General features: G+C 65.5%; 51 protein-coding genes and 1 pseudogene. 23 read left to right on the top strand and 29 right to left on the bottom strand.

Features of this window, described 5'->3' with window-relative positions; all coding sequences use genetic code 11:
* Window positions 1-33: 33 nt before the first annotated feature.
* The 7 genes from SM191_RS13845 to SM191_RS13815 form a co-directional block, all read right to left on the bottom strand.
* Window positions 34-498, bottom strand: coding sequence for a bifunctional DNA primase/polymerase (locus SM191_RS13845; protein ID WP_341506702.1), 465 nt, complete (start codon window positions 496-498; stop codon window positions 34-36).
* Window positions 499-582: 84 nt separating this feature from the next.
* On the bottom strand, window positions 583-759 hold the full coding sequence (locus SM191_RS13840; RefSeq protein WP_341506701.1) for a hypothetical protein: 177 nt from the start codon (window positions 757-759) through the stop codon (window positions 583-585).
* Between the two features lie 65 nt (window positions 760-824).
* Complete coding sequence (locus tag SM191_RS13835) at window positions 825-1004, bottom strand: hypothetical protein (protein WP_341506700.1); 180 nt, start codon at window positions 1002-1004, stop codon at window positions 825-827.
* Window positions 1001-1432, bottom strand: a complete 432-nt coding sequence (locus SM191_RS13830; protein ID WP_341506699.1) for a hypothetical protein — start codon at window positions 1430-1432, stop codon at window positions 1001-1003. The genes SM191_RS13835 and SM191_RS13830 overlap by 4 nt, the downstream gene beginning before the upstream one ends.
* On the bottom strand, window positions 1429-1914 hold the full coding sequence (locus tag SM191_RS13825; RefSeq protein ID WP_341506698.1) for a hypothetical protein: 486 nt from the start codon (window positions 1912-1914) through the stop codon (window positions 1429-1431). The genes SM191_RS13830 and SM191_RS13825 overlap by 4 nt, the downstream gene beginning before the upstream one ends.
* Before the next feature lie 58 nt (window positions 1915-1972).
* Window positions 1973-2248 carry a hypothetical protein gene (locus SM191_RS13820; protein ID WP_341506697.1) on the bottom strand — a complete coding sequence of 92 codons (276 nt, stop codon included), beginning with the start codon at window positions 2246-2248 and terminating at the stop codon, window positions 1973-1975.
* Window positions 2245-2721 carry a phage regulatory CII family protein gene (locus tag SM191_RS13815; RefSeq protein WP_341506696.1) on the bottom strand — a complete coding sequence of 159 codons (477 nt, stop codon included), beginning with the start codon at window positions 2719-2721 and terminating at the stop codon, window positions 2245-2247. Before SM191_RS13815 ends, SM191_RS13820 begins: the two co-directional genes overlap by 4 nt.
* Before the next feature lie 37 nt (window positions 2722-2758).
* Here SM191_RS13815 and SM191_RS13810 point away from each other — a divergent pair, with 37 nt between their 5' ends.
* Window positions 2759-2953 (top strand): hypothetical protein, encoded by a 195-nt coding sequence (locus SM191_RS13810; RefSeq protein WP_341506695.1) that lies wholly within the window; start codon window positions 2759-2761, stop codon window positions 2951-2953.
* Window positions 2954-2976: 23 nt separating this feature from the next.
* Here SM191_RS13810 and SM191_RS13805 read toward each other — a convergent pair whose 3' ends face one another.
* On the bottom strand, window positions 2977-3735 hold the full coding sequence (locus SM191_RS13805; RefSeq protein WP_341506705.1) for a Rha family transcriptional regulator: 759 nt from the start codon (window positions 3733-3735) through the stop codon (window positions 2977-2979).
* 333 nt (window positions 3736-4068) lie between these two features.
* Between SM191_RS13805 and SM191_RS13800 the strand changes: the two genes are divergently transcribed.
* The 6 genes from SM191_RS13800 to SM191_RS13775 all read left to right on the top strand — a co-directional run bounded on the left by SM191_RS13800 (window position 4069) and on the right by SM191_RS13775 (window position 8016).
* Window positions 4069-4485, top strand: a complete 417-nt coding sequence (locus tag SM191_RS13800) for a hypothetical protein (RefSeq protein ID WP_341506694.1) — start codon at window positions 4069-4071, stop codon at window positions 4483-4485.
* Window positions 4482-5039, top strand: coding sequence for a 3'-5' exonuclease (locus SM191_RS13795; RefSeq protein ID WP_341506693.1), 558 nt, complete (start codon window positions 4482-4484; stop codon window positions 5037-5039). The genes SM191_RS13800 and SM191_RS13795 overlap by 4 nt, the downstream gene beginning before the upstream one ends.
* 94 nt (window positions 5040-5133) lie before the next feature.
* Window positions 5134-5415 carry a hypothetical protein gene (locus SM191_RS13790; RefSeq protein WP_341506692.1) on the top strand — a complete coding sequence of 94 codons (282 nt, stop codon included), beginning with the start codon at window positions 5134-5136 and terminating at the stop codon, window positions 5413-5415.
* 40 nt (window positions 5416-5455) lie between these two features.
* Window positions 5456-5977: a hypothetical protein gene (locus SM191_RS13785; RefSeq protein WP_341506691.1), complete on the top strand. Its 522-nt coding sequence runs from the start codon at window positions 5456-5458 to the stop codon at window positions 5975-5977.
* 41 nt (window positions 5978-6018) lie between these two features.
* Window positions 6019-6339, top strand: coding sequence for a hypothetical protein (locus SM191_RS13780; protein WP_341506690.1), 321 nt, complete (start codon window positions 6019-6021; stop codon window positions 6337-6339).
* A 105-nt stretch (window positions 6340-6444) separates the two neighbouring features.
* Window positions 6445-8016, top strand: a complete 1572-nt coding sequence (locus SM191_RS13775; protein ID WP_341506689.1) for a recombinase family protein — start codon at window positions 6445-6447, stop codon at window positions 8014-8016.
* A gap of 235 nt (window positions 8017-8251) precedes the next feature.
* Here SM191_RS13775 and SM191_RS13770 read toward each other — a convergent pair whose 3' ends face one another.
* Together SM191_RS13770 and SM191_RS13765 are read right to left on the bottom strand one after the other, a co-directional pair.
* Window positions 8252-9568, bottom strand: a complete 1317-nt coding sequence (locus SM191_RS13770; protein WP_341506688.1) for a hypothetical protein — start codon at window positions 9566-9568, stop codon at window positions 8252-8254.
* A 92-nt stretch (window positions 9569-9660) separates the two neighbouring features.
* Window positions 9661-10257: a DUF2335 domain-containing protein gene (locus SM191_RS13765; protein WP_341506687.1), complete on the bottom strand. Its 597-nt coding sequence runs from the start codon at window positions 10255-10257 to the stop codon at window positions 9661-9663.
* Between the two features lie 562 nt (window positions 10258-10819).
* On the opposite strand from SM191_RS13765, the gene SM191_RS13760 reads away from it, so the two are divergent.
* Entirely contained in the window at window positions 10820-10978 is a 159-nt protein-coding gene (locus SM191_RS13760) for a hypothetical protein (RefSeq protein WP_341506686.1), read from the top strand.
* Between the two features lie 302 nt (window positions 10979-11280).
* Here the strand turns inward: SM191_RS13760 and SM191_RS13755 are convergent, their stop codons facing one another.
* The 3 genes from SM191_RS13755 to SM191_RS13745 are packed head-to-tail and all read right to left on the bottom strand — an operon-like array spanning window position 11281 to window position 12521.
* A complete protein-coding gene (locus SM191_RS13755; protein WP_341506685.1) occupies window positions 11281-11727 on the bottom strand; it encodes a hypothetical protein in 447 nt (148 codons plus the stop codon).
* A gap of 32 nt (window positions 11728-11759) precedes the next feature.
* Window positions 11760-12104: a hypothetical protein gene (locus SM191_RS13750; protein WP_341506684.1), complete on the bottom strand. Its 345-nt coding sequence runs from the start codon at window positions 12102-12104 to the stop codon at window positions 11760-11762.
* A 51-nt stretch (window positions 12105-12155) separates the two neighbouring features.
* Complete coding sequence (locus SM191_RS13745) at window positions 12156-12521, bottom strand: hypothetical protein (protein WP_445949859.1); 366 nt, start codon at window positions 12519-12521, stop codon at window positions 12156-12158.
* 258 nt (window positions 12522-12779) lie between these two features.
* On the opposite strand from SM191_RS13745, the pseudogene SM191_RS13740 reads away from it, so the two are divergent.
* The 5 genes and pseudogenes from SM191_RS13740 to SM191_RS13720 all read left to right on the top strand — a co-directional run.
* Window positions 12780-13526 (top strand): annotated as a pseudogene (locus SM191_RS13740) (glycosyltransferase); the annotation flags it as partial.
* Window positions 13523-14497 (top strand): hypothetical protein, encoded by a 975-nt coding sequence (locus tag SM191_RS13735; protein ID WP_341506682.1) that lies wholly within the window; start codon window positions 13523-13525, stop codon window positions 14495-14497. The pseudogene SM191_RS13740 and the gene SM191_RS13735, both read left to right, overlap by 4 nt.
* Before the next feature lie 111 nt (window positions 14498-14608).
* Window positions 14609-15523, top strand: coding sequence for a sulfite exporter TauE/SafE family protein (locus SM191_RS13730; RefSeq protein ID WP_306997145.1), 915 nt, complete (start codon window positions 14609-14611; stop codon window positions 15521-15523).
* A 41-nt stretch (window positions 15524-15564) separates the two neighbouring features.
* A complete protein-coding gene (locus SM191_RS13725) occupies window positions 15565-16284 on the top strand; it encodes a TIGR02186 family protein (RefSeq protein ID WP_307003029.1) in 720 nt (239 codons plus the stop codon).
* 78 nt (window positions 16285-16362) lie between these two features.
* Window positions 16363-18009, top strand: coding sequence for an ATP-binding protein (locus SM191_RS13720; RefSeq protein ID WP_341506681.1), 1647 nt, complete (start codon window positions 16363-16365; stop codon window positions 18007-18009).
* 112 nt (window positions 18010-18121) lie between these two features.
* On the opposite strand, the gene SM191_RS13715 is transcribed toward SM191_RS13720, so the two are convergent.
* Entirely contained in the window at window positions 18122-19594 is a 1473-nt protein-coding gene (locus tag SM191_RS13715) for a M23 family metallopeptidase (RefSeq protein ID WP_341506680.1), read from the bottom strand.
* A gap of 218 nt (window positions 19595-19812) precedes the next feature.
* Between SM191_RS13715 and SM191_RS13710 the strand changes: the two genes are divergently transcribed.
* The 6 genes from SM191_RS13710 to SM191_RS13685 all read left to right on the top strand — a co-directional run bounded on the left by SM191_RS13710 (window position 19813) and on the right by SM191_RS13685 (window position 25787).
* Window positions 19813-22308 carry a helicase-related protein gene (locus tag SM191_RS13710; RefSeq protein WP_341506704.1) on the top strand — a complete coding sequence of 832 codons (2496 nt, stop codon included), beginning with the start codon at window positions 19813-19815 and terminating at the stop codon, window positions 22306-22308.
* Window positions 22309-22525: 217 nt separating this feature from the next.
* Window positions 22526-22852 carry a S4 domain-containing protein gene (locus SM191_RS13705; protein ID WP_341506679.1) on the top strand — a complete coding sequence of 109 codons (327 nt, stop codon included), beginning with the start codon at window positions 22526-22528 and terminating at the stop codon, window positions 22850-22852.
* A 29-nt stretch (window positions 22853-22881) separates the two neighbouring features.
* Complete coding sequence (gene fdxA / locus SM191_RS13700; protein WP_042486955.1) at window positions 22882-23223, top strand: ferredoxin FdxA; 342 nt, start codon at window positions 22882-22884, stop codon at window positions 23221-23223.
* A 239-nt stretch (window positions 23224-23462) separates the two neighbouring features.
* A complete protein-coding gene (locus SM191_RS13695; protein WP_042486954.1) occupies window positions 23463-23996 on the top strand; it encodes a CarD family transcriptional regulator in 534 nt (177 codons plus the stop codon).
* Between the two features lie 118 nt (window positions 23997-24114).
* Complete coding sequence (locus SM191_RS13690) at window positions 24115-24864, top strand: head GIN domain-containing protein (protein WP_306997157.1); 750 nt, start codon at window positions 24115-24117, stop codon at window positions 24862-24864.
* A gap of 227 nt (window positions 24865-25091) precedes the next feature.
* Window positions 25092-25787, top strand: coding sequence for a GIN domain-containing protein (locus SM191_RS13685; protein WP_341506678.1), 696 nt, complete (start codon window positions 25092-25094; stop codon window positions 25785-25787).
* Here SM191_RS13685 and SM191_RS13680 read toward each other — a convergent pair.
* Window positions 25744-26721 carry an alpha/beta hydrolase gene (locus SM191_RS13680; protein WP_341506677.1) on the bottom strand — a complete coding sequence of 326 codons (978 nt, stop codon included), beginning with the start codon at window positions 26719-26721 and terminating at the stop codon, window positions 25744-25746. The two genes, SM191_RS13685 and SM191_RS13680, sit on opposite strands and share 44 nt — an antisense overlap.
* A gap of 139 nt (window positions 26722-26860) precedes the next feature.
* Here SM191_RS13680 and SM191_RS13675 point away from each other — a divergent pair, with 139 nt between their 5' ends.
* The gene (locus SM191_RS13675) at window positions 26861-29230 is read left to right on the top strand and encodes a membrane-bound PQQ-dependent dehydrogenase, glucose/quinate/shikimate family (protein ID WP_341506675.1); all 2370 of its coding nucleotides are present in this window, start codon (window positions 26861-26863) and stop codon (window positions 29228-29230) included.
* Between the two features lie 109 nt (window positions 29231-29339).
* Here the strand turns inward: SM191_RS13675 and SM191_RS13670 are convergent, their stop codons facing one another.
* The 3 genes from SM191_RS13670 to SM191_RS13660 are packed head-to-tail and all read right to left on the bottom strand — an operon-like array spanning window position 29340 to window position 35508.
* Complete coding sequence (locus tag SM191_RS13670) at window positions 29340-30689, bottom strand: family 43 glycosylhydrolase (protein ID WP_341506674.1); 1350 nt, start codon at window positions 30687-30689, stop codon at window positions 29340-29342.
* Window positions 30689-32254 (bottom strand): alpha-N-arabinofuranosidase, encoded by a 1566-nt coding sequence (locus SM191_RS13665; RefSeq protein ID WP_341506673.1) that lies wholly within the window; start codon window positions 32252-32254, stop codon window positions 30689-30691. Before SM191_RS13665 ends, SM191_RS13670 begins: the two co-directional genes overlap by 1 nt.
* 56 nt (window positions 32255-32310) lie before the next feature.
* Window positions 32311-35508: a glycoside hydrolase family 2 TIM barrel-domain containing protein gene (locus tag SM191_RS13660; protein ID WP_341506672.1), complete on the bottom strand. Its 3198-nt coding sequence runs from the start codon at window positions 35506-35508 to the stop codon at window positions 32311-32313.
* Window positions 35509-35713: 205 nt separating this feature from the next.
* Here SM191_RS13660 and SM191_RS13655 point away from each other — a divergent pair, with 205 nt between their 5' ends.
* On the top strand, window positions 35714-37210 hold the full coding sequence (locus tag SM191_RS13655; protein WP_341506671.1) for a glycoside hydrolase: 1497 nt from the start codon (window positions 35714-35716) through the stop codon (window positions 37208-37210).
* Window positions 37211-37316: 106 nt separating this feature from the next.
* Here the strand turns inward: SM191_RS13655 and SM191_RS13650 are convergent, their stop codons facing one another.
* The 11 genes from SM191_RS13650 to SM191_RS13600 all read right to left on the bottom strand — a co-directional run bounded on the left by SM191_RS13650 (window position 37317) and on the right by SM191_RS13600 (window position 44149).
* Window positions 37317-37805, bottom strand: coding sequence for an MmcB family DNA repair protein (locus tag SM191_RS13650; RefSeq protein ID WP_341506670.1), 489 nt, complete (start codon window positions 37803-37805; stop codon window positions 37317-37319).
* 57 nt (window positions 37806-37862) lie between these two features.
* Entirely contained in the window at window positions 37863-38492 is a 630-nt protein-coding gene (locus SM191_RS13645) for a cell wall hydrolase (RefSeq protein ID WP_306997173.1), read from the bottom strand.
* A 194-nt stretch (window positions 38493-38686) separates the two neighbouring features.
* Window positions 38687-39013, bottom strand: coding sequence for a DUF1491 family protein (locus SM191_RS13640; protein WP_341506669.1), 327 nt, complete (start codon window positions 39011-39013; stop codon window positions 38687-38689).
* Between the two features lie 4 nt (window positions 39014-39017).
* On the bottom strand, window positions 39018-39476 hold the full coding sequence (locus SM191_RS13635; RefSeq protein WP_341506668.1) for a PaaI family thioesterase: 459 nt from the start codon (window positions 39474-39476) through the stop codon (window positions 39018-39020).
* Window positions 39460-39930, bottom strand: a complete 471-nt coding sequence (locus SM191_RS13630; RefSeq protein ID WP_306997178.1) for a PTS sugar transporter subunit IIA — start codon at window positions 39928-39930, stop codon at window positions 39460-39462. Before SM191_RS13630 ends, SM191_RS13635 begins: the two co-directional genes overlap by 17 nt.
* 65 nt (window positions 39931-39995) lie before the next feature.
* Window positions 39996-40586: a ribosome hibernation-promoting factor, HPF/YfiA family gene (hpf, locus tag SM191_RS13625; protein ID WP_341506667.1), complete on the bottom strand. Its 591-nt coding sequence runs from the start codon at window positions 40584-40586 to the stop codon at window positions 39996-39998.
* Between the two features lie 55 nt (window positions 40587-40641).
* Window positions 40642-41337, bottom strand: a complete 696-nt coding sequence (gene dnaQ, locus SM191_RS13620; protein WP_341506666.1) for a DNA polymerase III subunit epsilon — start codon at window positions 41335-41337, stop codon at window positions 40642-40644.
* Between the two features lie 7 nt (window positions 41338-41344).
* A complete protein-coding gene (gene coaE, locus SM191_RS13615; RefSeq protein WP_341506665.1) occupies window positions 41345-41938 on the bottom strand; it encodes a dephospho-CoA kinase in 594 nt (197 codons plus the stop codon).
* Entirely contained in the window at window positions 41935-42747 is an 813-nt protein-coding gene (aroE, locus tag SM191_RS13610; RefSeq protein ID WP_341506664.1) for a shikimate dehydrogenase, read from the bottom strand. Before aroE ends, coaE begins: the two co-directional genes overlap by 4 nt.
* On the bottom strand, window positions 42747-43334 hold the full coding sequence (locus SM191_RS13605) for a Maf family protein (protein WP_341506663.1): 588 nt from the start codon (window positions 43332-43334) through the stop codon (window positions 42747-42749). Before SM191_RS13605 ends, aroE begins: the two co-directional genes overlap by 1 nt.
* Window positions 43331-44149 (bottom strand): pyruvate, water dikinase regulatory protein, encoded by an 819-nt coding sequence (locus SM191_RS13600; RefSeq protein ID WP_341506662.1) that lies wholly within the window; start codon window positions 44147-44149, stop codon window positions 43331-43333. Before SM191_RS13600 ends, SM191_RS13605 begins: the two co-directional genes overlap by 4 nt.
* 318 nt (window positions 44150-44467) lie before the next feature.
* Between SM191_RS13600 and hemE the strand changes: the two genes are divergently transcribed.
* Entirely contained in the window at window positions 44468-45490 is a 1023-nt protein-coding gene (gene hemE, locus SM191_RS13595) for a uroporphyrinogen decarboxylase (RefSeq protein WP_341506703.1), read from the top strand.
* Window positions 45487-45948 carry a CopD family protein gene (locus SM191_RS13590; protein WP_306997192.1) on the top strand — a complete coding sequence of 154 codons (462 nt, stop codon included), beginning with the start codon at window positions 45487-45489 and terminating at the stop codon, window positions 45946-45948. Before hemE ends, SM191_RS13590 begins: the two co-directional genes overlap by 4 nt.
* Window positions 45949-46072 lie beyond the last annotated feature (124 nt).

The raw sequence follows: 46072 nt of genomic DNA, 5'->3' as shown, positions 1-46072 counted from the left end.
CTTGACCGCATCGCGCCCCGTGACCTTGGCCACTTAGGCGGGGTTCCCCGCCGGGGTACTTTCCTCGGCCATGAACTCGACCAGATAACGCCGCCCGATCTCAGCCGGACCGGCGACGATTTGCAGCACGCGGCCATCGACAATGAACCGCATCCGGGCATTCAGTCCCGCCCGGTAGCGGATACGGATGAACACCTCCCCGCTTTCCGCGTCGATGCGAGGATCAAAGTCCAGGACGAACAGCCCATTATCGCCCAGCGGCACGCCGATCAGCGCGTTGGGGTGTTGCCGCCACCAGCTGGTGACGCGGCGTTCGTCGCGCGTGGCATCCTTCAGGCCGCTTCCGGTGTACGGAGCCTTGGCCTTGAACGTCCGCTCGCCACCCTTGGCCAACGGGACGGTTTCGTCGCATTCACGGCATGGGAACACGGCCCATCCACGACGCACATAAGCGAGCGCCGCCTGCCCCATCGGGCTAAGCGGGGTTTGCGAAGTCACAGGCTATCCCCCGGAACAATCAGATTACAGGACGAACCGGGCCGCGCCCGATCGTCGGAAATGGTGGCGGCTCGGCCTGCCCGATCAGGGCGGGTCATCGCCCACCCGTTGCGCCGCAAGCGCCCATGGCGAATGGTCATTCAGCCATTGGGTCGCCGCGATCGAGGCCACCGCCTCGCGATGCTTGGCGCGGGCATCCCGCGCCTTGCGGATCGCGGCGCGCAGGTCGACGGGCAGCAACGGCCAGCAGCTGTCACACACCGCCTGCCACTTGCGCCGGGACTGGCCACAACCCCGAACGGGACAGAGGTAGGACATTGGCACGATCACAGGCCCACCGCCTCGACACGCTCAATCTGGCGCTCCAACCGAGCCCGCGCCTTCGCCGCCCGATCCCGCGCGCGACGGCGATCGGCTTCGCGTTCGTCGGGATCGCGCGCGACTTCCATATGCGCCCGGTAATTGGCGAACGCGCGCCGCAGCGCCTGAGCGACAGGCGCGCTCATATGTCGCAGTCCCATGGGCCCAGCGTATCGGACGGCGGGAAATACACGCCCGGATGCTCGCTGAAGAATGCGTGGATACGCTTGTCCATGAACACCGCCGTCTCGGCAGTGATGGCGCTCCAGTCGGTCAGCCGCGCCATGGCGTCGACCAGCATTTGCACCATGGACATGGGGGCATCCACGCCGCACATCGCCCAGCCGGTGGGCAGGTGCGTGACCACCCACGCCCAGCCGCAGGCATCATCCGGCAAGGGCTTACCCCAAAGGGCGACACGCGGCCGAAGATCGACCCCGAACGCACCCTTGATCCATCCGGCCGTGGCGAACTCATCCGTGCCGCCACGAACAGGCCCGCGAATACGAATGCCGCCGGGGGTCCATCCCGCCCAGCCAGGCCATTTCTCAACGGCCGCAGTCTCCACCGTCAAAACGGCCTCCTGATAGTCGTAAGGCCGGTCGACAGGATCGTGACCTGTCGATGCTCCAGCGGCCCCCAATTGATGACGGAAATGCGGCGGTCCCCCGCCGTCCGGGCCTTCAGCTTGCGAAGGGCATAGCTGGCCTCATCGGCGTGCCTGAGCCCGCACCGCCGCGCCAGTTGCTTGTCGGTGGGCATCGGCTCCCCGACCGCAATGCAGCGCTCGATTTCGGCGAACACCCGCGCTTCGCGACTGGCATGGTCCGCATGGACGGCGATCGGGCTGGGCAGGCGATGCGCCACATAGTCGAAGCCCAGCCCATCGGGGCGGCGCGGACTGAACGTGCTGATCAGCCCCATATCGACCAGCGCTCGTGCGGCCGACCAAACCGGCTGGTCGCGCGGGGGCTCGCGTCCTGTCGCGAACGTCATCCGCGCGCCCGGCTTGGCCGCGAAAACCCACGCCCGCAGCGCGGCCTCGCTCGCTGCCATCGTGACAGCCTCAGTGTGGGCAGCAAGCCCCCCCATGACGATCCCCGCCCCTCCCGGACTAGGCCGCGGCGCGGAGGACGGGACGGTCGAACCAACCGCCCTCCGGCCGGAACGTCCAGTGACGCGACCACACCGCGCAGTCGGTGGCGAGGTAGATGGCCTTGGCCATGTCCGCGTCGGGGATCACGTCGCCATTGATCAGGCGTTGGACCATCATTTCGGACGTGGCCGCCTTGCGGACGAACCGCCCCAGCGCCCCCGGCTTGTCGTTCAGGTAAAAGGCGAGGCGACGCGCCCCCTCATTGGGGACACGGGCAGGCAGATTCAGTTTCATTTCCGGGTTTCCTCGGTGGGGATGTTGGCGACGATCGCGTCCAGCGCGACCGCGATTTCCAGAAGGTGGCGGACCTCCCGCCGTATCTTGGCCTGTTCGACGCGATCGATCCGACCGTCCGACAGCGCCGCACACATTTCCTGCGTCACGTCGCCCGCCTCTTTCGACAGGCGGCCCAGCATGGTCAGCAGATCGCCGTCACTGGCGGGGACTTCAGGCAGCGCGACGAACACGCCGCCCATCACCGCGCACAGGGCTTGGGTGACATGTGGCCAGCCCTCGCGATCCATCGCCAGCGGCTCCAGATCGGCGACGATATCGATCGGCATGAAGGCGTCACGGTTATGCCGGGACGCATAGGTGCTGAGCGTGGATTGACCGACGCGCGTGAACCCGGCGGCCTTCACCTGCCCGCCCACACCCGACAGCAGATCGTCCGTGGCCCGCTTGAGGGCAAGGCGATCAGGCGTCATGGTCGGCCCCGTTCATCCGCAACCAAAGGGACAGGATATGCAGACCGTCGAAATCTGGCCGAAGGATATCGAGCTTGGCGACGCTGTCGGGGAAGGCCTTACCGTGACCTATTTGCGCATGACGGACCCGGAGAGCGGGCTGGATGTCATAGCGTTCATTCGCCCCGAAGCCCTGCAAACGCTCGCCGACCAATTCAGGAGCGCCGTTGCAGCGAAGGCGAACCCGCATTGACGGGCGCAGGCATAGCGACGCGCTCATGCCGCCACCTCCGAAACCAGCCGCACGCCCCGGCGCTTGATCCCGTCCGAACGGAAACTTTCGATCCCCAGGGCGGATAGCTGCCGCCCGAAGGCGGTCAGCGACGGAATGGCGGCATGGCCGCATTCTGCCGCCCAACCGGCGAAATCGGTATACAGCGTGACCGTCGCGACCGGCGATGACGCTGGGTCGCGTTCCAATCGCTCGTCGGCCCACTGAACCACGATCGGCGCGACCGTGCTGGCGCTGGCGGCAAACCGCTCGATCGCGTCGCCCCCGAACACATCGGGAAGGCCCGCGATCATCCACGCCCGCCGCGCCGTCGCACAGCGCCGCGCCACATGCGCCGCCCGCACGAACGCGATCGCGTTGCGCAGCCGGTCCGGGTCATCAAGGATCGCGGGCCGGGCGGGCGCGGCCAGTTCCGCCGCCTCATCCGTCATCCGGCGGAGCAGTTGCTCCATCCGCTCGAAAGCGTCGTAAAAGGCGATGCGGAAATCCAGCGCCCGTTCGCCCTTGAACCCGCCCACCAGCACGACGAAGCCCTTGCGGTTCATCGTGTAATAGTGGCTGTCCCGCTGGGCACCGGAGCCGATATCGACCTTGGCGACCTTCAACGAAAAAGTTCGCTTAAGGTCAGGACGGGATGAAACGAGATCGACAATGCTTTTCAGCACGTCCGCGTGACGCCGACCGAAGGCCCCCGCCACGTCACGGCTGTCTGCTACCGCCTCGCCATCGACCACGGACACCATGGCTTCGACGCTCATTGCCGCGATCATGCGGACACCTGCCCGATAATCTGGCCCGACATATCGGGTGACGGAGGCAACGCCTCAGTCGTATCGGTTCCGTTATGGAAACCACACCATCCCGGCCCGGACTGACGCGCCCTAGCAACCGTGGGCGACAAATCCGACGCGCTCAGCGCACCGAGCGTCTCCCGCTCGACGGTAAGCGCCAGGTCAGCAGGCCAATCAGTGGAATCCCGCAACTGACTGAGCCGAGCTTTGGATACTCCTGCCGCCGCACTCAGCGCCGTAAGCGTCATCGCCGTATCACTGGCAAGATAATCGGATAGCGTGGTCATGGACAATGGTTTAGCCATTCTAAACAAAAGCCGCAATGCCTTTTGTTTAGCTACGCGAAACGACCCGGCTCGCTATCTGGCGTATAAATGTCGGATGGCCGTCCCCGAATACGACTGGTATTTCCGTGAATGGCTTGCCTACTTCGGCAAGAAGCAGCGCGATGTGGTCAGCGATCTTGAGTGGAATAAGTCCAAGGTCAGCCTGATGGCCGCTGGCAAGCAGCCATACACGCGGGAGGAGGTAAACGAGATAGCCGCATACCTAAGCCTGCGCCCTTACGAATTGCTGATGCACCCGGATGACGCCATGGCGTTACGCGCCTTGCGCTCAGAGGCAATGAAAGTCGTTACCCAGACAAAGCGCTTTGACGATCCCACGGAAGAATTTGAAAAGCGAGATGGCACTCACGGATGACGTGGGGAATCGAGAAGACGCACTTTGGAGTTACGGACACTCTGGCGTTTGTCGATGTTGAAACGACAGGCCTATCTGCAAATTACCATGACATCATCGAATTGGCCGTATTGCTGATCGTGCCCGGCCAGAAGCGCCACCATGCTATTAGCCATTTGGTTCGTCCACCAAATGGCATCCCCCCGAAGATCACCGCACTAACTGGCATCACGAATGCGATGGTCGAGCGGGATGGGATCGAACTGGATGATGCAGCGCACCGGCTTAGAGAGGCGGTGCACCCGCATCCTATTGTGGCCTTTAACGCGGCCTTTGATATCTCTTTCCTCGATGCTGCGTGTCATAAGACATATCCGCGCTCTGAACGCTCAGGCCACGCCTGCGCCCTGAAACTTTCGCGCCTCGCGTGGCCAGGACTGGCCAGCTACAAGCTGAGCAATCTAGCGAACTTTCTAGGGCTTCCACCGTCCACTGAACATCGGGCCTTGGGCGACGCCAAGCGCTGTGCCCATGTCTATTATCGCGCCCTTGGTGCCCGAACGACCGAGACGTAAGACGGAGTTTCGTTTTTCTAAACAAAATTATTGCGGGCGTGTTTAGATATGCTAAACAAACGCCACGGGCATTCCGCCCGGATGGAAGTCCGCAATGGCAACCTCTTTCAGCAAAAATTCGGATGACGCGCCCGCAGCGCCTCACCAGCTAAGCAACCTCACCCAGCGCTGGCGCGCCGCGCCCCATGCGCTGCCCGCACTCATCCGCGATCATCATGCGGGCGGCCCCGCCGATCGCGGCGAACCGCAGCTGCCCCCCAATGACCCCGACCACAACGACAGCCCCGGCACCGCCTTTCTGGCAGTCATGGCGGCGCTGGTCATCTATGTGGTCGGCGGCATCGTCTATGCCATCTTGGCAGGCGGCAACGCATGAGCGCGCCCTCCCCCGCCCTGTTACCCCGCGAGGGGTGGACATGATCGGCTACACCTTCTTGTCCGACGCCGAACCGTACCCCGACCAGCCCAAGCATTGGCAAGTCGTGATGCGCCAGCGAACCCCGCGCCGGACGTGGTATGCGCCGCGCCTGCGCGATCAGTGGGCGCAGCTGGCGCAGGCGGCCGACCAGCTGTTGGACGCCCGCCGCAAGAAAGACCCGGCCTCGATCGCCAAGCGCCGCATGACCGTCGCCACCGCGCGCCAGCGCGAACGGATCATGGCGGCCGTCGCCGCGCTCTGGCGCGACGTGGAACGCCGGAAGGAACTGGCGGCCCCCATCGACTGGCCCCAGGTCTATGGCGCGACATGGCTGGAAATGCTGACCGACCTTCGCACGGTGGCGCAGGCGGCGACGGCGCTGACCGACCAGACCATGGCCGGTTGCGCCATTGCTCTGGCATGGCATTTCGAGCCCATCACCGATGGCGGCCCGCCGCATATCGTCGTCGCGGCGGACTATGTCCGTAACGCCCCCCGACCCAATCGGGAGGCCGCATGATGGACTCGTTACAAGCCCGCCCGAAAACGACGCGGGCGCGGGTGGCCTATCCGCCCCGCGAGTGTCCCGAGTGCAGGGGCATCTTCACGCCTCTGGATCAACGCCAGCTGTTTTGCTCGGTCGAGCATCGCACCGCTTGGAGCAACCGGGCGACCGTGCGCGGCCGGGTGCTGACCCTCTACGCCATGGCCGCCCGCCAGACGCGGGAGGGAACGCGGGGCGACAAGGCCACCGGCAAGCGCGCCGCTCAAATCCGAAACGGCTTGATGCAGCGCTACCGGGATGAGGATCGCGAGGCGGGCCGCATGGATGCGGTGCGCTTTGCCGCCCTGCGTATCAAACATGGGTTCGAACCGATATGATGTGCGAATCGGCACCGATCGATCCGAACATCATAGAATTGGCCAAGGCTTTGGCCCGCGCCGCCGTGGCGCGAGACATGGCCGCCGCGAAGAAGAACCGGCCCCATGCGAACGCTGATCTACGCCCGATACTCTAGCACGCTCCAGAACGATCGTTCGATCGAGGATCAAGTTGCGCTCTGCTATCAGCGTGCCGCGCGTGAAGGCTGGACAGTCGTGGAGACTTTCTCCGATCGGGCGACCAGCGGCGCGGCCGGGATCGACACGGGCAAGCGACCGGGCATGGAAGCGATGCTGGCGCGGATCGCGCGCGGCGGGATCGAGCAGGTACTGGCGGAAAGCACGGACCGGCTTTCCCGCCATCAGGGCGACTCGTTCGCCCTTCGCGAGCAGTTGGAGGAAGCGGGCGTCCGCCTGTTCACGCTCCATGACGGCGTGGTCGACGATATCAACGGCACTATCAAAGGGCTGTTTGACGCGCGTTTCCGCAAGGATTTGGCATCGCGCGTCAAGCGCGGCCAGCAGGGAAGCATTAGAGCGGGCAGAGCAGTGGGGGGCGTGGCCTATGGCTATCGCCGCGTGATCAAGCTGGATGACAACGGCGAACCCATTCGCGGCCTTCGTGAAATCGATCCCGATAAGGCTCACATCGTGGAGCGCATCTATCGCGAGTATGTACGCGGAGACAGCCCCATGACGATCAGCGCCCGTCTCAACGCCGAAGGCGTCCCGCCGCCACGGCGGGGGGTGTGGCATCCCGCGACCATCACGGGCTCGAACGGTTTCGGCATATTGGTGAACCCGATCTATGCGGGCGTCATCGTCTATGGGCGGACCCGGCAGGTTCTGGATCGCAAGACACGGGTGAAGCGGATGAAGCCCGGCCGCGACGAATTGCTGCGCGGGGAAGCCCCGCATTTGCGCATTATCTCGCCCGAGCTATGGGACGCTGTGCAGGAAGAACTGGCCAAGCGTCGATCCCCCCGGCCAGAGCGGCAACGGCGTCCGAAGCACGTCCTGTCCGGCTTGGGCAAATGCGGTGTGTGCGGCGAAGGCAATTGGATTCTCACGCGCAGCAACTATTGGGGGTGCAGCCACGCGGCACGCGGAAAGGCCTGCACCAATCGCCGCCTTGTCGCGACCGATCAATATGAGCGCCAGGTGCTGGAGGGGCTGAAAGGCCAGATGCTCGCACCGGAAGCGGTCAAGGCCTATGTCCAAGAGTATCACCGGGAACATGCGCGCCTCACAGCCGACACGGGTAAGGCGCGCGCCCAACTAACCCGCCAGCTGGCGGACGCCGACCGCAAGCTGGCCAATCTAGTCGCGGCCATCGCCGATGGCGGCGGGGCATTCAGCGAGCTACGCAACGCCATGGCCACCGCGCGCGAAACACGCGACCGACTGGCACAGGAACTCGCCTCAATCGACGCGATCCCGGTTCTCCAGCTGCACCCCGGCCTTGCCGATCGCTATCGCCGTGAGGTGGAGGAATTGGAGATGCTGCTGGCGGATAAAGTAACGAAGCTGGAAGCCATGCCCCGGATTCGGGCGCTGATATCGGAAATTATCGTCACCCCGTCCGACGCCAAGCGCGGCGTGGCGGTCGAAGTCAGGCGAAAAGCGGATGAGATGGTGAAACTAGCAAGCGGCGTCCCATTAAGAGACGCACGCTGAAAATAGTTCGCCTATCGACACCCATTTGCAAACAAAAAAAAGCGGCCCGAAGGCCGCTTCCAAATGAACTAGGCGATCTTCCGTTTTGCCGCGACATGACGGCCCGTGACGGCATTCGCCATCTTTTCTCGGGTTTGCCTGACCACCTCGCCCATCGGGTCGGGCGCCGATCGCGCTATCGTCGGACGGACGTCCTGGCGAACGAGGACGTCGAGACTGCAGCTCATATCCATGTTTACGCCTCCTCTGCTTGCGAAATTTGATCGCGCATACGGTCGAAATACCTGCGATTCAACTCCTGCGGAAAATAGTGTTTCCGCTTAACCCACACAAACCCATCGGCTTGGCTTATCACGGCACAATCGATTGGACCGCCGACCGTTTCCATCCCTCTGGTTACGCGGCGCTTTATTGAGGTTAGGTTAACAAGCGCCTCGGCCATCCGCGCCATTTCCGGCTTCGGCATAAATTCGACCATACCCTCGATCTCCTCCTCCGATTGCTTACGGATGACATCGAACGTCTGTTCCCTTAGGGCATCAAGAAAGGCTTGCTCCATGTCAATCATGTCAGCAGCCGTCTGATCGCGATCGGCATCCTCCATCACTAGATAGTTAAGGGTTTCCTCTCGAATAGAAGGAATAGACCGCTTGCAAAAATCCTCAATCTTACGTTCTATTTCGTCGTCAAGGCCGTACAAAAAGCGTTCAACCATTTCTTTTTGCGCAAACGGAATAACTTTAGCTTTTATTCCGCCACGACGAACATCAACGTCATTCGATTTATATACCCGAAGCTGACCATCAATCATTCCATACATTTCATATGAAATTAAGGTAGGAAATATCTCATTTCTACCATAACCCGCAATGATAACTCCAGTATGCGGAGTCCATCGCACCCGTCTGGACAGTATTACTGAAGCCAACTCCCTAGCTTCTCTAAGCTGGTCACCCTCGGCGTCCGGCAAATGCTCCAAGACAAGGCGACTTACAACCTCGTCCACATCTTTCTCATCACCTAAAGCATCGCCAATTACTTCAGTTTCTTCCAAAGATTCTAATGCGCGAGTGACGGTAGCGATTTGCTCAGAAAGCACAGATAATCGCACCTGCCTAAAATATGTTGCTAGATCAGCGGTGCCCTCAGGGGGCGCTTCGCTTACACGACTATAGAATTTATCATTTGTGCGCGTTTTGACCAGCGTAAATGCCGGTTCTAATAATGCATAAAGTGATCGCACCACCGTCTCTCGCGGCGACGCAGCTCCAAATTGCTGCAAGTAGCTGAGAAAATGCGTTGCTGCTTCAGCCACGTTGTCAAAGCGCGGTGCTTTTGAACGGTAACGCTTGATAAGCACCGGAAGCGGGGCTTCCATAAAGTGCATATTGCTATTGATCATAACAGCGATCGGATCATTCCGTGTAAGCTCGAATAGCTTATCCTCGGAATCGAACACCTTCTGTTGATCGCTTCCTAGCGACAGAGTAATAGCACTATCGGCCGCCAATGCTATCGCCGTCTTGTTGATAATGGCCACCTCGGCGGTCACATCAATTCTCCCCTATTTTCCACACAATGCGTGGAGAGAGGCAACGACGCAATAGCCTTAATGGTCTCGCAACAAGCCAAAATTCAGGAGACTTATTCCTCTGGCTTTTTTTCAGTTTCTTCTGCCTGCGCCGCGGGAGTTGGCGCTGACGGCGCGGGGGTAACCACGGGCTTAGCCCTCGCACTATCAATCAAAGATTTGGCGACTGAGAGTACGGGGACGCCAACAAGTGCCAATGCAACCGATACATGTCCAAGAGCGGCACAGCCAATCGCCCCGCCAATCGATGCCATCGTAACGATGGTACCCAGCCAATGCCCTCTGCGCGTATCAGCTTGAAGTAAGTCACGAGCGTTTTGCGAAGCCTCAATGGTAGCTTCTTGCTGCCGCTCGGCCATACGTAGGATACGATCGAATGCGCCCGGAAGAGTCGCCTCATAACGTTCGATTGCGTCTGGTGGCGGGTAAGGTCCCTGCCACATTTGTACCTGTTGTACGTGGGCAACCTGCATTCCCGGCACGACTTGCATGCCTATGGGAATGCCTTGAGGTTGAAGAATGACCGGCTGAGCAATGACCGTAGGATTCGATGCGTCCTCCGCTGCCTCATCAAAAACGGCAGGCGCAGCCTCTGATTCCGACGTGCTTTCCAATGCCTCGTTAGCGCGCGAGTTTCCGAGCTCTGACATTTTTACGAACCTTCTTGGCAGCAGCGTTCATATACCCCCCCGTTGCCGCCAAACTTTCCGCCGGGCCAGGAGTAACAATCAAGGCGTCATACCTAGGTTGCGGGGCATATAGCGACAGCGGAGCAGCAAGCCCTGCTTGAAACGCCGGCCAGAAAGCCGAACTGGGCATGGTACGTGTCCTCGTCTTCTCAATGCGCCATCTGACCAGCGCATTGCTGATTTGGTTGGTATAAACCAACGTGTCAACACACGGCTCGGCACCCTCCCACTGCGATAATCGAAAAATTCTCTCAAATTTCTGATTAAGTCAGCATGGTCACAAACTGCCTGATACGGATTAATATGGCGATAACGCCTAATTTTCCAATAGAAACCGTTCTTTCGGCGTTGGTCCATAGCGGCTTGAACCGAACGATCGCTGATCCCTCGTGCTACGCTAATGCGGTCGCCCCTATCAGCCAAATTTTAGGCCATTCGGCTCACATTGTTGCTAACTGGAACGAACTTTGGAAAGCGAGAAGACACGCCTGTTGAACGATACTCCGACAGGAAGGGAACGCCGATGTCTATTGAACAGACGATCTGGGAGCTTGAAATCGATCTTCTGGAAATGATCGACCCCGGCTATCGCGCTCAATTAGAGCGCTTTATTGCCGGGGTCGATGTGTCAGAGGCAGTGATCGATCCATCCAGTGATCCGAGCAAAGGTATCGTCGGATAAATCGAGAAAGGCCCGACGCTGATCGGTCGGATCAGGCGTGCGTTTGATCTCGCCGTTCGCGACCATATCAGCGATGTGACGAAGCGCCGTCGTAGGCGGGATGTTCGCCGCTATGCAAAGCGAAGATACCGAAACCCGGTGCCCCCTGAGCCGGGCGACATACAGGTCAAGTAGCATGTCCCAATCCGGCTCTACGAACAGGTCAGGCCGAAGATATTTGCGTCGCTTTGCCCTTGCCGCAATCAGGGCTTCGACCGTTCGAATCCGCTTGGCGGACCATGCGGGGACTTCGACGTAATCCCTTACGAGTTGGTTGAGCTCGTCGATGCGTTGCGCAATTGCTGTTGCCGCACGCAGACGATCAGGATCAAGATCACGACATAGGCCCAAAGCTGTTCCGCGAACGCGTAAGCCATGGGCACCGTCTGGGGTTTGAGAAATCGTGCAACGTGGGTCATGACCGCAATCGTCTGAAGGGCAGTGATCCATAGAGGCCAAAACCTCGTGCTCCTTGCCATGATGGCGATGAACGCAATGAGCGTCGCTACATCAACAACGAAGATTCCGATTTCCTCACGATACCAAGCCGGACCGTCGTTTGCGGCCAGCCATGTCGCGATGCTGCTGATCACCGCCGCGACGATGCACAGGCGTTCATCCGTCTCACCATAGGCGAGGATGTATATCGATGCGGCGATCAGCAGCAGCAGGAAGATAATCGGGACGAGCCCTAGCAGGGTGTCGAGCATGTTCCAGGAATATGCCCCTTCCCCGGCATGGTCTACGCCGCGACGGTGATCTTGCCGTCCGCCTTGGCTTCAGCGGGCGGGCAACCGGGCAGACTGCCGAAGCTTGTTTCCCGAAGACCGGCCTTGACCCGAGTGACGGCCAGTTCCCGACGCGTGTTGATCACGTTGTTGCGGACCTCGCCCAGCGCCGTCACGGTCGCAAGGGTGCTCATGATCGCCGAATGGGTCATCAGCGGCCCGACACGGGCTTCCAACGTGCTTTCGGCAAGCGTGGCGAGGAAACGGCCACCACGAGCGATGGCGATATCCACGGCGGTTTCGAACGGATCGAGATCGGTGATGATGCTGCGGGCAGCTTCTTGAACGATGTTCGGCATGATAACTCCGGGGCGCAACAGCGCGTCGAATCGACCAGCCGTCGAAGCTGGTCAGAATAATTCGGAAAGGCCGCTCAGCGCAGCGATCGAGCCGCCGAATACCAGGGCTATGATGGCTGACAGCGCGAGCGAATATGCGAGCTTACCTGCAAAGGTCAGGTCATTGCGCGGTCTCCCTTGGGTGGGGAACGGCAAGGGAAAGCCCACCGTTCGGCCCAAGATCGATGCGTCGTCCGGCTGTGGTTCGACCACTATCGTCGGCTTATATATAGCCGGATCATACACGCTGCCCTCATGTTCGAAGAGCAGACGCGCCGCTTCCACGCTACGGCTAACGCCAAGGTGCTGGCGGGCCGTGGCCAGACGCTGGTGAACGGTAACCGGGCTTCGCCCGATATGCCGCGCGATGTCCTTCACCTCCCAACGAGCATGAAAGAGGCGCAAGCACTCTTTCTGCCCATCGGTCAGTAGATCGAATCTATTGTCCCCCATATCGGATGTTTTTAGCGTCGGAATGGGTCAGAACAAACATAGTTAACCCAAGAGCCATACGGCCCCGTCAAGATTCCGTTCAATCATCAACCGGGTCCGCACCGAAATGCCAAAGCGAGTACTGTTAAGCACCTGCTTTTTAACGGTTTCCTTTATTGCGATAACGGATAGTTCGCCGAGAGCCATATCAAGCAACTGGTCGTCCGCACCTGGATCGGCGCGGGGATGCCGCTGGCGGGGACGGGATGCGCCATTTCGCCCTCGATCCTGGGCAGGATCGCCGCCCTGCGCGGCGGCGATCCGTTCGATGCGACCAGCCTGACCGAAGATTACGAACTGGGCCTGCGCATCGCCGAATTGGGCGGCGAGGGACTGTTCGCGCGGGTGGCCGACGGGACGCGGCACGGGGTGGTGGCGGTGCGTGCTTTCTTCCCCGCCACGCTGATCGCCGCCATACGGCAAAAGGCGCGCTGGATGACCGGCATCGCGCTGATCGGATGGGACCGCACCGGCTGGGGCCGCACGCTGGCGATGGGGGATCATTGGTGGCGGCTGCGCGACCGGCGCGGGCCGGTGGCGATGCTGGTGCTGGCGGCGGCCTATCTGGGCATGGTCGCCGATGCCCTGTCGGTGCTGCTGCACATGATCGCCGACACCCCCTTGCCGCCGGTCCATGCCGGACTGAAATTCCTGTTCGGGATCAACGCATTGTTGTTGAGCTGGCGGCTGGCGGTGCGGATGATGTTCACCGGGCGCGCCTATGGCTGGCGCGAGGCGCTGTGGTCGTTGCCGCGGTTCGTCATCGGCAACTTCGTCGCGCTGGCCGCGATCCCCCGCGCGTTGATCCGCTATGTCCATGTGCTGCGCGGCGGGGTCGCGGCGTGGGACAAGACGAGCCACCGCTTTCCGGACCTGTCGCCGCAGCCATGAGCGGACGGCCCCTGCGATTCCTGGGCGGCATCGTCGGGTTGTGGACGCTCGGGCGGATCGCGGTCCTGCTGCCCTCCGAACCCGCCGTGGAGATGGCGATCGCGCCCGAGCGGCCCGCCACGACGAAAACCGCCCCGATCCTGGCCACCAATCTCGCCGCACCCGGCCCGGCATCCCAGCCGATCCGGATCGCCTATGTCCGAACGCCTTCGCCCGCCCTGAAGATTGCTCGACGGGCGAGCGCGCCTCCGCCTCCGAATACTGTCTCGGTCGCTGTCCATGAGGACGTCCGCCTTGAAACGCCGGTCCGCATCCCGTTCTCGATCCCGGCCCTGCCCGAAACACCCACCCCCACTCGGCGATGGAGCGCGAGTGTCTGGGGGATCGTCCGCGACGGCGGGCGGACCCTGCTGCCCGGCGGGCAATTGGGCGGCACGCAGGCAGGCATCCGCCTGTTGCGGCGGCTCGATTTACGCGGAGACCTGTCCGCCAGCCTGCGGCTTTCCGCCCCGTGGCAGGGGATCGGGCGCGAAATGGCGGTGGGGGTCGATTGGCGACCCGTTCGCCGCCTGCCGGTCCGATTGCTGGTCGAACAGCGCTTCGCCCTCGATTCGGGGCGGGACGCGCCCGCCGCACTGATCGTGACGGGAATCGGCCCCAAAGCCATCGCGCCCGGCCTCACCCTGACCACTTATGCGCAGGCCGGGGTGGTGGGCCGCACCCGAGTCGAACCCTTTGCGGACGGCGCGGCGCGGATCGGTATGGCGGTGTCGCCCGACATGGATCTGGCACTGGGCGCATGGGGCGGGGCGCAGCGTGATGCGCAGCGGCTGGATATCGGACCGAGCCTGGTGCTCGCCCTGCCCGTCGCCGATCGAAGGATTCGCCTGTCCCTCGACTGGCGACAACGCGTCGCCGGTCGCGCCGCCCCCGGCTCCGGTCCGGCCCTGACACTGGCAAGCGATTTCTGAGAGTCGGTTTGAAAACGGGCCGGTGCCGCCGGAAATTGGCTCTTTCGCCAATTTCCCCGTCTCCAAACGATCGACACTGTTCGGAAAGACCCTTGCGGCTATAACGCGGGCGTGGACCTGTATCTTCCGATTGCCAATCTGTCGGTCAACGCGCTCGTGATCATCGCGCTGGGGGCGGGCGTGGGTCTGTTGTCGGGCATGTTCGGGGTCGGGGGCGGCTTTCTGACCACGCCGCTGCTGATCGTCTATGGCATCCCGCCCACCGTCGCCGCCGCCTCCGCCGCCAGCCAGGTGACCGGGGCCAGCGTGTCCGGCGTCTCCGCGCATTGGCGGCGCGGCGGGGTGGATGTGAAGATGGGCGGCGTGCTGGTCGCCGGCGGCGTGGTCGGATCCTTCGCGGGGGCCTGGATCTTTCGCCTGCTCCAGGCGAGCGGACAGATCGATACGGTCATCGCCATCGTCTATGTCCTGATGCTCGGCTGGATCGGATCGGTCATGGCGCGCGAGGCGGCGGGCGCGATCCTGGCACAGCGGCGCGGCGTGCCGCAGCGCGCGGCACGGCGACGGCATCACCCGATCGTCGCGGCGCTGCCCTTCCGCACCCGATTCTACGCCTCGGGCCTGTACATCTCGCCGCTGGCGCCGCTGATGCTGGGCTTCTTCGTCGGCATCCTGACCATATTGCTGGGCGTGGGCGGCGGGTTCATCCTGGTCCCCGCGATGATCTATCTGCTGGGCATGGCGACCAATGTCGTGCTCGGCACTTCGCTGTTCCAGACCCTGTTCGTGACGGCGGCGGCGACCATGGTCCATGCCACCACGACCAAGGCGGTGGACATCGTGCTGGCCGGGCTGCTGCTCGTCGGATCGGTGACGGGAGCGCAGGTCGGCGCGAAGCTGGCGACCAATGTGAAGCCCGAATATCTCCGCCTCGCGCTGGCCGTCATCGTCCTGCTGGTGGGGCTTCGCATCCTGCTCGGCCTGGTATGGCGGCCCGAGGAGATCTTCACGGTCCAGCCGCTGTGAGGAAGGCCGCCGCCGCGCTGGCGTTGCTGTCGCCCCTGCTGATGGCCCAGGCCAAGCCGGTGCTGGTCCCCGACGTGTCGCAGCGCGATATCCAGATCGCCTACAGCTTCACCGGGGCCGAACTGCTGCTGTTCGGCGCGATCCTCTATCCCGGCGGGCGCCCGCCCCAGGACGACAAGCCGACCGATATCGTCGTGGTGGTCAAGGGCCCGACCCAGTCGATCCTGATCCGCGAGAAGGAGAAGATCGCGGGGCTGTGGGTCAATGCCGGGCGGCTGCGGTATCAGTCCGCGCCGTCCTTCTACGCCATCGCCTCGTCGCGCCCGATCGAGCGGATCGTCGACGACCGGACGCGCGCCATCTACGAACTGGGGCTCGACAGCCTTCAGCTTTCCCCTGCCTCCAACGCCCCCGCCGATGTCCAGGCGCGGTTCCAGGAGGGGCTGGTCGATCAGCGCCGCCGCAGCGGCCTGTATGTCGAGGCGCCGCGCGCCGTCGAGATCACCGACGACGTGCTCTACCGCGCGCGCGTCACCATCCCCGCGCGCGTGCCGGTGGGCCGCTTCACCGCCGAAACCTTCCTGATCCGCGACGGTCGCGTCCTGGCCGCCGCCGTGCGCGATATCGACATCCGCAAATCGGGGTTCGAGCGATTCGTCGCGCGCGCCGCCGACCGCGCCGCCATCCCCTATGGCCTGACGGCGGTCGCCCTGTCGATCCTGCTGGGCTGGGCCGCCGGCTGGATCGCGCGACGCGTCTAGGACTTTGTAGATACGGCATTTTAAGCTTCGCGCGGTACCAGACCAGTCCTTCTCCCAGGATCGGACGGTTTCGTCTCCATGTTCTCCCCTTCCCCCGCGCTCGAATATCCCGCGTCGCCCGTGCCCGAGGCCCCCGTCATAGGCTGGCTGCTGGGTATCGCCGGATCGAGTGGCCGCATCGTCCTCGACCGGGAGGCGGTCGAGGCGCTGGCGGGGCATGCCGACCCGGTGCTGGCGGCGGCGGGGCAGGTGGCGATGCCGGTGAAGATCCGCCGCGACGATCGCTGGATCATCGGATCGATACGCGCGCTGTCACTCGACCCGTCCAGCGACGCCGCCGCCATCGCGACCGAGATCGACCTGATGGGCGAGGCCATGCGCCACGCCGAAACCGGCGAGATGCTGGGCTTTCGGCGCGGCGTGACCTCCTATCCCCTGCCCGGCGCGACGATCCATGCGATCAGCAATGCGGAACTGGCCGGAATCCACGCCAATACCGATATCACGACCGTGCGGATCGGCACCGTCCATCCGGCGCGCAGCGTGGCCGCGACGCTGGCGATCGACGCGCTGCTGGGCCGTCACTTCGCGCTGCTCGGCTCGACCGGCACCGGCAAGTCGACCGCGACCGCGATGATCCTGCACCGCATCTGCGACCTGGCGCCGCAGGGGCATATCGTGATGATCGATCCGCACGGCGAATATGGCAGCGCCTTTCCGGACAGCGGCGCGGTTCACGATGTCGGCAATCTGCGGATGCCCTATTGGCTGATGAATTTCGAGGAGCATTGCGAAATCCTGCTGACGGCGGGTCCCGCCGACCGGCAGGGCGATGCCGACATCCTGGCCCGCTGCCTGCTCGCCGCGCGGATGCGCAACCGGGCGGCGCAGGAGCTGCCACGCGTCACCGTCGACACGCCGATCCCCTATCTGTTGTCCGACCTGACCAGCCTGTTGGCGCAGGAGATGAGCAAGCTGGAACGCGCGGGCGACAGCGCGCCCTATCTGCGACTGAAGACCAAGATCGATGAGTTGAAGGGCGATCCCCGCTATGCCTTCCTCTTCTCGGGCATGCTGGTCGCCGACACCATGGCGAGTTTCCTCAGCCGCATCCTGCGCATGCCGAGCGGCGGACGCCCGATATCGATCATCGACGTGTCGGGCGTGCCGTCGGACGTGACCAGCGTCGTGGTCGCGGTGCTGGCGCGGATGATCTTCGACCATGCGATCTGGTCACCGCCGGAGGAGCGTCGCCCGGTCCTGATGGTCTGCGAAGAGGCGCATCGCTACATCCCCGCCCGCGCCGAACAGGAATCGGCGGTCGGGCGCGTCCTGTCGCGCATCGCCAAGGAGGGGCGCAAATACGGCGTCTCGCTGGGCCTGGTGACGCAGCGGCCCTCCGATCTGTCCGAAAGCGTCCTGTCGCAATGCGGCACGATCATCGCGATGCGGCTGAACAACGAACGCGACCAGGCGATGGTCCGCGCGGCCATGCCGGAAGGGGGCCGCGGCCTGCTCGACACCATCTCGGCGCTGCGCAATCGCGAGGCCATCCTGTCCGGCGAAGGCGTGACGTTCCCGATGCGCGCCAGCTTCGACACGCTGGAGGAGGGCAAGCGGCCCGCCTCCAACGACATGCGGATTTCCGCGACCTGGGCGATCCCCGCGCGCGGCGAGGCGGCGGTGGCGGACACCGTCGCGCGCTGGCGGACGGCGGGCAAGTGACAGCGAAGGGGAAACCCCACCTCCGTTCAGCCTGAGCGAAGTCGAAGGCCAAGGGTCGACCGTCGGGCGGGCGCTTCGACGTCGCTCAGCGCGAACAGAGGTTCCGCGCGATCTACCGCCCCGGCCGGACCGACAACAGGCTCTGCACCTCGTGACGGAAGGCACGCAGCTTCGCGCCCGACAGCACCGCGACGCTCGTCAGCTTCAGGCTGCGCGGATCGACGGCGACGCCGTTCCTCCACACTTCCCAATGGAGATGCGGGCCGGTCGACATGCCGGTCGATCCGACATAGCCGATCACCTGCCCCTGCCGGACCCGCGCGCCCGAGCGGACGGCAAAGCGGCTCATATGGCCGTAACCGCTGGCGACGCCGCCGCCATGCGACAGCTTGACGAAATTGCCATAACCGCCCGACCGGCCCGCGAACTGGACGACGCCGTCCATGATCGCATGGATGGGCGAACCATAGGGCGCGCCGATATCGGTGCCCTTGTGCATCCGCATGAAGCCCAGGATCGGGTGCATCCGCTTGCCATAGGACGACGTCACCCGCCCCGCGACCGGCATGTCCATGCTGCCGCGCCGTTCGCTCTGGCCGTTGACGTCATACCATTGGCCGTCATCGTCATCCGCCAGCCGCGCCAGCTGTACCTTGCGCCCGCCATGATCGAGCCCGGCGAAGAGCAGCTTGCCCAGCCGCGTCTCGCCGGTGGCGGCCCGCTCCCGCTCGATGATCAGGTCGAAACTGTCCGAGCGCCGCACGTCGCGCCCGACCGACACATGCGACGACAGCGCCTTGATATAGGCCTCCACCACCTTGGCCGGAGCCCCGGCGGCGCGAGCGGAGCGATAGAGGCTGGCGCCGACCAGCCCCTGGAGGCGCAGCGGCGTACGGTCGATCGCGATGGGCTGCTTCGTCATCGACAGCCCCTGCGCCGTGCGGGTCAGCGTGACGGCCAGGTCGAAGCGCGCGCGCAGCTTCATCGCCTCCAGCGGGCGCGCAACCATCCGGCTGGGCCGCCGCCCCAGGGTCAGCGCGACGCGGGTGCCGGAGGCGATCGCCTCGCCCCCGGTCGCCTGGTCGACCAGATCGGCGGCGGCACGCGCCTGGTTACGGGCGACCCCGGCGCGTTGCAGCACGCGGGCCAGTGGATCGCCCGACCCGATGGTGGCGGACAGGTCAACACTGGGACGCTCGGGCGCTTCGGCCAGATGCTCGACCAGCTCGCCCGCCGCCAGGCGACGGCCGCTATCCGCGCCCAAGGCCAGCGGGGCGATGGCCTGTGCGCGGGCGTTCTTCCAGGCATCGCCGGTCAGCGGAGCGGGAACGCGCGCCGGAATGGAATGGTGAAAGCCCGGCGCCATCGCGATCGTCGCCGCGCACAGCGCCGAACAGGTCGCCAGCCCCCGCCACCAGTCGCGGCTGCCGATCTGCGCGCCCAGATCGGGCACCCAGTCGATCTCGCGCATCGCCCGTCGCCAGCGGGCCAGTCGCCCGACCGGTACCAGGGGAAATCCCCCGCCGATCGTCCGCGCGGCGGTGCCGCCGGATACCAGAAATGCGTCGTCGCCGGCCAGAAACATGACTGAGAAGTGCGTCCGTCTATCGTCGATCCATGTCGCCGATCCCCCCGGCGCACATTTGGCGGGGTGTAAGCGCGCCGGACCAAAGTCAAACGCCCCGCGATCCCCTGCCCCGATGCTGCGGTAAGACGTGGCCGGACCGGGCCGAAGGTCGCTAGGTGGCGATCAACTTGCTTCATGCCGTTGCAACCGCGCGCGGGAAGCCCGATGTAGAGGATATGACCAGCCGCGTATCGGGCGCCGTGACGGCCGTTCTCGGGCCGACCAACACCGGCAAGACGCACCTCGCGATCGAGCGGATGTGCGCGTATAGCAGCGGCATCATCGGCTTTCCCCTCCGCCTGCTCGCGCGCGAGGTCTATGACCGGGTCGTCGCGCTGAAAGGGCCGGAAAAGGTCGCGCTGGTGACCGGCGAGGAAAAGATCGTGCCCCCCGACGCGCGCTGGTTCCTGTGCACCGCCGAGTCCATGCCCGACCGCGACGTGGCCTTCGTCGCGCTGGACGAGGCGCAACTGGGGGCCGACCCGGAGCGCGGTCATGTCTTTACCGATCGGTTGCTGCACGCGCGCGGCCGGGACGAGACGATGATCCTGGGCTCCGAAGCCCTGAAACCGATGATCCGCGCGCTGGTGCCCGATGCGGAGATCGTCGCGCGACCGCGTTTCTCGACCCTGTCCTATGCGGGCGCGAAGAAGATCAGCCGGTTGCCCAAACGCTCGGCCATCGTCGCCTTCTCGGCGGAGGAGGTGTACGCGGTGGCCGAGATGCTGCGGCGGCTGCGCGGTGGCGCGGCGGTGGTGATGGGGGCGCTGTCCCCGCGCACCCGCAATGCCCAGGTGGAGATGTTTCAGGCGGGCGAGGTCGATTATCTCGTCGCCACCGATGCGATCGGCATGGGCCTGAACATGGATGTCGCGCATGTCGCCTTTGCCGGGCTGCACAAGTTCGACGGCCGCCGCCGCCGTCGCCTGACCGTCGCCGAGATGGCGCAGATCGCGGGCCGCGCCGGGCGGCACCACCGCGACGGGACGTTCGGTGCACTGGCCGAGGAAGGGCCCGATGCCTTCCTGCCCGAAGAGATGCTGGCGATCGAGGAGCATCGCTTTCCCCGGCTCGACCATCTCTATTGGCGCGAGGGCGATCCCGACCTGTCGAGCATCGATGCGCTGATCGAGAGCCTGGAGCGCAAACCCGAACCCGGCGTGCTCCGCGCCGCGCCGATCGCCACCGATTTGCAGGTGTTGAAGCGCCTCGCCGACGAGCCGTGGGTCCGTGACCGGGTCCGGCGGCCCGCCATGGTTGCGCGGCTCTGGGCGGCGTGCGGCATTCCCGATTTTCGGAAAGTGGGCATCGATCCCCATGCCCGCTTCGTCTCGCGCGTCTTCGGCCATCTGTCCGAAGGGCTGGGCCATGTGCCCCACCAATGGTTCGCCGACGAGATCGCGCGGCTGGACAGCATGGCGGGCGATGTCGAGACGCTGGCGGGCCGCCTCTCCGCGATCCGAAGCTGGGCCTATATCGCGCAGCGCGCCGACTGGCTGGCCGACCCGAAGCATTGGGCCGAGCGGACGCGAGAAATCGAGGAGCGGCTGTCCGACGGCCTGCACGCCAGCCTGACCCAGCGTTTCGTCGACAAGCGCACGACCGCGCTGATCCGCCGCATCGGCGCGGATGCTGGGGCATTGCCCGTCACCATCGGACCGGAAGGCGAGGTGCTGGTCGAGGATCATCCCATCGGGCGGCTGGAGGGATTTCGTTTCACCGTCGAGGCGGGGGCGCGGGCGAACGACAAAAGGCTGCTGCTCGCCGCCGCCGAGAAGCGGTTGGGAACCGAGCGCGGCCGCCGGGCCGAGGCGTTGATCGCCGCAACGCCCGACGCCTTTTCGCTGGTCGAAGACCGACTGGTATGGGACGGGCATGCCGTCGCCCGGCTGGTGGCGGGGCCTTCGCTCGGACGGCCGGTGGTGCGGCTGGAGCGCGATCTCGATTGCCTGCCCCCGTCGATGCGCGAACGGGTGAAGGGCCGGCTGGAGGATTGGGTCGCACGCACGCTCGACCGCCAGGTGCCCGCGCTCGTCCGGCTGTCGGCGCTGACGCGAGAGGCCAAGGCTTCGCCCGCGATCCGCGCGGTGGCCGCCGCGCTGGAGGATGCGGGCGGGATCGTGCCACGCCAGCCGTTGCGGCTGATGATCGATGCGCTGTCGCCGGAGGAACGGCGGCGATTGCGCGGGCTGGGCATTACCATCGGCACGCTGGATGTATTCGACGCGCGGCTGCTCAAGCCCGGTGCCGCCGCGTGGCGGCGCACGCTGATGGCGCTGTGGGGGCAAAGCCCCGAACTCGGACGGATCGGCGCGACCACGCTCCGCCGGGACGAGCCGGGGCGGAGCGTCGCCTCGGGCTTCCGGCCCTTGGGCGAGCAGGCGGTGCGGATCGACCTGGTCGAACGAATCGCGCGCGCCACCCATGATGCGCGCCAAGGGCGTGGGCCCTTCGCCCCCGACGCCGCACTCGCCACCTCGATCGGGCTGGAGGCGGCGACGCTCGACCGGCTGATGGGCGATCTGGGATTCCGCAAGGTTCGCGGCACGACGGAGGGTGAGCCCCCCCGCTGGGTCTGGCGCGGTCGTCCCCCCGCACGCCCCGCCCCGCGTGCCGAAGCGCGCCCCGGCAACGCCTTCGCCGCGCTCGCCGACTGGGGGCGGACGCCGTGACCTCGGTCCTCCCCATCTCCGATGGGGAGGGGGACCACCGGGCGGCAGCCCGGTGGTGGAGGGGCGATACCCTGCGGTTCGTGCCAAGCCGGGAATTTGGGTGTCGGACCCCTGCCCCTCCACCATCCTGCGGATGGTCCCCCTCCCCAAGCAGAGCTTGGGGAGGAATGAGATTACGCACGCCCTCCCTTCCTCGTAGAAAGGATCGCCCCACCCCATGACCACCCGCGCCCCCGCCGCAGCCACCGAGTCGATGCGGCTCGACCGTTTCCTCTGGTGGGCGCGGATCGCCAGGTCGCGGGAGACGGCACAGGCGATGGCGTGCGACGGGCATTTCCGCATGGACGGGCGCAAGATCGACCGGGCGCATGCGCCGGTCCGGGTGGGCAGCATCCTGACCTTCGCGCATCATGGCGATGTGCGGGTATTGCGCGTGGAACAGCTTCCCGTGCGGCGCGGTCCGCCCGCCGAGGGGCGCGCCTGTTACTGCGATCTGGTCACTTCCCCGGTTTCGGGCGTTGACGGATCGTCACACGCGGCATAGCAGCACGCGTTCGTACCTTGGGAGTTGTCATGACCTACGTCGTCACCGATGCCTGCATTCGCTGCAAGTATATGGACTGTGTCGAGGTGTGTCCCGTCGACTGCTTCTACGAAGGCGAGAATATGCTCGTCATCAACCCGTCCGAGTGCATCGACTGCGGCGTGTGCGAGCCGGAATGCCCGGCCGAGGCGATCCTGCCCGATACCGAAAGCGGTCTGGAACAGTGGCTGGAGTTGAACAACACCTTCTCCGCCCAGTGGCCCAACGTCACGCGCAAGCTGGACCAGACCCCGCCCGATGCCGACGCGATGAAGGGCGTGGAGAACAAGTACGACCAGTTCTTCAGCCCGGAGCCCGGCAAGGGCGACTGAGCCCAGGGCGCTGCTGACGCTACGGCACAGGTCGCCTGTGACGCGCGGTGGCGTGTGGTGCGGGACATGCTGGTAATTTTGTTGCGACCATGCTATATGGTTCCGCGACGGGCCTAGCTTTTTCGCGAAGGCCCGCCTTGCTATGTTCGACCCTTCCTTCCCGAGGCCGATGAGAACAGTGGACCCATTTCCGCTCGTCCGGCGCTCGTGCGAAGGCCTTTGACCCGGAAAGGCCCCCAATGGCTGCCAAGGCGCTCCACTTCGACGTCGGTGACTATGTCGTGTATCCCAAGCATGGCGTGGGCCGCGTTATCGAGCTGCAAAAGCAGGAAATCGCAGGGATGCAGCTCGAACTCTACGTGCTGCGCTTCGAAAAGGAGCGCATGACGCTGCGCGTTCCCACCAACAAGGCCGAGTCGGTCGGCATGCGCAAGCTGTCCTCGGACAAGACCATGCGCGAGGCGATGGAAACGCTGAAGGGCAAGCCCAAGGTCAAGCGCACCATGTGGTCGCGCCGTGCGCAGGAATATGAAGCCAAGATCAATTCGGGCGACCTGGTGTCGATCGCCGAAGTGGTCCGCGACCTGTTCCGCGCCGACGACCAGCCCGAGCAGAGCTATTCCGAGCGGCAGATCTTCGAAGCGGCGACCAGCCGCCTCGCCCGCGAACTCGCCGCGATGGAAGAGGTGGACGAGCCTCGCGCCCAGGAAAAGATCCTGGAAATCCTGCGCGCCGCCGCCGCCATCTACAACAAGGAAAAGCCCGCGGCCTGACGGCTGCCGGTTTCGACCGAACCGAAAAGGGGCGGCTCCATCCGGGGCCGCCCCTTTTCATTTGCATCCGTCAGCGCCCCACGTGTATTGTTTGCGCAATACACGATAGGAGGATCGCATGGCCGGACCCGCATTTCGACTGCCCCTGATCGCGCTGCTGGCGCTGGCGATCCCGACGGCGGCGTGCAGCTATGGCTGGTCCGACGATGAGGGGCAGGAGGTGCCCGCGCAAGGATCGGGCACCGCCCGCAGCTATGCCGTGCGCGATTTTACCGGCATCGACCTGCGCGGCAGCGATCCGGTGGAGGTCCGGGTGGGCGGCGGCTTCTCGGTCCGTGCCGAAGGACCGTCCGACGTCCTGGACCAGCTCCGTATCGAGCGCGACGGCGACACGCTGCGCGTCGGGCGGAAAAAGGGCGTGCACTGGGGCGGCGGCAAGGGTGCGCGCATCCTCGTCACGCTGCCGCGCCTGACCGATGTCGGGGTGGCCGGATCGGGCCGGATGACGGTCGACCGGGTCGAGGGGCCCAGCTTCCATGCCGGGATTGCGGGATCGGGCGATCTGGTGATCGGCGCGATGCGGGTCGGCACCGCCGATCTGGCGGTCGCCGGATCGGGGACGATCACGCCCAGCGGCGTGGCCGACATGCTGAAGGTCTCGGTCGCCGGATCGGGCGATGTGCGCGGGGCCGGATTGCAGGCGAGGCAGGCCAATGTCTCGATCGCCGGATCGGGCGACGTCGTCGCGCGGGTGAACGGCGCGGCCAAGGTCAACCTGATGGGCTCGGGCAGCGCCGATCTGGGCCCCCAATCGAGCTGCACCGTCAGGAAGATGGGCTCGGGGAGCGCCCGGTGCGGGCGGCAGTGATCCGGGGAGGGTGCCTGCCCCTCCACCACCGCTGACGCGGTGGTCCCCCTCCCCAAGCCATAGCTTGGGGAGGAATAAGGATACCAATCCTCCCCATCCCCGATGGGGAGGGGGACCGCCGCGAAGCGGTGGTGGAGGGGCGGCAACGGCGGCCGCATGACCAACATCCCACCGCTCGATTCCACGCCCGCTTGTCGCGCTCGAAGGACGGTGCGAGGATCGCCCCCATGCTCCCCCGCGCTTTCCTCGCCGCCGCCTTGCTCCTCCCCAGTGTCGCGCAGGCGGCGGACCGGCAGGTCGATCTGAGCAGCTTCGACACACTGCGGGTGGAGGGGCCGTTCATCGTCGCCCTGACCACCGCGCCCTCACCACGCGGCATGATGTCGGGTGATGCCGAGACGCTTCGCCGGGTGGAAGCGCGGATCAGCGGCACGACCCTGGTGGTGCGGCGGACCAATGACGGCACGGCCATGTCGCGCAGTCCCCTCGGCCCCGTCACCCTGACCATCGCCGCACCGCCGCTGTCGACGATCACCGTCATCGGCGGCGCGCAGGTGACGGCGCAGGCGATGCGCGGCACCGCCCTGTCCCTTAACATCAACGGGCCGGGCGACGTGCGCATCGACCGGGCGGATGGCGAACAGCTGAGCGCGACCCTGCTCGGCCCCGCCAAGCTGGCGATCGGCGACGGGCGGGTGGGCAAGGCGCGGCTCTCCGCGAACGGCCCCGCCGAGATCACGGCCGGGGGGCTGGAGGCGGGCGACCTGCTGGTCATGCTCGACGGTGCCGGAGAGGTCGATGCGCGGGCCCGCTATATCGCAACCATCGCCAATAACGGCCTGGGTCGCGTGACCGTGGCGGGGACGCCCAAATGCCGGGTCACGGGTGCGGGCGCCGGTCCGGTCCGCTGCGGCGGGAGATGACCCGCCGCGCAAGGAAGGCGTCGATCGCGGCCAAGGCATTGCCCCGCATCGGCTCCGCCTCGCGCAATATCTCGTGCGCGCAGCCCCGTCCGAAGGCGACCATCTCCCCCTGGGGCAGTTGCGCCGCCACCCTTCCAGCGGCGCGCGCATCGACCAGCCGGTCGGCCAGCGCCACCAGCATCAGCACCGGCACTTCGATCCGCGCCAGCCCCGGATCGTCGCGAAGCGCCGCGGTCGCGCGAAACGCCTCCGCCACCCAGTGCCAACTCGGCGAGCCCAGGCACAGTTCGGGCCAGCGCCGCCGGAACGCCTGCTGATCGGCGAAGCGCGCGACGTCATGGGTCAGCCTTTTCTGGCGCGCGGTGGAGGCCGCCTCGGTCTCCAACCTTCGCCAGGCGGGACGGCGCGGGTCGCCGCGCCCGACCTGCCACCGGGCGAACATCGCGCCCGCCCATTGCCCCACGGGCGAGCGGAGCGCGAGCATCGGCGCGACCAGCACCACCGCATCGGGCGCGATCCGCTGCGCCGCCAGTGCCGACAGGGTGACGAACCCGCCCATCGAATGGCCGAGCACGACATGCGGCCCCTCCGCTTCCTCCACCCAATCGGCATGGAAAGCGGCCAGATCGTCGGTCAGCCGGTCGAAGCGATCGATATGGCCGGTGTCGTCGCTCGCCAGCCGCCCCGATCCCCCCTGCCCGCGCCAGTCGAAGGCGGTGACGTCCCAGCCCTGGGCCCGGAAATGGTCGATCGCATCGCCATATTTCTCGACCATATCGGCGCGCCCCGTCTGGAACAGCAGCCGCCCGCGCCGCGCCGTCCCCTCTTCGCGCGGGCGATCATAGCGGCGATGCACCCAGCCATCGGGCGCGATCCAAGGCGACAGCCAGGGCGAAAGCGGCCCATCGACCGGCCAAGAGGGTGATGTCGCCATGACGGCCTCCGTCCTTCCAAAGCGCAACGGCAAGACTTCGCCAGGAAAATTGCCGCAGATCAAGCGCCTGTGCGAACAAATACGGTGCCGCTGCGTTCACCCTTCAGCAATATTTTGTTACAACCATAGGGGATAGCCCGTGTTGGGTCGCGCCTTTGCAAAGATACTGGGCTGGGCGCTGGCCCTGCTAGGCGGGTTTTTCGCCGTGGCGGGGGGCTATCTCGCGCTACTGGGCGGTTCGCCTTATTATGGGCTGACCGGCCTGGCGATGATCCTGTCGGGCGCGCTGATCGGGCGGGGCGATCCGCGCGGGCGGTGGCTCTATGTCGCGATCTGGGTCGTCACCCTGGTCTGGGCGGTGTGGGAGGTCGGGCTGGACTGGCTCCAGCTCGTGCCGCGCGTGGTCGCGCCGACCGTCCTGCTGGTGCTGGTCGCCCTCCCCTGGATCGGACGCGCGATGCGTTCGCCCGGAGCGCGGACGCGGGCGATGCCCGCCGCTTTGGGGATCGTCGCGCTGCTGTTCGCCGTGCCCGTCCTGAAGACCCGCCCGGTCGAGGCGCAGGACCCCGCGCCCCCCGGACTGCCGATCGCCGCGCAGGCGCCGGTGGGCGACTGGACCGATTATGGCGGCACCCTGTCAGGTCAGCGCTATTCGGCGCTGTCGCAGATCACGCCAGAGAATGTCGGCAAGCTGGAACTCGCCTGGACGCAGCGGACCGGCGACCTGCCCGACCGGGCGGAATCGGTCGAGCATCGCCGCGAATATCATTCGGAGGCGACGCCGATCCAGATCGGCGACACGCTGTATACCTGCACGCCGCATTCGATCGTGCAGGCGATCGACGCGACGACCGGGCGGACCAAGTGGAGCTGGAAGGATCAGGTCAGCCGCCAGGGCAATTCCTATCTCGTCTGTCGCGGCGTCGCCTTTTATCAGGCGCCGGCGGGCACCCCCTGCCCCCGTCGCATCTTCGCGCCGACCTTCGACGCGCGGATGATGGCGCTGGATGCCGATACGGGGAAGCCCTGCCCCGGTTTCGGGACCAATGGCGGGATCGACCTGCGCGAGAATATGGGCGTGTCGGGCCCCGCCGACCAGATCAGCACCTCGCCCCCCGTGGTCGCGAACGGCCGGTTGATCGTGGGGGAGCGGATCGTCGACAACGTCAACCGCAACATCCCCAGCGGGGTGGTCCGCGCCTATGATCCGATCAGCGGCGCAGGAGTCTGGGCCTGGGACGTGGGCCGCTCGCCCGATGCGATCCCGCCGCTGCCCGCAGGGGAAACCTATACGCGCGGCACCCCCAATGTCTGGGGCGCGATGACCGCCGATCCGGCCAACGGGCTGGTCTATCTGGGCACCGGCAATGCCTCGCCCGATTACTGGATCGGCTGGCGGCGGCCGTTCGACGACCGGTTCGGCTCGGCGATCGTCGCGCTGGAGATCGCGACGGGCAAGCTGCGCTGGGTTCGCCAACTCGTCCACCGTGACATGTGGGACATGGACATTCCCATCGGCCCGTCGCTGTTCGACTATCGCGCGCCGAACGGACAGACCATCCCGGCGCTGATCCAGACGACCAAGATGGGCCAGGTCTATTTCCTCAACCGTCTGACCGGTGCGCCGATCACCCCGATCGTCGAGCGGCCCGCGCGACAGGACGGCGCGACGCCCGGGGTCAAGGTTTCCCCGACCCAGCCCTGGTCCGTTGGCCTGCCCTCCTTCACCCCGCCCGTGCCGACCGAGAAGTCGACCTGGGGCGCGACGCCGATCGACCAGCTCTTCTGCCGGATCGATATCCGCCGTGCGCAGGGGACCGGCATCTACCAGCCGACGGGGCTGAAGCCGATCATCGGCCATCCGGCGTTCGACGGCGTCACCGACTGGGGCGGCGCGGCGCTCGACCCGGTACGGCAGGTCTTCACCGTCAACACGATGGAGATGCCGTTCAAGATCTGGCTGATGCGCCGCGACGATCCGCGCGTGAAGAGCTATATGGAAAAGAAGAAGGGCGGCGAGAATGCGCGCGAGCCCAATCTCCAGACCCAGTATAACACCCCTTATGTCGCGGTGGTCGCGGCCTGGATCGGCGTGTTCGGCGCGCCGTGCAACGCGCCGCCCTGGGGGCATCTGACCGCCGTCGATCTCAACACCCGGCAGGTGGTGTGGAAGAAGGTGCTGGGCACCGCGCGCGACACCGGGCTGTTCGGCAGCCATCTGGGCGTGCCGATCAAGACCGGCGTGCCCAATCTGGGCGGATCGATCATCACCGCCTCGGGCCTGGTGTTCATCGGTGCGACGACCGACCAGTATCTGCGGGCCTATGACCTGAAGACCGGTCGGGTGCTGTGGCGCGCGCGGTTGCCGGCGGGGGCGCAGGCGACGCCGATGACCTATCGCGGGCGGGACGGGCGGCAATATGTCGTCATCACCGCCGGGGGGCATGGCGCACTGGGGACGCGCTATGGGGATTATACCATGGCGTTCGCCTTGCCGAAGGGGGTGTGAGGAGAGGTTCTGCCCTTGGCCTTCGACTATGCTCAGGCTGAACGGAGGTTGGGGGGCGGGACGCTCACCCCAAGCACGCCCCTCCCGCCTGCAGGAGGGGCTTGAAGGCTCAGAAGATCGACCATTCCAGGATCGCGGGCTCCTTCGCCGTGACGGTCATCCGCAGCCACCGCGCCTTGCCCGAATGACGCAGGGTGATCGGCGAGCCGCTCACCCCCGTCTCTGCCGCCACCTGACGCCAGGTCTTGCCGTCCTCCGACGCTTCGACCCGCACATCCTGCGGCTGGATCGCGAAAGCCGGGCGGATTTGACTCTCCCGCACCATCCGCACCGCCCCGAGATCGGCGGTCAGCATCGGCGGCTGCCCGGCCTCCGGTCGCCAGGCGGTGGCGTAATTGTCATCCGCCGCGAGAATATCCGCCCCCTTCCCCGTCCAGCGCAACCCCCGTGTCCGGTGCGGCGCAAAGGCCGGGATCACGGGATCATGGCTGGGCACCACCTTCTCCAGCGTCCCGTCCGCCTTCACGGTCAGCGGATCGATCGCCACCTGCCGAAGCACCCGGTCGCCCCCTGGCACGAAGGGCAGCGCCTGTCGGTGGTAGAGGATATAGGACCGCCCCTTGTCGGCGAAGATCGCATGGTGACCGGGGCTGATGATCTGCTTCTTCGCATCGGTTACCAGCACCGGACTGTTCGCCGCCTCGGTGAACGGCCCCATCGGCGACGACCCGACCGCGTAGCGCACCTTGTAGGTGTCCTTGGTCGTGTTGCCGTCGCTATAGGTCAGCAGGTAACGCCCCTTCTCCTTCACCATGAAGGGGCCTTCGAAATAATGGGCCGGGGTCACGTCCTTCGGCTCGCCGTCGAAATGGACCATGTCGGGCTTGAGCTTCACCACGAAGCAATGGCCGTTGACCCAGTTCAGCCCCGATCCCCAATAGAGATAGGCCTGGCCGTCGGTGTCGACGAACGCTTCGGCGTCGATCATGTGATATTGGGGCGCGAAGTCGCGCGCGATCAGCGGCTTGCCGCCATTGGCATCGGCCCAGGGCCCTGCCGGAGAGGGCGCGGAGCCGACCCATATCTCGCTGCCGACCGAGACATACATATACCAGCGGCCATTGGGTGCCTTGACCACCGAGGGGGCCCAGACCTTGGCATCGCCCGAGGTCGGGCTGGTCGCCGCCTGCTTCGTCGGCCAGTTCGGCTGCGAGAATGTCCAGTCGCGACCATTGTCGGAGGTCCACAGCCCCAGGCGATCGTCGCCCCAGGGATCGACCGTGGCGAAGATATACCAACGCCCCCCGTCGCGCACGATGGAGGGATCGGCGAAATAGCCCGGAAGCAGGGGGTTGCCCGCCCCCGGACTGTTCCATGCCATGGCGCGCCGGGGTGCAGCGGACCCCGCTGACCCGACGAGCAGGACGGCGGCGAGCAGCGCTCCGGCGCGGAACCGCATCAGCGCAGGTCCAGCATCACGACCGACTTGGCCGGGATCTGTACGCTCAGCGTGCCACCCGACAGCGTCGCGCCGTTGAACGGCTGCGGCGCGACTTGGGACGGCGCGTCGAACGTGTTGTGCGCGTCCATCGTCGCGCCGGTCAGGATACGACCCGACACCTGCGCGGCGTTGAGGCCGTCCAGCTTGACGGTCACGGTCGCGGGCTGGTTGGGATCGACATTGGTCAGGCCGACATGGACGACGCCCGCCTTGTCGCGCACCGCCGAGGCGCTGACCGCCTTCATCACCCACTGGTCCTTGTTGTACCAGCGCGACTGGACATCGACCGGCAGGACGGTGGCGTCCTGATAGTCCTTGTACATGTCGAACACCCAATAGGTCGGCGTCTTCACCATGCGCGCGCCGTCGGTCAGGATCATCGCCTGGAGCACGTTGATCATCTGCGCGATGTTGGCACCGCGCACGCGGTCGGCGTGGCGTGCGAAGATGTCGAGGTTCAGGCTGGTGACCATCGCGTCGCGAAGCGAGTTCTGCTGGTACAGGAAGCCCGGATTGGTGCCGGGTTCGACATCATACCAGGTGCCCCATTCGTCGACGAGCAACGCGACCCGCTTGTTGGGGTCGTACTTGTCCATGATCGCCGAGTGCTTGGTGAGCAGCTCTTCCATCTTCAGCGTCTTGGAGAGCGTCCGCGCCCAGGCTTCCTCATCGAAGCCGGTGGCGGGGCCCTTCTTTTCCCACGGTCCGGGGACGGTGTAGTAATGGACGCCGATGCCGTCGAACGCGCTCGACGCATCGCGCATCATGACCTCGGTCCAGTTATAATCGTCGCCATTCGCACCGCTGGCGATGCGCATCAGCTTCTCGCCGGCGGGGACTTTGAGGAAGGTCGAATAGCGGCGCGTCACGTCCGCCGCATATTCGGGGCGCATATTGCCGCCACAACCCCACAACTCGTTGCCGATGCCGAACATGGCCAGCTTCCACGGTTTGTCGCGACCGTTCTTGCGGCGCTCCTCGGCATAGGTCGATTTGGACGGGAAGGTCATATATTCGACCCACTCGGCCATTTCCGACGGCGCAGACGAGCCGACATTGCCCGAGACATAGGCTTCCGCACCCACCATCTCGCTGTAATTCATGAATTCGTTGGTGCCGAAACTGTTGTCCTCGGTCACGCCGCCCCAGTTGGTGTTGACCTTGGTCAGCCGCTTGGCCTGCGGACCCACGCCCTCGCGCCAGTGATATTCGTCGGCGAAGCAGCCGCCCGGCCAGCGGATCACCGGCACGCGAATCGCCTTCAGCGCGTCGATCACGTCGCGGCGATAGCCGTTGATGTTGGGGATCTTGCTGCCCTTGCCCACCCAGATGCCCGGATAGATGCCGGTGCCCAGATGCTCGGCGAACTGACCGAAGATACGGCGGTTATAGACGGGTCCGGGGCGGTCCCCATGCACCGCCACCGTATCGCCGCCGGTCGCGGGTGCCTCTTGCGCCGTCGCGGTGCCCGCGAACAGCGTGGCCACCGCCGCCGCGAACAGGAATTTCGTTGCCCTTTTCATGGTCTCTCCTCTGCCTGAAGCGGCATGATGGCTTATTGTCCGAGTAAAGAACAGCCCTATTGCGGCTCGGTCGCGCGAGCGGGCTTCGCTTTGTCGGGCGTGGTCCCCTCGCCCGCGAACGGCTCCAGCCGGAAGGCGATGCGGGTGGGCTCCAGCTTCGTCCGATACTTCATATGCGGCTGGCCGACATGGCTCCAGGTCGTGTCGCCGCCGACGCCCCATTGCGCGGCATCGACGATCAGTGTCGTCTCGCCATGCGGCACGATGTCGGTCGACTTCCACGTGCCCGGCGCGCGGCGGTAGAGATCGCCATAGGGAAAGGCGAGCGCCTGCATCATCAACGGCTTGTCCGCTCGCACACGCAGGCCGCTGCCCGCGCCCGACAGCTCCATCCAGCGCACGTCCAGCTTGTTGCCGGTATCCTGTGGCCGCATGTAATCGTGATTCTGCTCGGCGACCGCCCCGCGCCACAGCCCGATCGCGGCGGAGGTCTTGCGATCGACATAGCTTTCATGCGGACCCCGGCCATACCATTCGACCGTCTTCATGGTGGTTGGCATGGTGTACCACAGGCCGACACGGACCGGCGGCGGCAGGTCGGCCTTGAGCGGCGTGAATTGCCCCTCGACATCCACCGCGCCATCGCCCGCCATCCGGTAGCGGGTGACGAAACGCGCCGCTCCCGCGCCATAGTCGTGATCGACGGTGACCAGCCCCTGCGCCCGCTCGACGGTAACGCCGCGGAGTTTCTGCGCCCCGTTCATCGCGAACCAGGCGCTTTGCTGCGCGACCGTGCCGTTGGCGGTATCGTTGTCGGTCTCTGCCCGGACGAAATTGGGCTGTCCCCCCTTGGCGAGCAGCTTGCCATCCACGCTGTACCGTTCGATCAAACCGGTCTTGCGATCGATGACCAAGGTAGCGCGCCCAGCCGACAGGCTGACCCGCTCGGCCGTGTCCGCCACCGTGATCCGCCCCACCTTGGCCGGTGCCATAACCGGTGCCTCGCCCAGTGCGAACTGTTCCCAGCCGACGACATAGCCCGCCGGAACCGCGCGGATCGTGCCGTTCTTGGCCCGCGCACGCACGGTCAGGAAATATTCCGCCCCCGGCTTACGTGCGAATTGCGGGGCGAGCGCCACCGTCTGTACCTGTCCGGCGGCGGTGGTCAGTGCGGGCAGCGTGCCGGTCGCAACCGCCACGCCATTCTCCTCCACCATCCAGTCGAAATCGAATCCCGACAGGTCGATGAAGTCGTGGCGGTTACGTACGTCGATCCGCCCCGTGGCGGGATCGAACCCCTCGAACTGGATCGGCGACTGCACCTTCTGCACTTCGTAGAGTTGCGGATTGGGGGTGCGGTCGGGCTGGTTCAGCCCGTCGCCGAACTCGATATCGCCACCCGGATTGGGGCCGTACTCGCCGCCGTCACCCCAATATCGCCGTCCGTCCTTGGTATAGCGATACATGGACTGGTCGACCCAGTCCCAGATGAAGCCGCCCTGCAATTTGCGATGGACGTAGATGGTGTCCCAATAATCCTTGAAATTGCCGCCCGAATTGCCCTGCATATGGGCATATTCGCATTGGATCATCGGTTGCGTGTGGCTTGGGTCCTCGGCCCAGTCGACCATCTTTTCGATATCGTCATACATGGGCGCGTAGATATCGACGAAGCTATTGGGCTGGTGGCTCCAGTCGAGCGTGCCCCAGCCGAGATAGGATACCAGCCGCGCCGGATCGCGCCGCCGGATCGCCGCCGCCGCCTTCTCGAAATTGGGGCCGATCCCCGCCTCGTTGCCCAGCGACCAGAAGATGATCGAGGGGTGGTTCTTGTCCCGCTCGACCATGTTCATCACGCGGCTGACGTGCGCGCTTTCCCAGGCGGGGTCGAAGCCGATCTGATACTTCGCCCGCTCGTCGCCATGGCGGTTGCCGGCCTCCATATAGGCATGGCTCTCGATATTGGCCTCGTCCATCAGGTAGAAGCCGTACTCGTCCACCAGCGACAGGAAGCGCGGGTCGTTGGGATAGTGCGAGGTCCGGATCGCGTTGAAGTTGTTACGCTTCATCAGCTCCAGATCGCGGCGCATCGACTCTTCGGAGATGACGTGGAAGGTGACCGGGTCATGCTCGTGCCGGTTGACGCCGCGAATGACGATGCGGCGGCCATTGACCATGACCTGCCCGTCCCTGATCTCGACGGTGCGGAAGCCGATCCGCTGCGGTGTGGCCTGTACGACCTGTCCGCTCGCATCCACCAGTTCGACCAGCAGCGTGTAGAGGTTGGGCGTCTCGGCCGACCAGGCGCGCACGCCGGGCACACCCGCCTCCAACCGCGCCGAGGTCGCGCCCTTGGCCACCCGCATTTCGCGCGTCACCACCGCCCGATCCCCGTCGAGCAGCGTCATCCGCGCGGTCATCGCCTGGGGAAGCGCGGGCAGCGTCAACTCGGTCGACAGCGTGCCGTCGCGATAGGCCTTGTCGAGCCCGGCATGGACGAACAGATCGTCGATGCGGGCTTTGGGTACGGCGCGCAGGAAGACCGAGCGCTCGATCCCCGAGACGCGCCAGAAATCCTGATCCTCAAGATAGCTGCCGTCCGACCAGCGATGGACGCGGATGGCGACGACATTGCGCCCCGGCTTCAGGAAGCGGGTGACGTCATATTCGGTCGGCAGCTTGGAGTCTTCGGAGTAACCGACCTCCTGCCCGTTGATCCAGACGCGATAGGCCGAACCCGCCGCGCCGATCTGAAGGATCACATCCTGGCCGCTCCACCCCTGGGGCAGGTCGAAATCGCGACGATACGAGCCCGTCTCGTTATCGTCATGCGGCACCAGCGGTCGGTTGGCCGGGAAGGGATAGGTGATGTTGTTGTACTTGGGCTGACCATAGCCCTCGGCCTGCCACATGGCGGGGACCTTGATGCTCTTCCATCCCGACACGTCATAATCGGGCCGCTCGAACCCCTTGGGCGCGCCCTCGACCGAGGGGGAGAAGGCGAAGGACCAGGTGCCATCGAGGCTAAGGAACCGGCTGGACCTGGTCCGATCCCCCGCCAGAGCGAGTTCGCGGCTTTCATAGGGGAAGGCGGTGGCCGTGGCCGGGCGCGTACCGCGCGCGTTGACGGCGGGATTCTCCCAATCGGGACGGTTGGGATCGACCTGGACGGGGGCGACCTGCGGCCCGCTCTGCGCCGCTACCGGGCCGGTCAAAGCCATCACGGCCACGCCGGCCGCCAAACGCCATTTCATAACACTCCCCTTTTTCTGTCGGCCAAGCCGTCCTGCCGGACATTTCGCCATATTTTGTCTGATTTTTATGGACGGTTTCCCTGCCCTACAAGCGAAAAGGCACTGTCGCGGGATCGAGAATAGCCCTTTTCAAGCGGATTGACGGGCATGACGGCATTGCGACTATAGTCGGACGTTTCAAAAACCACCGGGCGGGAACGACAAGATGAAGAACGCAAGGAAGCGCCGCATCGGCCGCGCCGCCATGGCCTCGCTGGTCCTCCTCTGCGGTGCGACGGTAACGAGCGGTGCCGCTGCACAGGCAAGCCCCGTTGCCGACCGTCCCGTTCCCGTGACCTTGCGCCCGGCGATCGATCGGCCGTCCACGGTGTTCGAGGGCTGGGGCACCGCGCTGGCCTGGTTCGCGCATGTCACCGGCGGCTGGCCGGAGGCGGAGCGGACGCGGCTGGCCGACCTCTTTTATGGCCCCGACGGGCTGGGCTGGACGATCGCACGCTATAATATCGGCGGCGGCAATGCGGCGGATACGCCGCCTTATATGAAGGTCGGGCGCGCGGTGCCGGGCTTCTGGCGGCAACCGGCGGGGGCGACGGGCAAGGACTGGTGGCGCGCCGAGAACCCCGCCATGTGGGACTGGGGGCAGGATGCCAACCAGCGCTGGTGGCTGGACGCGATCACGGCACGGGTGAAGCAACCGATCTTCGAGGCTTTCTCCAACTCCCCGCCCTGGTTCATGACGGTCAGCGGTCGGGTGTCCGGTGCGGAGAAAGGCACCGACGACAATCTGCGCCCCGGCCAGGAACAGGCCTTCGCCACCTATCTGGTGCGCGTCACCGATGAGTTGCAGCGTCGGCACAAGCTGCGTTTCCGCACCCTGTCACCGGTCAACGAACCCAACACCGATTACTGGTTCGCCGCCAATACGCAGGAAGGCGCGCACTGGTCGCCCACGCGCCAGGCGCAAATGATCGACGCCACCGCCGACGCCCTGAAGGCCAAGGGTCTGTCCACCGTCATCGCCGCGCCGGACGAAACCGCGTCGAACCTGTTCGTCGAGGATTGGGCCGCCTATCCTCCGGCCACCCGCGCGGCGATCGGGCAGCTCAACGTGCACAGCTATGGCACGGTCCACCAGACCGCGGTGCGCGATATCGCCCGCGCCTCGGGCATCAGGCTGTGGATGAGCGAGAACGACACGCCGCTGTCACGCGATCCGGAGGATTTCACCGGCATGGCGACACCGCTGGCCTTTGCCGAGCATGTCGTCGGCGATCTCAAGCGGCTGGAACCCGCCGCCTGGGTCTTCTGGCAGGCGGTCGAGGATTTCAGCACCCGCAAGGGCGAGAAGGGCTCCAACTGGGGGATCGTCAAGGCCGACCTGATGGGCGCGCCCGACCGGCCGCATGCCATCCACGTCACCGGCAAATATTGGGCGATGGCGCAGTTCAGCCGCTATATCCGGCCCGGCGACCGGCTGGTGCCGGTGGATGACATGGATACGGTGGGCGCATTGTCGCCGGATGGGCGGCGGTTGGTGCTGGTCCATGTCAATCCGGGGCTGTCCTCCCGGCCCTTGAGCATCGCGGTGCCGGGCCGGTGGCAGAAGCGGATGATCGTGACCGATGCCTCACACAAGGCGGTGCCGGTCAGGAGCGAGGTGGCGCCGCCCCGGTCGATCGTGACGTTGATCCTGACGCGGTGAGGGTTGGGCGTGGCCTTCGACTACGCTCAGGCTGAACGGCTGTCGGGTATTTCTATCATGCCAAAACCCGTTCAGCCTGAGCGTAGTCGAAGGCCAAGGGAATCCCTCACATCCCCGCATCGGGATCGGTCAGCCCGATCATCCGCCGCCCCGCGCGCCGGGCGAAGTTGAGCGTCGCCTTCTTCCGGATATGCGCGGGCAGGGGCACGCTATGCGCTTCCCGCACGATCGCGGCGTCATAGCGGTCGGCGACGATGATCCCGGTCCGCTCGGGCAGGAAAGCGGCGCTGTCCAGCGGGGACCAGTCGAACCCGGCGGGCACGGCCCAATAGAAGCGGTCGCAATGCGCCAGATAATCGGGCCATTTCCCGTCGCCCAGCATGTCGGCACGCGACACCTTGATCTCAACCACGACCACCCCGCCCCGCGCGTCCAGCGCCATCAGATCGGCACGGCGACCGCCGTCCAGCGACACTTCGGGAATGGCGATCAGGTCGTGGCGGAGCAGCATCCGGGTCACGCCCCGCGCGACATCGGCGGCGCAAAGCGGTGAGTCGGGGTCCTCGACACACGAAGCGGGCGGCATGTCCAACATACCGCCCGCTTAGAACATTTGACGAACAAAGCAAAGCCCCGGAGCGGGGCTGGATCGTCAACGATAGAAGATGTGATTGCCGATCGCGGCGACCTTCTGCACGCGCACGCCCGGACGATTGCCCGGGGTGTTGAAGTACAGCGCCTTGCCGGCGGTGCTGTCCCAGGCCTGGGCCAGGGCGACCTTCGCCACCGCGACGGCGGTGCGATAGGCGCTACGCGACGGGCTGACCGATGGGATTTCACCGTGGCGCACGAAGCTGAACTGGCCGCGCTGCTTGATGACGTCGCACACGCCCGTGGGGAAACGGCCCGACTTGGTGCGGTTCAGGATCACCTGCGCCACGGCCAACTGGCCGCTCAGCGGTTCGCCCTGCGATTCGAAATAGATGGCACCGGCGAGACAGCGGAGCTCTTCGCTCGACGCCATGTCGTCTTGGGCCGCAACCGCTTCGGCCAGCGACTCGAAATCGCCGTCTTCATCCGTATCCGCTTCGGAAACTTCGGAAAAATTGGGGAGCGGGGACATGGTGGCCCGGGCACTCATGGGAACCATCGGCAAATCCGCCGCGTTGATCCCGGAAACAGCCATCGTCGTGACTGGTGCAGCACCGCCCGCAGCATTGGCGGCCACATTGGCCAGGCTGGGGGTGCTCGTGGCGAGAAGGCCCGCCAGGGAAAGAGCCATGGCCGCAGACGCCGCGACTCGTTTGAAAACCGTCATTCACTCAAACAGACATGCGGTTGGATCACGGACCCGAGCATATGCCCCATGGGCGCTCGTCCGGGCTTCCCCCCGACTGCGTAACCGACCGGATCGCACCCGGATCGACACAACGCGAATTTAAGACCGGGCGCTCGTGGCCGATATGGCCCCGTTCGTCAATCGTTCAGGATCGTTTCAGCGGTGAACCGTTCCGCCGCAGCGCCGTCCAGTTCCACCACCCACAGGTCCGGATCGCGCGATCGCCGCCGCCGCCAATAGCCCGCCACATCCTCGCGCGGGGTGGAATCGATCAGCGCGATGCGCCCATCGGGGCCGATCCCCCGCTCCAGCACGCGCTCGGTCCGGTCGGGGTCGATGGCGATCACCAACAGGCCCCCGGCCTGCGCATCGCCCTTGGCGAGCACCATGCCCATGCCCCCGCTGTCGTTCATCCGACGGAGCAGCGCCGTCACCAGCATCCCGGTCGGCAGGCGGCCGTCCATTGGTTCAAACCGTCCGATAGCCGGGCAGTCCCGACAGCGCGATCTGCGAGCGCATGAAGGTGCCGGTGCCGCGCGCCACCTCTTCCCCGCTGGCGTCGATCAGCCGCGCATCGGCGACGAAGACCCGCCGCCGCCCGCTGACCCAGCGGCCCTCCGCCATCACCTCGCCCGCCTTGATCGGGCGGGTCAGCAGCAGGTTGAACTGCGTCGTCAGCAGGAAGCGGTCGGTGACCAGGCTGTTGCAGGCATAGAAGGCGGCATCGTCGAGCATCTTGAAATAGCTCGTGCCATGCGCCGCGCCCGCCGCGTGATAATGGCGCTCGTCCACCATGAAGCGGATGCGCGCGACGCCGGGCTCAGGGATTTCCAGGGTGGAGACGAACAGGCGGTTGATCGGAGCCTCGGCATAGAGGGTCTCCAGCGCCCGGAAATGCGCCGCCTCGCCCTCAGGCCGCGGCGTCACGCGCCTCGTCCTGGGTCAGAAGCGCCCAGATCGCGTCGGGCGATCCCGCCCCGCGCAGCTTGGCGACGAAGCCCTTGTCGCGCAGCCGCCGCGACACCCGCGCCAGCGCCTTGAGATGCGCCGAGCCCGCATCGGCGGGGGAAAACATCGCGAAGACCAGGTCGACCGGCATGTCGTCCACCGCCTGGAAATCTACCGGCTGTGCCAGACGCGCGAAGACGCCGATAATCTGGTCCAGTCCCGCCACCTTGCCATGCGGGATCGCAACCCCGCCGCCGAAGCCGGTCGAACCCAGCTTCTCGCGCTCGGTCAGGACATCGGCCAACAGCTTGGCATCCTGTCCCGCCGCGTCGGCGGCCGCGGTCGCCAGGGTTTGGAACAAGAGCTTCTTGTTGGAGGCGGATACACCCGCCAGCACCGTTTCATGGCGCAACAGATCACTGAAATCGTTCATGCTTATATCCGGTGCGCCCCCGCGCGGCCCGCCTATTAGCGGCCCGCGCGGAAGAACGATAGGGGTTATCCCGCCGGATTGGCCCTTTGCGGTTCGACCCAGCCGATGGTTCCGTCGCCCCGGCGATAGACCATATTATACGATCCGGTGCCCGAATTCTTGAACAGCAGGGCGGCTGTATTGCGCAGGTCGAGCATCATCACCGCATCGGACACGCTGGCATCGGGAATATCCACGCGGGTTTCGGCGATGATCAGGGGCGCATCGCCCGCCTCGTCCTCGTCGACCTGCTCGGCGAACAGGGTATAGCCCGCATCATAGGCCCCGGCCTCGGCCAGTTCGATCGCCTGGCCGGCATTGCGATCCTTCAGGCGGCGGGAATAGCGGCGAAGCTGCTTTTCGATCTTGGCCGCCGCCCCGTCAAAGGACAGATGCGCATCCTGCGCATCGTGGCGGCCCTTCATGACCAGGCCACGGGTCACGTGCATGACGATATCGCACTTGAAGCCGATATCGTGCGGCCCTTTGCCGAACGTCACCTCGGACGACATGGTGCGGGCGAAATATTTCTCGGCGATACCCTGAAGCCGGTCCGTCACATGGGTCCGCAGCGCGTCGCCCGTTTCGACCTGATGACCAGAAATCCGGATATCCATCGTCTTCTCCTCGATACACACTGATGGGACGGTCCTTTTGGCCTGTCCCCTGGCGTCAACCGGACGCCTCGGCCCCCCAAATCGGATCGGCGATCCCCTTAAGAAACGCAGCATGAGCGGCAAGTTCCGCCTCGCTGGGGCGGAAGATGCGCGGCGGGCGGACTTTGGCGGGCGCGCGGGCGACGATCACCGGCCCACTCTCCTCATGGGTGTCGGCCAGCAGGCCCAGACCGATCTGCCGTCCGCCCATCAACTCGACATAGACCTGCGCCAGCAGTTGCGCATCGAGCAGCGCACCGTGCAGCACGCGGTGCGACCGGTCGATGCCGTAACGCGAGCACAGCGCGTCGAGCGTATGCTTCGCGCCGGGATGCTTGCTGCGCGCGATCGCCAGCGTGTCGATCATCCGCGTCTTTTCATCGACCGGCGGAAAACCCAGCGCGCCCAGTTCGCCATTGATGAAGCCGAAGTCGAAGGTGGCGTTGTGCGCGATCAGCGGCGCATCGCCGATAAAGTCCAGAAACTCGGCCACGCCCTCGGCAAAGACCGGCTTGTCCTTCAGGAAGGCGTCGGACAGACCGTGAACCGCCTGCGCCTCGGCGGGCATCGACCGTTCGGGATTGAAATAGGCGTGATAGGTGCGACCGGTCTCGACCCGGTTGACCAGTTCGACACAGCCGATCTCGACCAGCCGGTCACCTTCCGAAAATTTGAACCCGGTCGTTTCGGTGTCGAAAACGATCTCTCTCATGGACCGACTATCGGCCTTCCGATGCGCGCATGCAAGCGATCAGCCGTCGAACCTGTTGGCGGGTTTCGGCAAGCGGAATGTCGGTCGCGATGACATGATCGGCGCGCGTCCGCTTTTCCGCATCGGGCATCTGGCGCGCGATAATGGCCTGAAACTTGGTCGAATTCATGTCCGGTCTTGCCAACACCCGTGCCTCCTGCACGGTGCGTTCTGCCGATACGACCAACACCTTATCCACAGCCTTATCACCACCCGTTTCGAAGAGCAGGGGTATGTCGAGTACGACCAGGGGAGCATTCGCATGGGCGGCCAGAAAGGCGGCGCGCTCGGCCTGGACGGCGGGGTGGACGATTCCCTCGAGTCGGCGCATCGCGGAATCGTCGCCCAGCACGGCCTGGCCCAGCGCGGTGCGATTCACGCCGTCCGGTCCGGTGGTCCCCGGAAAGGTCGATTCGATCGCGGGGACCAGTTTTCCACCGGGCCCCTGCAAGCGGTGGACACAGGCATCGGCGTCGAACACGGGCACGCCCTCGTCGCGAAACATCTGCGCGACGGTGGACTTGCCCATGCCGATCGAGCCGGTCAGCCCGAGGACGATCATCCGAGCAGGATTCCGCGCAATTCCGCGTCGCGGTCGCGCGGCGGCTCGGCCCCGAAGAACAACGCAAAAGCCACCGCCGCCTGGCCGATCAGCATGTCCAGGCCATCGATCGTCTGGAGCCCCCGCGCCCGCGCCGCCGCCAGCAAACCGGTCTCCAGCGGCGCATAGACGATGTCATAGACGATGGCGTCCCCGGGCAGCGCCGACAGGTCGAGGTCGAGCGGCGGCTGGCCGGTCATGCCCAGGCTGGTCGTATTGACCAGCAGCGCGGAGGGCGGGACGGCACTGTCCAGCGCCACGGCCTGCCCATCGAGTCCGAAGGAGGACAGCAGCGCCGCGCCCTTTTCCACATTCCGGTTGAGCAACGTCACCGGCCCCACCCCGATTCCGGCCAGCGCGAACAGCACCGCGCGCGCCGCGCCTCCGGCCCCGATCACCGTTACCGGCTTGCCCGCCAGATCGATCCCGTTCAGCGGCGCGGCGAACCCCGCCGCATCGGTGTTGGTCCCGATCAGCGCACCATCCTCTGCCCGGATCGCGGTGTTGATCGCCCCGATCGCGGTGCGAACGTCACCGCGATCCTCGACATGCGCCAGCGCATCGACCTTGTGCGGTACGGTGATGTTGCATCCGCGCCAGTTCGGATCGTCCTTCCGCCCGGCGAAATAGTGGGGCAGCGCGTCGGGCGTGACATGGGTGGCGCGGTAATCGGCGTCGATCCCCAACGCCTCCAGCCAGAAACCGTGAATGCGCGGCGACTTGCTATGGCTGATCGGGTCGCCGATCACTTCGGCATAGGGTCTGGTCATCAGGCGGGCATCCAGCCGCGCTCGCGCAGATAACCCAGCACGGGCAGCAGCGGCATACCGAGAATGGTGAAGTGGCTCCCCTCGATCCGTGAGAAAAGCTGCACCCCCGGCCCCTCGATCCGGAAACAGCCGACGCAACCCGCAATGGTGGGCCATTCCTGATCCAAATAGCGGTCGATGAAGGCGGGCGAGAGGGGGCGGACATGAAGCCTGGCCCGCTCGACATGGCGCCACACCGGGCGGCCATGCTCGGCGATGACGGCGGCGCTCCACAATTCGTGGCTGCCGCCGCTCATGCGCGTCAGATGCTCGGCGGCCTGTTCGCGACTCTCGGGCTTGTCGAGCAGCGTGCCGTCGGCGAGCGCCACGATCGAATCCGACCCCAAGACCGGCACCGGCCCGGCATTGGCGGAAACCTTGACCGCCTTCATCTCGGCCAGCGCATCGGACAGGTCGCGCGGCGACGCGCCCGCCATTGCCGCCTTGACGCCGGCTTCGTCCACACGGGCGGGCAGCGCTTCATAGGCCACCCCGGCGGCGTCGAGCATCGCCCGGCGCGAGGCGCTTTGCGAGGCGAGGATGATCATGCGTCGGTCTTTCTTTGATTCACGAGGGAGATGATCGCCGCCGCCGTCTCCTCGATCGAGCGGCGGGTGACGTCGATCACCGGCCAGTCATTGTCGGCGAACATCCGCCTGGCGAAGGTGAGTTCGCGATTCACCGCCTCCTGCTCGACATAATCGGTGTCGGGGGCCTGGTTGAGCGACAGCAGCCGGTTGCGCCGGATCGCGATCAGCCGGTCGGCGCTGGTGGTCAGCCCCACGACCAGCGGCTTTTTCAGGCTGAACAGAAAGGGGGGCGGGGGGCTTTCGACCACGATCGGGATATTGGCGGTCTTATACCCGCGATTGGCGAGATAGATGGAGGTCGGCGTCTTGGACGAACGGCTGACCCCGGCCAGGACGATGTCGGCTTCCTCCCATTCCTCCCACGCGATGCCGTCGTCATGCGCGATGGTGAACTGGATCGCATCGACCCGCGCGAAATAGGCCGCGTCGAGGACATGCTGGCGACCGGGCCGCATCTTGGCCGCGACGCCCAGCAGCCCCGACAGCGCGGCATTGACCGGATCGAGCGGCGCGACGGTGGGCAGGCCCAGCGCATGGCACCGGCTCTCCAGCACGCGCCGCGTCGTCGGGTTGACCAGCGTATAGATGACCAGCCCCGGATTCTGCGCGATCTCCTGAAGGATGCGCTCCAGATGGCTCTCCGTCCGGACCATCGGCCAGAAGTGCCGGACGGTTTCCACATCGTCATATTGCGCGAGCGCTGCCTTGGCGATGTTCTCCAGCGTCTCGCCCGTGGAATCGGACAGGAGGTGCAGGTGAAGCCGCGTCGTCATGACCGGCCTAATGACTCTGTGGATAACATGTCGCGAATCGGTAGCGTAACTTTGCCGACCGGCCAAGCGGCGGACCGGCGGTGGATAACGACCGATTCGTCCACAATGAATCTCACAGGCGCGATTCTTTTCCACAGCCTGTGAGTTACGGGGGCGATGAATCCGAATCCCGTTGAATCGGCGATTCCCCTTGAGTCAACATGTTGGCATATCGGGGAGAGCCGCATAATCCCGACAACCAACGTGCCAACCACTTCAACAATCCATTCTTAGAATCTTCTTGAATAGAAGAAGGGGGGTCTCCTGACCGACGTTTCGATTCGAAAACCCCTGCTCGCCGTCTTGCGGGGCGAGCGGCAGGCGGTGCCGCCGATGTGGCTCATGCGGCAGGCCGGACGCTATCTGCCGGAGTATCGGGAACTCCGGGCGCAGAAGGGGGGCTTTCTGGCGCTGGCCACCGATCCGGAGGCGGCGGCCGAGGTGACGGTGCAGCCGATCCGGCGGTTCGGCTTCGACGGCGCGATCCTGTTTTCCGACATATTGATGGTTCCCTGGGCATTGGGCCAGGATCTGAGCTTCGGGGCGGGGGAGGGGCCGCGTCTGGCGCCCGCGCTGGTCGATCATGCGCTGAATGCCCTCACGCGCGTCCCTGAGCGTCTCGACCCCGTCTATGCCACCGTGGCACGGGTCGCGGGCCAGTTGCCGCCCCAGACCAGCTTTCTGGGCTTTGCGGGCTCTCCGTGGACGGTCGCGACCTATATGGTGGCGGGGCAGGGGTCCAAGGACCAGGGCGAGACGCGACGTTTCGCCTATGCCGATCCGGCGGGGTTCGGCGCGATCATCGATGCGATTGTGACGATGACGGTGGAGTATCTGGCCGGGCAGGTGGCGAACGGGGTCGAGGCGGTGCAGTTGTTCGATAGCTGGGCGGGATCGCTCTCCCCGGCACAGTTCGAACGCTGGGTGATCGCTCCCAATGCCGCGATCGTCGAGGGTTTCCGGGCGCGCTGCCCCGGCGTGCCGGTGATCGGCTTCCCCAAGGGCGCGGGGGGCAAGCTGCCCGCTTATGCCCGTGAGACCGGGGTGGACGCGGTCGGGCTGGACGAGACGGTCGATCCGGTCTGGGCCGACACCTATCTGCCGGAGGACCTGCCGGTGCAGGGCAATCTCGATCCGCTGGCGCTGATCGCCGGGGGCGAGGCGCTGGACGGCGCGGTGGATCGCATCCTGGCGGCGTTCGCGGAGCGCCCACACATCTTCAACCTAGGGCACGGCATCCTGCCCGACACGCCGATCGCGCATGTCGAGCGGCTGATCGCCCGTGTGAGGAAGCAAGCATGATCGGATTACTGGGGGCCGCCTATGAATGGGTGAAGGCGGCGCATATCATCTTCGTGATCTTCTGGATGGCCGGGCTGTTTATGATGCCGCGCTATCTGGTCTATCATCAGGAGGCGCTGGTCGCGGGCGACGCCACCGACGCGGCGCGCTGGGTCGAGCGGGAAACCAAGCTCCGTTCGATCATCCTGACCCCGGCGATGATCGCGGTATGGGTGCTGGGGCTGTTGCTCGCCGCGTCGCTGGGGCTGTTCTCGGGCGTGCCGGGGCTGGGGTGGCTGCACGCCAAGCTGGCCTTCGTGCTGTTGCTCTCGGGTTATCATGGCTGGATGGTCGGCTATGCCAGGAAGCTGGCGCGGGGGGAAACCAGGCTGACCGGCAAGCAACTGCGGATGATCAACGAGGTGCCCGCGCTGGCCGCGACGATCATCGTGGTGCTGGTGGTGATCAAGCCGTTCTGATCCCTTCTTCTTCCCTCCCGTTTACGGATTCCTCTGCGAAACGGCTCATTTGTGACAGAGGATCTGGGCGAGGCTTTCGCTGCAGGGATCCGGTACGGGCCTTGGTCAGCTTTGGCTGGCCGGT

Source organism: Sphingomonas sp. 2378 (genome assembly GCF_038084995.1).
Classification (GTDB): domain Bacteria; phylum Pseudomonadota; class Alphaproteobacteria; order Sphingomonadales; family Sphingomonadaceae; genus Sphingomonas.
This window is presented reverse-complemented; position numbering and strand designations above follow the sequence as displayed.

Bases quoted from the DNA above. Each gene is read 5' to 3' on its own strand.
- SM191_RS13835 (WP_341506700.1), bottom strand. From the start codon at position 1,004: ATGAGCGCGCCTGTCGCTCAGGCGCTGCGGCGCGCGTTCGCCAATTAC.
- SM191_RS13825 (WP_341506698.1), bottom strand. From the start codon at position 1,914: ATGGCAGCGAGCGAGGCCGCGCTGCGGGCGTGGGTTTTCGCGGCCAAG.
- SM191_RS13820 (WP_341506697.1), bottom strand. From the start codon at position 2,248: ATGAAACTGAATCTGCCTGCCCGTGTCCCCAATGAGGGGGCGCGTCGC.
- SM191_RS13815 (WP_341506696.1), bottom strand. From the start codon at position 2,721: ATGACGCCTGATCGCCTTGCCCTCAAGCGGGCCACGGACGATCTGCTG.
- SM191_RS13810 (WP_341506695.1), top strand. From the start codon at position 2,759: ATGCAGACCGTCGAAATCTGGCCGAAGGATATCGAGCTTGGCGACGCT.
- SM191_RS13805 (WP_341506705.1), bottom strand. From the start codon at position 3,735: ATGGTGTCCGTGGTCGATGGCGAGGCGGTAGCAGACAGCCGTGACGTG.
- SM191_RS13800 (WP_341506694.1), top strand. From the start codon at position 4,069: ATGGACAATGGTTTAGCCATTCTAAACAAAAGCCGCAATGCCTTTTGT.
- SM191_RS13795 (WP_341506693.1), top strand. From the start codon at position 4,482: ATGACGTGGGGAATCGAGAAGACGCACTTTGGAGTTACGGACACTCTG.
- SM191_RS13790 (WP_341506692.1), top strand. From the start codon at position 5,134: ATGGCAACCTCTTTCAGCAAAAATTCGGATGACGCGCCCGCAGCGCCT.
- SM191_RS13785 (WP_341506691.1), top strand. From the start codon at position 5,456: ATGATCGGCTACACCTTCTTGTCCGACGCCGAACCGTACCCCGACCAG.
- SM191_RS13775 (WP_341506689.1), top strand. From the start codon at position 6,445: ATGCGAACGCTGATCTACGCCCGATACTCTAGCACGCTCCAGAACGAT.
- SM191_RS13765 (WP_341506687.1), bottom strand. From the start codon at position 10,257: ATGTCAGAGCTCGGAAACTCGCGCGCTAACGAGGCATTGGAAAGCACG.
- SM191_RS13760 (WP_341506686.1), top strand. From the start codon at position 10,820: ATGTCTATTGAACAGACGATCTGGGAGCTTGAAATCGATCTTCTGGAA.
- SM191_RS13755 (WP_341506685.1), bottom strand. From the start codon at position 11,727: ATGCTCGACACCCTGCTAGGGCTCGTCCCGATTATCTTCCTGCTGCTG.
- SM191_RS13750 (WP_341506684.1), bottom strand. From the start codon at position 12,104: ATGCCGAACATCGTTCAAGAAGCTGCCCGCAGCATCATCACCGATCTC.
- SM191_RS13735 (WP_341506682.1), top strand. From the start codon at position 13,523: ATGAGCGGACGGCCCCTGCGATTCCTGGGCGGCATCGTCGGGTTGTGG.
- SM191_RS13725 (WP_307003029.1), top strand. From the start codon at position 15,565: ATGGCCCAGGCCAAGCCGGTGCTGGTCCCCGACGTGTCGCAGCGCGAT.
- SM191_RS13720 (WP_341506681.1), top strand. From the start codon at position 16,363: ATGTTCTCCCCTTCCCCCGCGCTCGAATATCCCGCGTCGCCCGTGCCC.
- SM191_RS13715 (WP_341506680.1), bottom strand. From the start codon at position 19,594: ATGTTTCTGGCCGGCGACGACGCATTTCTGGTATCCGGCGGCACCGCC.
- SM191_RS13710 (WP_341506704.1), top strand. From the start codon at position 19,813: ATGACCAGCCGCGTATCGGGCGCCGTGACGGCCGTTCTCGGGCCGACC.
- SM191_RS13705 (WP_341506679.1), top strand. From the start codon at position 22,526: ATGACCACCCGCGCCCCCGCCGCAGCCACCGAGTCGATGCGGCTCGAC.
- fdxA (WP_042486955.1), top strand. From the start codon at position 22,882: ATGACCTACGTCGTCACCGATGCCTGCATTCGCTGCAAGTATATGGAC.
- SM191_RS13695 (WP_042486954.1), top strand. From the start codon at position 23,463: ATGGCTGCCAAGGCGCTCCACTTCGACGTCGGTGACTATGTCGTGTAT.
- SM191_RS13690 (WP_306997157.1), top strand. From the start codon at position 24,115: ATGGCCGGACCCGCATTTCGACTGCCCCTGATCGCGCTGCTGGCGCTG.
- SM191_RS13685 (WP_341506678.1), top strand. From the start codon at position 25,092: ATGCTCCCCCGCGCTTTCCTCGCCGCCGCCTTGCTCCTCCCCAGTGTC.
- SM191_RS13680 (WP_341506677.1), bottom strand. From the start codon at position 26,721: ATGGCGACATCACCCTCTTGGCCGGTCGATGGGCCGCTTTCGCCCTGG.
- SM191_RS13670 (WP_341506674.1), bottom strand. From the start codon at position 30,689: ATGCGGTTCCGCGCCGGAGCGCTGCTCGCCGCCGTCCTGCTCGTCGGG.
- SM191_RS13665 (WP_341506673.1), bottom strand. From the start codon at position 32,254: ATGAAAAGGGCAACGAAATTCCTGTTCGCGGCGGCGGTGGCCACGCTG.
- SM191_RS13660 (WP_341506672.1), bottom strand. From the start codon at position 35,508: ATGAAATGGCGTTTGGCGGCCGGCGTGGCCGTGATGGCTTTGACCGGC.
- SM191_RS13655 (WP_341506671.1), top strand. From the start codon at position 35,714: ATGAAGAACGCAAGGAAGCGCCGCATCGGCCGCGCCGCCATGGCCTCG.
- SM191_RS13650 (WP_341506670.1), bottom strand. From the start codon at position 37,805: ATGTTGGACATGCCGCCCGCTTCGTGTGTCGAGGACCCCGACTCACCG.
- SM191_RS13645 (WP_306997173.1), bottom strand. From the start codon at position 38,492: ATGGCTCTTTCCCTGGCGGGCCTTCTCGCCACGAGCACCCCCAGCCTG.
- SM191_RS13640 (WP_341506669.1), bottom strand. From the start codon at position 39,013: ATGGACGGCCGCCTGCCGACCGGGATGCTGGTGACGGCGCTGCTCCGT.
- SM191_RS13630 (WP_306997178.1), bottom strand. From the start codon at position 39,930: ATGAACGATTTCAGTGATCTGTTGCGCCATGAAACGGTGCTGGCGGGT.
- hpf (WP_341506667.1), bottom strand. From the start codon at position 40,586: ATGGATATCCGGATTTCTGGTCATCAGGTCGAAACGGGCGACGCGCTG.
- dnaQ (WP_341506666.1), bottom strand. From the start codon at position 41,337: ATGAGAGAGATCGTTTTCGACACCGAAACGACCGGGTTCAAATTTTCG.
- coaE (WP_341506665.1), bottom strand. From the start codon at position 41,938: ATGATCGTCCTCGGGCTGACCGGCTCGATCGGCATGGGCAAGTCCACC.
- aroE (WP_341506664.1), bottom strand. From the start codon at position 42,747: ATGACCAGACCCTATGCCGAAGTGATCGGCGACCCGATCAGCCATAGC.
- SM191_RS13605 (WP_341506663.1), bottom strand. From the start codon at position 43,334: ATGATCATCCTCGCCTCGCAAAGCGCCTCGCGCCGGGCGATGCTCGAC.
- SM191_RS13600 (WP_341506662.1), bottom strand. From the start codon at position 44,149: ATGACGACGCGGCTTCACCTGCACCTCCTGTCCGATTCCACGGGCGAG.
- SM191_RS13590 (WP_306997192.1), top strand. From the start codon at position 45,487: ATGATCGGATTACTGGGGGCCGCCTATGAATGGGTGAAGGCGGCGCAT.